General features: G+C 62.3%; 56 protein-coding genes (1 of these 56 only partly in view). 28 read left to right on the forward strand and 28 right to left on the reverse strand.

Annotation, left to right across the window (positions count from 1 at the left end; genetic code table 11):
* Positions 1 to 94: 94 nt before the first annotated feature.
* On the forward strand, positions 95 to 1930 hold the full coding sequence (locus DBV08_RS09145; protein ID WP_124567232.1) for an acyl-CoA dehydrogenase: 1836 nt from the start codon (positions 95 to 97) through the stop codon (positions 1928 to 1930).
* A 20-nt stretch (positions 1931 to 1950) separates the two neighbouring features.
* Positions 1951 to 2436, forward strand: a complete 486-nt coding sequence (locus DBV08_RS09150; RefSeq protein WP_124567233.1) for a hypothetical protein — start codon at positions 1951 to 1953, stop codon at positions 2434 to 2436.
* Positions 2437 to 2454: 18 nt separating this feature from the next.
* Here DBV08_RS09150 and DBV08_RS09155 read toward each other — a convergent pair whose 3' ends face one another.
* The 3 genes from DBV08_RS09155 to DBV08_RS09165 are packed head-to-tail and all read right to left on the reverse strand — an operon-like array spanning position 2455 to position 5432.
* Positions 2455 to 3150, reverse strand: coding sequence for a hypothetical protein (locus tag DBV08_RS09155; protein WP_124567234.1), 696 nt, complete (start codon positions 3148 to 3150; stop codon positions 2455 to 2457).
* On the reverse strand, positions 3147 to 4175 hold the full coding sequence (locus tag DBV08_RS09160; protein ID WP_124567235.1) for a nitronate monooxygenase family protein: 1029 nt from the start codon (positions 4173 to 4175) through the stop codon (positions 3147 to 3149). The genes DBV08_RS09155 and DBV08_RS09160 overlap by 4 nt, the downstream gene beginning before the upstream one ends.
* Before the next feature lie 45 nt (positions 4176 to 4220).
* On the reverse strand, positions 4221 to 5432 hold the full coding sequence (locus DBV08_RS09165; RefSeq protein ID WP_124567236.1) for a YbfB/YjiJ family MFS transporter: 1212 nt from the start codon (positions 5430 to 5432) through the stop codon (positions 4221 to 4223).
* Between the two features lie 110 nt (positions 5433 to 5542).
* On the opposite strand from DBV08_RS09165, the gene DBV08_RS09170 reads away from it, so the two are divergent.
* Positions 5543 to 6460 carry a LysR family transcriptional regulator gene (locus DBV08_RS09170; RefSeq protein ID WP_124567237.1) on the forward strand — a complete coding sequence of 306 codons (918 nt, stop codon included), beginning with the start codon at positions 5543 to 5545 and terminating at the stop codon, positions 6458 to 6460.
* On the forward strand, positions 6460 to 7149 hold the full coding sequence (locus tag DBV08_RS09175; RefSeq protein ID WP_124567238.1) for a hypothetical protein: 690 nt from the start codon (positions 6460 to 6462) through the stop codon (positions 7147 to 7149). The genes DBV08_RS09170 and DBV08_RS09175 overlap by 1 nt, the downstream gene beginning before the upstream one ends.
* 39 nt (positions 7150 to 7188) lie before the next feature.
* On the opposite strand, the gene DBV08_RS09180 is transcribed toward DBV08_RS09175, so the two are convergent.
* Positions 7189 to 7659 (reverse strand): hypothetical protein, encoded by a 471-nt coding sequence (locus DBV08_RS09180; RefSeq protein ID WP_095971782.1) that lies wholly within the window; start codon positions 7657 to 7659, stop codon positions 7189 to 7191.
* 115 nt (positions 7660 to 7774) lie between these two features.
* On the reverse strand, positions 7775 to 8401 hold the full coding sequence (locus tag DBV08_RS09185) for a class I SAM-dependent methyltransferase (protein ID WP_185564557.1): 627 nt from the start codon (positions 8399 to 8401) through the stop codon (positions 7775 to 7777).
* Positions 8402 to 8504: 103 nt separating this feature from the next.
* Here DBV08_RS09185 and DBV08_RS09190 point away from each other — a divergent pair, with 103 nt between their 5' ends.
* Positions 8505 to 8753: a DUF3253 domain-containing protein gene (locus DBV08_RS09190; protein WP_172436627.1), complete on the forward strand. Its 249-nt coding sequence runs from the start codon at positions 8505 to 8507 to the stop codon at positions 8751 to 8753.
* Between the two features lie 43 nt (positions 8754 to 8796).
* On the opposite strand, the gene DBV08_RS09195 is transcribed toward DBV08_RS09190, so the two are convergent.
* The 5 genes from DBV08_RS09195 to DBV08_RS09215 form a co-directional block, all read right to left on the reverse strand.
* Positions 8797 to 9663 carry an NmrA family NAD(P)-binding protein gene (locus tag DBV08_RS09195; protein WP_124567240.1) on the reverse strand — a complete coding sequence of 289 codons (867 nt, stop codon included), beginning with the start codon at positions 9661 to 9663 and terminating at the stop codon, positions 8797 to 8799.
* A 55-nt stretch (positions 9664 to 9718) separates the two neighbouring features.
* A complete protein-coding gene (locus DBV08_RS09200; protein WP_260395422.1) occupies positions 9719 to 10102 on the reverse strand; it encodes a hypothetical protein in 384 nt (127 codons plus the stop codon).
* A 238-nt stretch (positions 10103 to 10340) separates the two neighbouring features.
* The gene (locus tag DBV08_RS09205) at positions 10341 to 10859 is read right to left on the reverse strand and encodes a MarR family winged helix-turn-helix transcriptional regulator (protein WP_124567241.1); all 519 of its coding nucleotides are present in this window, start codon (positions 10857 to 10859) and stop codon (positions 10341 to 10343) included.
* 69 nt (positions 10860 to 10928) lie between these two features.
* Positions 10929 to 12371: an amidase gene (locus DBV08_RS09210; protein WP_124567242.1), complete on the reverse strand. Its 1443-nt coding sequence runs from the start codon at positions 12369 to 12371 to the stop codon at positions 10929 to 10931.
* A gap of 39 nt (positions 12372 to 12410) precedes the next feature.
* Positions 12411 to 13637 (reverse strand): MFS transporter, encoded by a 1227-nt coding sequence (locus DBV08_RS09215; protein ID WP_124567243.1) that lies wholly within the window; start codon positions 13635 to 13637, stop codon positions 12411 to 12413.
* A 120-nt stretch (positions 13638 to 13757) separates the two neighbouring features.
* Between DBV08_RS09215 and DBV08_RS09220 the strand changes: the two genes are divergently transcribed.
* Entirely contained in the window at positions 13758 to 14657 is a 900-nt protein-coding gene (locus DBV08_RS09220; protein ID WP_124567244.1) for a LysR family transcriptional regulator, read from the forward strand.
* A gap of 68 nt (positions 14658 to 14725) precedes the next feature.
* On the forward strand, positions 14726 to 15214 hold the full coding sequence (locus tag DBV08_RS09225) for a hypothetical protein (RefSeq protein ID WP_124567245.1): 489 nt from the start codon (positions 14726 to 14728) through the stop codon (positions 15212 to 15214).
* A gap of 46 nt (positions 15215 to 15260) precedes the next feature.
* Here DBV08_RS09225 and DBV08_RS09230 read toward each other — a convergent pair whose 3' ends face one another.
* Positions 15261 to 16805 carry an AMP-binding protein gene (locus DBV08_RS09230; protein WP_124567246.1) on the reverse strand — a complete coding sequence of 515 codons (1545 nt, stop codon included), beginning with the start codon at positions 16803 to 16805 and terminating at the stop codon, positions 15261 to 15263.
* Between the two features lie 263 nt (positions 16806 to 17068).
* Here DBV08_RS09230 and DBV08_RS09235 point away from each other — a divergent pair, with 263 nt between their 5' ends.
* Positions 17069 to 18790 (forward strand): CocE/NonD family hydrolase, encoded by a 1722-nt coding sequence (locus DBV08_RS09235; protein ID WP_124567247.1) that lies wholly within the window; start codon positions 17069 to 17071, stop codon positions 18788 to 18790.
* Positions 18791 to 18869: 79 nt separating this feature from the next.
* Here the strand turns inward: DBV08_RS09235 and DBV08_RS09240 are convergent, their stop codons facing one another.
* From DBV08_RS09240 to DBV08_RS09255, 4 genes are all read right to left on the reverse strand, one after another.
* Positions 18870 to 19697: a LuxR C-terminal-related transcriptional regulator gene (locus DBV08_RS09240; RefSeq protein WP_124567248.1), complete on the reverse strand. Its 828-nt coding sequence runs from the start codon at positions 19695 to 19697 to the stop codon at positions 18870 to 18872.
* A 130-nt stretch (positions 19698 to 19827) separates the two neighbouring features.
* The gene (locus DBV08_RS09245) at positions 19828 to 20688 is read right to left on the reverse strand and encodes a chlorophyllase/cutinase-like alpha/beta fold protein (protein WP_124567249.1); all 861 of its coding nucleotides are present in this window, start codon (positions 20686 to 20688) and stop codon (positions 19828 to 19830) included.
* 269 nt (positions 20689 to 20957) lie between these two features.
* Positions 20958 to 21884: a LysR family transcriptional regulator gene (locus DBV08_RS09250; protein ID WP_124567250.1), complete on the reverse strand. Its 927-nt coding sequence runs from the start codon at positions 21882 to 21884 to the stop codon at positions 20958 to 20960.
* Positions 21881 to 22771 (reverse strand): LysR family transcriptional regulator, encoded by an 891-nt coding sequence (locus DBV08_RS09255; protein WP_124567251.1) that lies wholly within the window; start codon positions 22769 to 22771, stop codon positions 21881 to 21883. The genes DBV08_RS09250 and DBV08_RS09255 overlap by 4 nt, the downstream gene beginning before the upstream one ends.
* A 273-nt stretch (positions 22772 to 23044) precedes the next feature.
* On the opposite strand from DBV08_RS09255, the gene DBV08_RS09260 reads away from it, so the two are divergent.
* The 7 genes from DBV08_RS09260 (at position 23045) to DBV08_RS09290 (ending at position 30363) form a co-directional block, all read left to right on the forward strand.
* Positions 23045 to 23917 carry an ABC transporter permease gene (locus DBV08_RS09260; protein WP_124567252.1) on the forward strand — a complete coding sequence of 291 codons (873 nt, stop codon included), beginning with the start codon at positions 23045 to 23047 and terminating at the stop codon, positions 23915 to 23917.
* Positions 23918 to 23928: 11 nt separating this feature from the next.
* On the forward strand, positions 23929 to 24702 hold the full coding sequence (locus DBV08_RS09265) for an ABC transporter ATP-binding protein (protein ID WP_234036600.1): 774 nt from the start codon (positions 23929 to 23931) through the stop codon (positions 24700 to 24702).
* Positions 24703 to 24763: 61 nt separating this feature from the next.
* On the forward strand, positions 24764 to 25720 hold the full coding sequence (locus DBV08_RS09270) for an ABC transporter substrate-binding protein (RefSeq protein ID WP_124567254.1): 957 nt from the start codon (positions 24764 to 24766) through the stop codon (positions 25718 to 25720).
* A 50-nt stretch (positions 25721 to 25770) separates the two neighbouring features.
* A complete protein-coding gene (locus DBV08_RS09275; RefSeq protein WP_124567255.1) occupies positions 25771 to 26868 on the forward strand; it encodes a hypothetical protein in 1098 nt (365 codons plus the stop codon).
* Complete coding sequence (locus tag DBV08_RS09280) at positions 26865 to 28001, forward strand: CaiB/BaiF CoA-transferase family protein (RefSeq protein ID WP_124567256.1); 1137 nt, start codon at positions 26865 to 26867, stop codon at positions 27999 to 28001. The genes DBV08_RS09275 and DBV08_RS09280 overlap by 4 nt, the downstream gene beginning before the upstream one ends.
* A 79-nt stretch (positions 28002 to 28080) precedes the next feature.
* Positions 28081 to 29064: a nitronate monooxygenase family protein gene (locus DBV08_RS09285; protein WP_124567257.1), complete on the forward strand. Its 984-nt coding sequence runs from the start codon at positions 28081 to 28083 to the stop codon at positions 29062 to 29064.
* A 660-nt stretch (positions 29065 to 29724) separates the two neighbouring features.
* Positions 29725 to 30363, forward strand: a complete 639-nt coding sequence (locus DBV08_RS09290) for a DinB family protein (protein WP_124567258.1) — start codon at positions 29725 to 29727, stop codon at positions 30361 to 30363.
* Between the two features lie 142 nt (positions 30364 to 30505).
* Here the strand turns inward: DBV08_RS09290 and DBV08_RS09295 are convergent, their stop codons facing one another.
* Positions 30506 to 31366, reverse strand: a complete 861-nt coding sequence (locus tag DBV08_RS09295) for a haloalkane dehalogenase (RefSeq protein WP_124567259.1) — start codon at positions 31364 to 31366, stop codon at positions 30506 to 30508.
* Positions 31367 to 31501: 135 nt separating this feature from the next.
* Here DBV08_RS09295 and DBV08_RS09300 point away from each other — a divergent pair, with 135 nt between their 5' ends.
* The 7 genes from DBV08_RS09300 (at position 31502) to DBV08_RS09330 (ending at position 38892) form a co-directional block, all read left to right on the forward strand.
* Positions 31502 to 32128, forward strand: coding sequence for a TetR/AcrR family transcriptional regulator (locus DBV08_RS09300; protein ID WP_124567260.1), 627 nt, complete (start codon positions 31502 to 31504; stop codon positions 32126 to 32128).
* A gap of 944 nt (positions 32129 to 33072) precedes the next feature.
* Positions 33073 to 33726, forward strand: coding sequence for a TetR/AcrR family transcriptional regulator (locus DBV08_RS09305; protein ID WP_124567261.1), 654 nt, complete (start codon positions 33073 to 33075; stop codon positions 33724 to 33726).
* 83 nt (positions 33727 to 33809) lie between these two features.
* A complete protein-coding gene (locus tag DBV08_RS09310; protein WP_124567262.1) occupies positions 33810 to 34715 on the forward strand; it encodes a metal-dependent hydrolase in 906 nt (301 codons plus the stop codon).
* Complete coding sequence (locus DBV08_RS09315; protein ID WP_124567263.1) at positions 34712 to 35848, forward strand: PDR/VanB family oxidoreductase; 1137 nt, start codon at positions 34712 to 34714, stop codon at positions 35846 to 35848. Before DBV08_RS09310 ends, DBV08_RS09315 begins: the two co-directional genes overlap by 4 nt.
* Entirely contained in the window at positions 35845 to 36279 is a 435-nt protein-coding gene (locus DBV08_RS09320) for a limonene-1,2-epoxide hydrolase family protein (RefSeq protein ID WP_124567264.1), read from the forward strand. Before DBV08_RS09315 ends, DBV08_RS09320 begins: the two co-directional genes overlap by 4 nt.
* 217 nt (positions 36280 to 36496) lie before the next feature.
* Positions 36497 to 37882 (forward strand): hemolysin family protein, encoded by a 1386-nt coding sequence (locus DBV08_RS09325; protein ID WP_124567265.1) that lies wholly within the window; start codon positions 36497 to 36499, stop codon positions 37880 to 37882.
* Positions 37879 to 38892 carry a hemolysin family protein gene (locus DBV08_RS09330; RefSeq protein WP_124567266.1) on the forward strand — a complete coding sequence of 338 codons (1014 nt, stop codon included), beginning with the start codon at positions 37879 to 37881 and terminating at the stop codon, positions 38890 to 38892. Before DBV08_RS09325 ends, DBV08_RS09330 begins: the two co-directional genes overlap by 4 nt.
* 76 nt (positions 38893 to 38968) lie before the next feature.
* Here DBV08_RS09330 and DBV08_RS09335 read toward each other — a convergent pair whose 3' ends face one another.
* The 8 genes from DBV08_RS09335 to rpsF all read right to left on the reverse strand — a co-directional run bounded on the left by DBV08_RS09335 (position 38969) and on the right by rpsF (position 44599).
* Positions 38969 to 39187, reverse strand: a complete 219-nt coding sequence (locus DBV08_RS09335; protein WP_095971685.1) for a hypothetical protein — start codon at positions 39185 to 39187, stop codon at positions 38969 to 38971.
* A gap of 54 nt (positions 39188 to 39241) precedes the next feature.
* On the reverse strand, positions 39242 to 39523 hold the full coding sequence (locus tag DBV08_RS09340; RefSeq protein ID WP_095971778.1) for a WhiB family transcriptional regulator: 282 nt from the start codon (positions 39521 to 39523) through the stop codon (positions 39242 to 39244).
* 296 nt (positions 39524 to 39819) lie between these two features.
* The gene (locus DBV08_RS32270; protein WP_166810005.1) at positions 39820 to 39984 is read right to left on the reverse strand and encodes a hypothetical protein; all 165 of its coding nucleotides are present in this window, start codon (positions 39982 to 39984) and stop codon (positions 39820 to 39822) included.
* 1066 nt (positions 39985 to 41050) lie between these two features.
* Positions 41051 to 42457, reverse strand: coding sequence for a replicative DNA helicase (gene dnaB / locus DBV08_RS09345; RefSeq protein ID WP_019746049.1), 1407 nt, complete (start codon positions 42455 to 42457; stop codon positions 41051 to 41053).
* Positions 42458 to 42966: 509 nt separating this feature from the next.
* The gene (gene rplI / locus DBV08_RS09350) at positions 42967 to 43422 is read right to left on the reverse strand and encodes a 50S ribosomal protein L9 (protein WP_007735531.1); all 456 of its coding nucleotides are present in this window, start codon (positions 43420 to 43422) and stop codon (positions 42967 to 42969) included.
* A gap of 18 nt (positions 43423 to 43440) precedes the next feature.
* On the reverse strand, positions 43441 to 43683 hold the full coding sequence (gene rpsR / locus DBV08_RS09355) for a 30S ribosomal protein S18 (RefSeq protein ID WP_003941245.1): 243 nt from the start codon (positions 43681 to 43683) through the stop codon (positions 43441 to 43443).
* Between the two features lie 39 nt (positions 43684 to 43722).
* The gene (locus DBV08_RS09360) at positions 43723 to 44247 is read right to left on the reverse strand and encodes a single-stranded DNA-binding protein (RefSeq protein WP_003941248.1); all 525 of its coding nucleotides are present in this window, start codon (positions 44245 to 44247) and stop codon (positions 43723 to 43725) included.
* Positions 44248 to 44311: 64 nt separating this feature from the next.
* On the reverse strand, positions 44312 to 44599 hold the full coding sequence (gene rpsF / locus DBV08_RS09365) for a 30S ribosomal protein S6 (RefSeq protein WP_003941237.1): 288 nt from the start codon (positions 44597 to 44599) through the stop codon (positions 44312 to 44314).
* Between the two features lie 210 nt (positions 44600 to 44809).
* On the opposite strand from rpsF, the gene DBV08_RS09375 reads away from it, so the two are divergent.
* From DBV08_RS09375 to DBV08_RS09385, 3 genes are read left to right on the forward strand one after another with little or no spacing between them, the layout of a single operon-like run.
* Positions 44810 to 46165 (forward strand): glycosyltransferase family 87 protein, encoded by a 1356-nt coding sequence (locus DBV08_RS09375; protein WP_124567267.1) that lies wholly within the window; start codon positions 44810 to 44812, stop codon positions 46163 to 46165.
* On the forward strand, positions 46165 to 46749 hold the full coding sequence (locus tag DBV08_RS09380; RefSeq protein WP_124567268.1) for a GNAT family N-acetyltransferase: 585 nt from the start codon (positions 46165 to 46167) through the stop codon (positions 46747 to 46749). The genes DBV08_RS09375 and DBV08_RS09380 overlap by 1 nt, the downstream gene beginning before the upstream one ends.
* 45 nt (positions 46750 to 46794) lie before the next feature.
* Entirely contained in the window at positions 46795 to 47574 is a 780-nt protein-coding gene (locus DBV08_RS09385) for a DUF4190 domain-containing protein (RefSeq protein ID WP_124567269.1), read from the forward strand.
* A gap of 6 nt (positions 47575 to 47580) precedes the next feature.
* On the opposite strand, the gene DBV08_RS09390 is transcribed toward DBV08_RS09385, so the two are convergent.
* The gene (locus DBV08_RS09390; RefSeq protein ID WP_124567270.1) at positions 47581 to 51423 is read right to left on the reverse strand and encodes a helix-turn-helix domain-containing protein; all 3843 of its coding nucleotides are present in this window, start codon (positions 51421 to 51423) and stop codon (positions 47581 to 47583) included.
* A 187-nt stretch (positions 51424 to 51610) separates the two neighbouring features.
* On the opposite strand from DBV08_RS09390, the gene DBV08_RS09395 reads away from it, so the two are divergent.
* Complete coding sequence (locus DBV08_RS09395; RefSeq protein ID WP_047888681.1) at positions 51611 to 51910, forward strand: LuxR C-terminal-related transcriptional regulator; 300 nt, start codon at positions 51611 to 51613, stop codon at positions 51908 to 51910.
* Between the two features lie 2 nt (positions 51911 to 51912).
* On the opposite strand, the gene DBV08_RS09400 is transcribed toward DBV08_RS09395, so the two are convergent.
* From DBV08_RS09400 to DBV08_RS09410, 3 genes are all read right to left on the reverse strand, one after another.
* Entirely contained in the window at positions 51913 to 53490 is a 1578-nt protein-coding gene (locus DBV08_RS09400) for a glycosyltransferase family 87 protein (protein WP_095971670.1), read from the reverse strand.
* Positions 53491 to 53529: 39 nt separating this feature from the next.
* Positions 53530 to 55680 carry a transglycosylase domain-containing protein gene (locus DBV08_RS09405; RefSeq protein WP_124567301.1) on the reverse strand — a complete coding sequence of 717 codons (2151 nt, stop codon included), beginning with the start codon at positions 55678 to 55680 and terminating at the stop codon, positions 53530 to 53532.
* 562 nt (positions 55681 to 56242) lie between these two features.
* On the reverse strand, positions 56243 to 56662 hold the full coding sequence (locus DBV08_RS09410; RefSeq protein ID WP_042448217.1) for a DUF5318 family protein: 420 nt from the start codon (positions 56660 to 56662) through the stop codon (positions 56243 to 56245).
* A 128-nt stretch (positions 56663 to 56790) separates the two neighbouring features.
* Here DBV08_RS09410 and DBV08_RS09415 point away from each other — a divergent pair, with 128 nt between their 5' ends.
* Entirely contained in the window at positions 56791 to 57630 is an 840-nt protein-coding gene (locus tag DBV08_RS09415) for a DUF1707 domain-containing protein (RefSeq protein ID WP_095971669.1), read from the forward strand.
* Positions 57631 to 57639: 9 nt separating this feature from the next.
* Positions 57640 to 57671, forward strand: the 5' end (the start) of a protein-coding gene (locus DBV08_RS09420) for a DUF1707 domain-containing protein (RefSeq protein ID WP_124567271.1). Its footprint extends 790 nt past the window's final position; 32 of the gene's 822 nt are visible here — the first part of the coding sequence; its start codon is at positions 57640 to 57642; its stop codon lies off the right edge, out of view.

Here is a 57671-nt window from a genome sequence, read left to right on the forward strand (position 1 = left end):
GTACTGAATTCCTTGTGGGGCAGGCTTTCTGTGTACCGCTGACGAGCCGTATTGCTGACAAGCCGTATTGCTGACGAACCAAGGTCGGAGAACAATGGGTCACTACAAAAGCAACGTCCGTGATATCGAGTTCAATCTGTTCGAGGTACTCGGGATCGGCGAACTGTTGGATGCCGGTGCTTACGGGGATCTCGACACCGACACTGTGCGCAACATTCTTGCCGAGGTAGCGAGGCTGGCGGAGGGCCCGGTCGCCGCGTCCTTCGCCGACGCAGATCGGAACCCTGTCGAATTCGACGCACCCAATCACGCGGTCGTGGTCCCGGAACCGCTACGCAGGACCGTCGAGGCGGTGAACGAGGCCGGTTGGTCTCGGCTCGGTCTACCCGAAGGCATGGGCGGTGTCCCCGCTCCGGCGCCGCTGGTCTGGGCGATCGGCGAGATGTTGGTCGCGGCAAACGGATCGGCGAGCTTCTTCAACATGGGCCCGCTGATGGCAAGCGTGCTCTACTCCATCGGAAACGAACAGCAGAAACATTGGGCCAAAGAGGGATTCGAGCGCGGCTGGGCCGGAACCATGGTGCTGACGGAACCCGACGCCGGATCCGATGTGGGCGCAGGCCGAACAAAGGCGATCGAGCAGGGCGACGGTACGTGGCACATCGAGGGTGTCAAGCGGTTCATCTCCGGCGGCGACGTCGGAGACACTGCCGAGAACCTCTTCCACTTGGTGCTTGCACGACCCGAAGGAGCAGGCCCCGGAACCAAAGGGCTGAGCCTGTTCTACGTTCCGAAGTTCCACTTCGACTCGGAGACACTCGAACTGGGCGAGCGCAACGGGGTATACGTCACCGGCGTCGAACACAAGATGGGCCTCAAGTCATCCCCGACCTGCGAACTCACGTTCGGGGCCACGGACGTTCCCGCGGTCGGCTGGCTCGTGGGTGATGTGCACAACGGTATCGCCCAGATGTTCCAGGTCATCGAGAATGCACGGATGATGGTGGGCACCAAGGCAACAGGAACATTGTCCACCGGCTATCTCAATGCTCTGGAGTACGCAAAAGAACGAATTCAAGGTGCGGACCTCACCGAACTGACAAACAAGACCGCACCCCGAGTCGCGATCACGCACCACCCCGACGTCCGACGCAGTCTGGCGATGCAGAAGGCCTACGCCGAAGGCCTCAGAGCGGTCTACCTCTACACCGCTGCCCATCAGAATGCCGATGTCGCCGAATTGGTTTCCGGTGCAGACGCCGAATTGGCCGCGCGGGTCAACGACCTACTGCTGCCGATCGTCAAGGGCGTCGGCTCCGAGAAGGCCTACGAACTGCTCACCGAGAGCCTGCAGACCCTGGGCGGCTCGGGCTATCTTCAGGACTACCCCATCGAGCAGTACATCCGCGACGCCAAGATCGACACCCTGTACGAGGGCACCACGGCAATCCAGGCGCAGGACTTCTTCTTTCGAAAGATTGCCCGCGACCGCGGCGTTGCACTCGCTCACGTAGCCGGTCGCATACGAGAGTTCATCGACAGCGAGGCCGGGAACGGTCGTCTCAAGGCCGAACGAGTCCTACTCGAGACCGCGTTGACCGACGTGCAGGAGATGGCCGGGACGCTCACGAGCTACCTGATGGCTTCCCAAGACCAGCCTTCCGAGTTGTACAAGATAGGCCTCGGCTCGGTGCGCTTTCTGTACGCGGTAGGTGACCTGCTCATCGGATGGCGACTGCTCGTGCAAGCCGAAGTCGCGTTGGCAGCCTTGGATCGTGATGCGTCGGCAAAGGACCGGTCGTTCTATCGGGGCAAGGTGGTCGTCGCGTCGTACTTCGCGAAGAACATCCTGCCCGTCCTGGCGTCGACCAAAGAAATCCTGGGTTCCCTGGACAACGAGATCATGGAACTCGAGGAAGAGGCGTTCTGACAACATGCCACAGTGAAGGCATGTATATGCCCGACTTCGACTACGTGAAGGTATGGAGCTTTCCGATCATGGGGCCGGATGCACCAGACGACGCCCCTACCAACGTCGTCGAGGCGTGCCAGGCCGTCGGCAGGGATCTGCAATGCCGATGGCAAGGCCCTGATACGTACATGCAGAACTGCGTGTGGACGGTGTCGATGCTCGATGACGGTCAGTGCCACCTCGCGCTCGACGCTGGACCGCGGCCGAAGCACAAGAGTGCAGGAACCAGCCCGCTGAGGGGCTTCGGGTGCGGCGGGCCGCACGTCGAACAGTCTGCACAGGAACTGAGGGCCTTGATCGCCGGAGAAGTCCAGGATGAGCTGGCCGGCGGATTTCCCTTTGTGCACTGGCCCATTGAGAAGGACCGATTTCTGATGCCGTCATTGCGAGACGGGCGCGCGGTATGGGTGGTTCGTAGCTCGAATCGCATTGTCTCCGAGATCGGCGAACTCTGCCCGAGATGAGGATGCTTGCTGCGTGATTCAACCGTGGTCGGGGACCGGCGACGGAATCTTGTTGGAACGGTATGAGTCTCCGCGACGGGTCGGCCGCCAGAGACGCCAGTGTTTCGCTGACAGCCGGAACGGAAGATGGTCTTGTAGGTGACGAGCGCCGGACGACAACCGTTCGTCTGCAGGCAGATTGAGCCACAGGGACAGTGAGGATGCCGCGTTGCCGAGGGTCGCGCGTATTCCAGATTCGCCCAGAGTCCGGCCGTATCCATCCACGGCAAAACCGCCGAACATGTCCGGGGTGATGTCGGGATACGGCGCGCGGGTGTCCGGGTCGATCAGGCGCACGGGCGCGCTGTACGTCAGTGCCGCCAAAGAATGTCCGTAGGTTGTGACCGCATCGGACCGGACAAGCACACCGAGCGCGTCGTCGACGAAACCAGGTGGGACGTTCCATTCGGTATGGGTTTGCGCTTTGAGTCGTGGCCCGCCGAAGATCCCGGTGGCAAGCTCGAACAACTGCTCGGTCGGCGCGGGCGGCCCACCCTTGTGAATCTCGAACGTCCAGGACGGCAACCGCACTGGTTCGACACAGGCCTCCAGGAATGTATGCAGGCGTTGAGATGCCACGTCGGGACGTTTGGCTCGAAGCGAGTGTGCGCCACCGGGCAACCCGTCGTACGTCACTACCTCCGGCACTGTGATGTCGGGTGTCCGCGCCATCACAGATTGATCAATCGCGTAAGCACTACCTCTGCCGGTTCGGCAGTGGCGTGACGGTACCCGGTGCCGGCCCACAGGTGCATGCGCTCGGGGTCTCCCTGTGCAACAGCGGCTTTGCGCATCGAGTTGGTCAGATGATGGATGGCTGGATATCCGATGGGCGCCTGTGAATCGTAGCGGTCGATGAACTCGTTCCGAAGTGCCCGTGCGGGACGTCCCGTGAAAGCTCTTGTGACGACGGTCTTTCCGCGCGAGGCGTCGGCCAGGACCGACTTGTGTGGAGCCGAGGCACCACTTTCCTCGGTGCGCAGCAATACAGTACCGACTACTGCGGCCTCCGCTCCGGCATGCAAGGCCGCTGCGACGTCGGCGGACGTTGCGAGTCCACCTGCCGCCAACAGTGGAACCGACGTGCGGTGACGGATCCGAGCGATCAGTTCGGTGATCGGTTTTTCTACCGGAACCTGCAGGGGAGTAATGGTTCCGGAGTGACCACCGGCAGCCGAAGATTGCACGACGAGCAGATCAGCACCGGCGTCGACGGCAAGAAGTGCCTCTGCCTCCGAGGTCACGGTGAACACGACAGTCGAACCGGCCGCGCGCAGTGCCTTGACGATGCCGGGGGCGGGAAAGCCGAAAGTGAAACTGACCACCGGAACCGGGTTTGCCAGGAGGAGATCGATCTTGTCCTCGAAATAGTCGTCGTCCTCGACCGGTTCCCCGACGGGAAGTGTGACGCCGTAACGATCTGCCTCTACCTGTATCGCCTCGGCATAGGTTCGGAAGGCGGTGGCGTCGACAGGTACCGGGTTAGGGGCAAAAACATTGACACCGAACGAGACTCCCTCGGTGCGCATAGTGTCCATCTGGTCGGAGAGAGCCTGTGGCGTCTTGTATCCAGCGGCAAGGAAGCCGAGGCCGCCGGCGCGCGCGGCGGCCACGACAAGAGCCGGTGTCGATGCTCCACCGGCCATAGGGGCCGCGATGACAGGGACTTTCAGGTCGAGATCGGTTGTGAGTGCACTCATTCGAACATCTCCAGTCCTACGCCGGACAGTGCTCCGGCGGTTTCGTCATCTGACATCAAAAACTACCTTCTCATTCGAGGTGGCCGTCCGAGGGCCCGCATCGAGATCGGAAGGGAATCGGTATCGCAAGGCTGCGGCAGCCACTGCCGCGGCAAAGACGACGGCACTTCCGAGCAGCAGAGCGTCGCGGTACCCGTCTCGTAGCAGCGGAGTGACAACGAGCGGACCAAGAATCTGACCGACGCTGTACCCAGCAGTCAGCAACGCCACTGCGCGAGGGAACTGCAGGTGCGCGCCGATGGCCAACACGATCGACCCGACACCGAGGAAGGTCACTCCGAACAGGAAAGCGGAGATCAACGCAGGGCCGACGCCGCCGATCACAGCAGGAAGCGCTATGCCCACCGCCTGAATCAACAGTGCAGCCAGCAGCAGAGTCGGCCGCGACCAACGCAGGCTGAGCCAAGCCCACAAGGCGCATGACGGAAATGCAGCCAACCCGACCACTATCCAAGCACCACTGCCCACCCATTCGGGTGCGGCGAGATCGATTGCGGCAACAAGGAACGTGCCCGCGATGATGTAGCCGATGCCTTCCAGGAAATAGCTGATGAACAAGGGCGTGAACCACCGGCGTGTGCGTTGGGAACCGATAGTTGCGGGTGCGTCCGGTGTGATGATCGGACGTGGTTCCGGTGTCAGTCTCCAAGCTACGACCGCGCACACCGCTGCGAGGGTCGCAGATGCCAGCCAGGCTGTACTCCAGGTACCGATGAAGCGGATGACGAACACGAGGACACCGGACAAGGCGATACCCAGCCCGACTCCGCCGAACCCCCACCCGGCCAGGAATTGGGACGTTCCCCGAAGGTGGGCGTGCAAAGCGCTGACGGCGATCATGAAGACGAGTGCGCTGGCGACGCCTGCGACGAGCCTGAGGACAAACCACATCGATCCGTCGTGTGTGGTGGGCATGAGCACCAACGTCGCAATGAGAACCACCGACGACGTACGCATCACCGCTGCCGAACGCACCACCCCGGGAATGAAGATTCCCGCGAGCGCACCGATGAGGTACCCGACGTAGTTGGCCGTGGCCAGGGTGGCGCCGAGCGAGGCGGACATACCAGCCTGAGAGTGCATCAGCGGCAGGATCGGTGTGTAGACGAACCGACCGATGCCCATGCTCGCGGCCAACGCAGCGCCGGCTTGGACTGCGTGCGTTCGCGGAGAAGTCGCGCTCTGGGCTGAGGTCATGGACTTATCCTGTGCCTCGTTCGTGCCGGACCGCCACGACCGCTTTGCTCCTGACTGATAGGCGCAACCTCCCACCGCACGTAGCATCCGGGCACGTAGCATCTGGGATTGTGGAGCTGCGTCAGCTGAGATACTTCGAGGTCGTCGCCGAGGAACTGCACTTCGGCCGAGCCGCGGCACGGCTACTGATAGCCGGGCCCTCGTTGTCGCAGCAGATCATGGCACTCGAACGCGACCTCGGCGTCAAGCTGTTCGTCCGCGACCGCCGCTCCGTCGCCCTGACCCCGGCCGGCGCCGCGCTGCTCCCCGACGTCCGCGCGCTGCTCGAGCGAGCCGAGAATCTACGCCGTCGCGCAGAACGTCTGTCCGGAGCTGAGCCCGTCCGGATCGGCTACGTCAACTGGCTTCCCACGGATCTCGTCGCGCGCACCTCAGGGGTTGCGCAACTGCACGTCGACCCGTGGGTGGTGCCCTCGCACGCGCAGGCCACGCGGGTGGCAGACGGTAGCCTCGACCTTGCTATCGCCTGGGTGCGGAAAACCGATGTAGCCCAACATGGTTTGAAGGCCCGCCTGCTCGGCGCGGATCGGATTCACGCGGTCTCCTCCGGTGCGGACACCACGCCGGTGCAGGCGCGAGACGTCGTCCTACTGGTCGACGACGACACGACCTCCTGGTGGTCGTGGAACGTATTTGCCGAAGAATTCGCCCGCGATACCGGCGCGCAGATCCTGCGCATCAACGATGGCGGGATCACCGGCCCCGCATTCTTCGATCATGTCCGAGCTATCGGCCGCCCCGTGGTCAACTCACCCAAGGGTCAGACCACAACGCTGCCAACCGATCTCACCGCACGTTCAATGGTCGACCCGGCAGCAGTCTGGACGTGGTCGCTCCTGTGCCGCGAGAACGAAACGCGCTCTGCTGTTCTCGCCGTCGTCGACGCTCTCACTCGGGACGTCACTGATCTCGGTATCCAAGAAGACGGAATATGGCTACCCAAGGACGATCCCTACCGGAGGAATTGATGGCACGACGTGCAATTCGTGTGTTCTGGGGACGGCGGCCCGAAACGGTTCAGGCCGTGTCGATCCGGTGGCGCCGAACCTTGGAACAAGTCGAGTTCCTGTTGCCGGAGGCAGTCGGTGGTTCGTGGCAACAGGTCCACTCATCCGGACCTGCCACCACCCTGACCGTCGAACAACTGACCCTGGTGCTCGACAATGCACGGACTGCCGCGAATTGGTCGGATCGTCTGGGAATCGGATTGAGACTCACATCCGGCGGTGGCCCAGAATGGGAACTCGAACTCTCCGGGCTGGCGGGCGGCGAACCGGAAATCGTCCTTCAGTCGATGGTTCTCGCTGTCAGCGCGCCAGCTGCCGCCGAAGTTCCTGAGACAGAGCTACTTCGGATGCTCGCCGCTGTCTGGGAACCGGACTTCGGAGACGTCACCGACGACAACATCCTCGACGCTCTCGAAGACGAGTCCGACTATCGCGTCGGTGATCCCGTAGTGGGCCGAGTCGGTTTTCTCTCGGCAGCCAGGGCAGATGCGCTCCCTGCCGAGTTGGGAGTCACAACCTCCGCAGTGCCGGGCCGGGGCGTACTGCTTCAGATCGGATCCGTCGATACAGTCCTTCTGGCATACGAACGCCTCCGTGACGCCGGGGCGCTGGAACCGCTGCCCCGTCCATTGGATCGGGCAGTCTTCTGAAACCTTGCTATCGACGATGACCGCGAATCGGTAAAGAACTCAGCCCTCTCCCGGCTGCCTCTTCGCGCCGCCGTTGCGAGCTTCGATGGCCTCGATGGACTTCGTGAACGACTTTCCCAACACCTGAGTGCCGAAGAGCCCGAGTACCGATGCCAGGAGCTTTCCCTTGATGTTCTTGCCGTCACGGACCACGACGGCGTCGACATCGGTCAGGCCGGTGGGCTGCTGGGTCAGGGTGTAGGTGTGGCTCGAGGCGCCACCCCACAGATTGGAATCGGTGGTTGTCATCACGACGCGATGCGGGTCGGTCCAGTCGTAGTGCAGGCGTTCCCAGATGCCGCTCGAGCCCTCGGTTACATCAGCCTCGTGAGGGCCCTGTTGGTGCACTTTCAGGTAACTGTCCGCGCTGCGGCCGAAGATTTCCTCGCGGCCCGGCCCGAAGTCGGTCAGGCCGGCGAGGACCTGTTCGGGCGTCGCGGTGGTCGTCTGGTGAAGATGGATCGTGGTCATGGCGCCTTCCTTCAACTGTGGATGATCCGGTGCTGAAATACGGAGGAGTGACTCATCCAGCACACCACTCGGACGAAATGAATGAAAGAGGACAGTTCCGCTCTGCCTCGAACCGTTATTCGCCGCTGCGCCGACTGGCAGTGATTGCGCCGTGCGGCCGGTAGCCGCTCCCCGTCCGGGTATGGGTCTCGATCACGTCGAAACCAGCTGTGACCAGCACTTGGGAAAGTTCAGCCACCGGCCATCGATAACCGGTTGTCGCCGCGTGATCAAAAGCCTCGACGCTTGCGCCTTCGAAGAAGCCCACCAGCAACCCACCGCCTGGGCGGATCACACGCGCGAATTCAGCGAGCGGTGTCTCGATATCTTGCGGGTGGTGGTGAATGAGTGAGTACCAGGACAGCACGCCGCCCAGAGAATCCGCTTCGACGTCCAATGCCTCGAAGCCACCGACCTCGAAGGAAAGGTCTGGGTATTGATCGCGAGCGCGTTCGACGAACTCCGGCACCAGATCGATCCCACTCACGGCCAGCCCGCGCTGGGCCAGGAAGTCCGTCCACTGCCCCGGCCCACACCCGGCGTCGAGCACACGGCCGGTCAATGTGGCGGCCCAACTGGTCACCAGGGCCCGATCAGATGCGTGCGTCGAATCCATGTGGCCGAAGAGATCCGTGTACTCCTGGGATCGGGCTGAGTACGAATCTCGGACGGTGTCTCTTCGTAGTGCGCTCGCGTTCTCCATTCCGTCAATGATCGTCGATGCGAGCCGACCTGATTCGCAACTCGCCGTAGCAAAGCCTGCAGCGGTGTTGACTGCGAGCGGTCACGATCGGAAGCTGGCTCACATGGTGGAAGAAAAGGATCTGTCCGCGAAGATCCGCGAATTGCTCGGTGCGCGATCGCCCACGTCGAGCATCTGCCCCTCTGACGTGGCTCGCGCAGCGGCACCCGACAATTGGCGTCCGCTGATGGAACCCGTCCGAGAGGCTGCCCGCCACATGGTCGCCGACGGCGAAGTACAGATCACCCAGGGCGGCGAAGTCGTCGACCCGGAATCCGTACGAGGTCCGATCAGAATTCGGTGGGCTCGTTGATCAACCGCGTGACTTCTGGCGACACCGCTCTCGCAGCGTGAAATCAGCGGAAACGGTCCAGATGCTCACGCAAGAACGCATCCAGGCTTCGTGGCTCACGCCCCAGCACACGTGTCACCGTGTCGGTGGGTGACTCCGGGCGCGAGATGGCAAGCTCCTGGATCTCCAGAATGTGCTCAGCCAGCCACGGAGGCATGTGGGCATGATCGACGAGGTTTTGCCGCAGTTCGTGCGGTGGCAGGTCGATGTATCGGACGGGGCGACCGAGCATGCGGGTCAGAGAATCGGCGATGCCGCCGTAGCCGACTGCCTCGCTACCCGTCAGGACATAGGTACCGCCGGCGAGGTCGGCGCGTGTGAGCACGGCCGCCGCGACGTCACCGATATCTCGGCAGTCGATCCAGTTGCACGGCGCGTCCCGCATCGCGCCCAGAATCACCCCTTGCGCAGCCACCGCCGGAGCCAGGAGCAACAGATTCTGCATGAACGCATAAGGGCGGAGCAGAGTTTGGCGGATCCCGGATGCACGCAGGTGTTCGCCGACGGCGTGGTGGCCGCGGGAGAGAGCGATGGGGGAGTCGGCCGCGGCGGCGGGGTCGGAGATCTTGACGATGTGTTCGACGGCGCTCTCGGCGGCTATGTCGATCACACGCGTTTCGAGCTCGACCTGGTCGAGGCCGTTGGCCATGGCGAGGAAAAGCTGTTCGGCCCCTTGGAAAGCCGTACGTAGCGAAGTTGGGTCTGCGGCGTCGGCCGGCACTACTTCGACCACACCGTCGGCCAAGTCGCCCAGGTGAGCGCGCAGCCTGTCCGGGTCGCGGGACAGGGCTCTACTCGGCACACCCGAGGATGCGAGACTGCGTAGCAACGCGCCGCCTGTGGTTCCGGACGCTCCCATGATGACGATCATCGTGTTCCTTTCGGTCGTCCCCAGGAAACCGGGGATCGTTGACAGGTGTTGTCGGTCAGGGATTCTGACGGCGCCATCGCCAACTCACGATGACGGCAGCGACAGCGGCAGATATCGGCAGGTCGATATGCAGGCGAGCAAGCCAAGCGGTGTCGACCACGCTCGTGTGATCTGGTAGCCAACGGGAGGCGAACCACCCGACGAGGCCTGCGATTACAGCGGCTCCGACGGCAAGAATTGCCGCCACCATGATGCGAGGCAGGGCCGTCGTCCACGGTCGTGACCTCCCGCGACGCTGCAGCCAGGAGCCGATCAGCAACGCCACCACAGCCGACGTGCCCGCGATGGACGTAAAGGCCGCCATCGTGAGGCCCGATTGGCCGGATGCGACTCCGCCAGCACCCGCCATCAATGCAGGGGCAAGGTAGGCGACCAGCACCTCTCTCCACAGGGTGAAAGGTCGTGCGGTGCGACGATCGGCAACCGGGACGCGTCGATTGGAATCTGTTATCTCCCTATTGTTTTCGTGACGGATCGGTGGGGTGAGTCCGGACATGAAGGAGACCAACTTTCCGATTTTAATTAGGTGGCTAACTATTTGGGCATGAAAGGAGAAGCCTCTGTCGAGATTCAACGACGATTCGAATCGCTACGCGAATGCCTGGAATCCCAGCCGACTACTCCGCAGTCAGCGCACCGATACCGCGAACGACCCGCGAGAGCAGATCCAGAAAGACCGCACGCTCGTCGACGGTGAGCTCGCCGACCATCTCCTCGAGACGGGCAAAGTGCTCTGGCGCCATGTCACGCAAACGCTGAGCGCCACGAGCAGTCAGGACGACCACGGCACCACGCCCATCCTCGGCGGACGGACGCCGAGCGACCAAACCCTCCTGCTCGAGCCCATCGACCAGCCCGGTGACCGTGGCTCGCGAGACGCCGAGATCAGCGGCCAGCCGCGAGGGAGACTTCTCCCCGTCGTGATCTTCCAGATCCGCAAGCAGTCGATAACGGCCGGTCGACAGTCCATACCTCGCGAAGTGAACCTCGGTCGCTCGACCGAGTCGCGCCCCCGCCGAGATCAGCCGCACCGCAACCAGCACCGCCTGCGGATCGGACCCGAGGCCGTAATGCTCCAACTGCCTCCGCGCCTGATCCAACGTGGGTGAGTCGTGATCGGTTCCGTCCACTGCCATGCAACTAATATGGCACCTAACTACATTCTGGTCAACCCTCCACCATTAACTTGAAACGCCGAACAATTCCTACGGAGTCGCGCAGCAGTCTGGATGCTCATTCGGATACAGCAAAACCCCTTCCAGGGCGAGACCAATCGAGAAGGCCGTATGGTCGTCGTACGGCCGCGTGACGATCTGTGTGCCCGTGGGGATTCCGTTCCGAGCGAAACCGGTGGGGATTGTCAGCACCGGGCAACTGCTCAGGATATTGAAAGTGATTGCCGGTACAGCCTCGAGATAGAACTCCAATTCTGTTCCAGCCACCTTGATTCCGTGCCCGACGTAGTCGTCACCGGCAAGAAACCCGTCCGTCGCCACTGCCGGAGTGATCAATGCGTCATAGGTGTCGAACAGAGACCCGATCGACGAATACAGTTCGGCTTCGATCGCGAGTCCGTCGAGGAAAGTCGCGTCACCACGGGTGCGGCGTGCCCATCGGGCGAATTCCTTCGCGTACTCCGTGACCTTGTCGGGGTGCGCGGACGCTTCGGCAGAAATCGAAGCACCGAACACATGGTCGTAGTGAATGGCAGCAGCGCGCATGATTGCAGCGCGTGACAGGTCGACTTCGATGATCTCGGCGCGTGCGCCCAGCGCAGTGAGAGTATCCACCAACTTCGCCGTGTTCTCGGCGACGTCCGAAGCAACCGGCCAGTCACCCAACGCGGGAATCACGGCGATACGCATGCCTGTGCACGAACGCGTCGCGAAGGTAGATAACTGCGATACCGGTACATGCGAGGCAATGTCGGTGGAGGTCGGTCCCGCGATGACTGATTGCATTGTGAGACAATCGCTTACGGTGCGAGCCATCGGACCGCAGTGGCAGTAGCGATCGAGGTTGAAGGGAGGATCGACCGGGACACGTCCGTGTGGTGGCTTGAACCCGACAATTCCGTTGAACGACGACGGAGTTCGGATCGATCCCGCAACATCGGAGCCGGTAGCCAAGTGCGTCATACCGGTGGCAAGTGCGACTGCCGATCCGCCGGAAGACCCACCGGAGGAGTATTTCGTGTTCCACGGATTGCGAGTGACGCCCCACAACTCGGACTGCGTGAACGCGGCCGAGGAGAATTCCGGGGCGGTCGATCGCGCGTGGACGATGGCACCGGCGTCGATGATTCGCTGCACGAAAGTCGAAGTGTGAGTGGCGATCACATCCTCATAGACCTTGGACCCTTGAGTCCACGGTTGACCTTGCACTGGTTCGTCCTCTTTCACCACAACGGGAACACCGGCGAGCGGAAGCCCGTCATCCCAGCCGCGGGCGTAGTGACGTTCGGCTGATTTCGCTTGTGCCCGTGCAGCATCGAAGAACGTATGTCCCACTGCATTCACGGTTGGGTTGAGCGCCTCGATACGTTCGATGGTGGACTCGAGCACTTCCAACGGAGACAGCGATTTGTCTCGGTAGCGGCCGAGCATCTCGGTCACGTTCATGAAGGTTACATCGGACATCGCGCGCATATCTGTTGTCCTGCCTGTGTGAAAAATTTGTGTGGTCGGCTACGTTGTCTGTTCCTGTTTTGCCGCGACAGGATTGCGGATTACCGCGAGCAGCATTGCAAGAGTGGCGATTCCCGCTGCGATCCAGAAGACCGATCGGGGACCGGAGTGGTCGTGAACGCGTCCGCCCACGAACGCGCCGAGGGCGATGCTTGCATTGAAGACTGCGACCCAGAGGGCGGATGCAGCCTCTCGGTGTGCGGGAGCTGCGTGTGCGATCCATGTCTGCGTACTCACGGATACACCGCCGTAGAAGAAACCCCATGCCGCCATGAGCAGAGCGCCGGCGATCAAGGTGGCGGCCCAGATCGGAAACAGGGCGAGTGTCAACGCTATTCCCACGCTGAGGACGACGACCACCGTCTTCGAAGACTTGGCGGCGGATGGCCCGGCAATGAAGTTGCCGACGACGCCGAGGACACCGTAGATCAGCAGCATCGTGCCGACCTGCGAAGCGTTCGCCCCTGCAAAGAACTCCAGTCCCGGACGCACATAGGTGTAGGCCGCGAAATGAGCGGTGACGAGGAGAGCGGTAATTGCGATTCCGACCCGGACTCCCGGGTTCCGAAAAGCCTCCAGGAGACTGCCGAGCGACAAGGCTTGATCGGCCGGCATCGTCGGCAGGACAGCGAACATGGCGAGCGCGATCACCGCCGCGGCGCAGCTGAGAGCCCAGAAAGCGACGCTCCACCCGGCCGCCGCCCCGATGTACGTCCCAGCAGGAACACCGAGAACTGAGGCGACGGCGATTCCGCTGAAGATGATCGTGGTCGCCAACCCGACGGATCTGGTCTCCACCAACCTGGGAGCCAGGCTCGCGGCGAGTGCCCAGACTCCGCCCATGCTCACCCCTAGAAGGACGCGAGCCACAGCGAGGACAGCGAAGCTCGGCGCAAGGGCCGTCAGGGCGTTCGCCGCTGCGACGAACAGCATCAAGACGATGAGCGTCGACCGACGATCGAAGCGCCGGGTCACAACGGGCACGAACGGCGCAGTGGCCGCTGCCACCAACCCGGTGATGACCAGCGAGAGCCCGATGGTCCCTTCGCTTTCCACCAGAGCAGCACCGATCGGGGTGAGTAGCCCGACCGGCATCATCTCTGCCGCGACAACGACGAAGGTGGACGCTGCGATCAGGGCGACAGCAGCCCAGTGGTTCTCGGTGGTGTGTGCGTGGGTTGGGGATGTGGGCGCAGGGCTGTGCTGCCCGGGCGCGGAATGTGGCATGTAACCAGGGAAGCTCTCACAGGCCACCGGATCAACGGCGAATCGCTCATCCAACCATTAGCCCAATTCATCGATGAGCAAGGATGGAGTGCGCGAACGAGTCGTGGATCGGAGTGAAATATGTCGGAACTTCCGATGCGTGAGATCGAGTGCTTCCTCGTACTCGCTGAAGAACTGCACTTCGGTCGCACCGGAGAACGGTTGTTCATCTCCCAGAGTCGGGTCAGTCAGCTGATCAGCGCGTTGGAGCGTCGTATCGGCACAAGCCTCGTAGCGCGGACCAGTCGCCAGGTGCACCTCACTGAATTCGGCGCCGAATTTCTTGCGTCGCTGGCTCCCGCCCACCGAGCACTCGCAGCAGTGATCGACGACGCTCGAACGAAGGCGCGCAACATACCGACACCACTTCGGGTGGGTTTCCAAGGAGCAATTTACGATTCGATCGCGACGGCCGTCTCTCGCTTCGAGATACAACATCCGCAAATATGCGTGACCATCAAGGAATTACCCCTTGGTGATCCGTTCAGTGAGGTACTCGCCGGGCGAATCGATGCGGCGGTAGCCCTTCTCCCCGTGGATGAGCCCGAACTGACAACCGGGCTCGTCTTTTCTCGACAGCCCCAGACACTGGCCGTCTCAGTCCATCACCCGTTCAGTGAACTGGACGTGATCGACGCCGAGCATTTAGCGCAGATATGCCTGGTACCGATCACTGGACCCGCCCCTGACTATTGGCAGCGTGTGAATTCCCCGAGCACAACGCCGGGCGGAGCCACGATTCCCACGCAGGGTGGGGCGAGCACCGTTCAAGAAGGCCTGTCGCAGGTCGCATTCAGCCAAGTCGGCCTCATCCTGTGTGCCGCTACCGCTGCATACAGCCAGCGCTCGGACATCACATTCGTGCCGATCAACGGATTACCTGAATCTGCATTGGGACTGGTGTGGCGAACCGATCTCGAAAGCCCACGACTTCGCGCTTTCGCGAAGGCGATCGAGGAAGCACACACCTGTCCAACCTGACGGCGATCAGTCAAGTCGCGGAAGGACTCCGGGGCGTTGGTGCGCATCGTGTGTGGGATGATCACGCCATGTCTGCGATCACCGATTACTTCACGGCACCCTCGGATGAGCACGCCGAATCTGCACTCGAAGGACTCGTCGACCTGGAACCAGCGGCGATCGAGGCGAACGATGCCTCTCGCCCGCGGATCCAGCTGGCTGCGAGCGGAACCCCAGTTCTACAGGCGAAGGGTGTCGATCCAGTTGTCGCACTCGGCCGGCTGGAAGCATCCCTCACCGCTCGACCCTACGACGAGGTCGCAAAAGGTCCACGCTGCGGGAAACTCGTCGCAATGAGCGACGACGGCGACACCCTCGTGCTCACGGTTGCCGACGAATTACGTGATGCACTAGCGGAATTGAACGCTGAAGGTGTCGCCGCTGCTGCGGCAGCCTGGGCGATCGACGAGACGGATGAGCCGTCGGAGAACACGCTGCCCTTCCTGACCGCCTTCGCCGAACTAGCTGCCAGAGCTGTGGCCGAAGGCGAACGAATGTACGGCTACGTCGTCATCTGACGCTCCGATTCTCGCCAGATATCAACCGCCGCAACATTCGCCGAAGTCAGTTGACCTGCCGATCCCGACCTTGCCAGAACTCTTGACGAAGCTTGAACTTCTGGATCTTCCCGGTAGCAGTGCGTGCCAACTCCGGACGGAATTCGACCCGCTTCGGGCACTTGTAGCCGGCAAGTCGCGTGCGGCAGTGGGCGATGAGTGCTGCTTCGTCGATCGATTCCGCGCTCTCGTCGAGCACGACGAGCGCAGTTACCAATTCACCCCACTTCTCGTCCGGGATACCGATGACTGCAACCTCCCTGACCGCTGGATGCGACATGAGCGCGTCCTCGACCTCGATCGAAGTCACGTTCTCGCCACCGGTGATGATGACGTCCTTCTTCCTGTCGGCGATCGTGACGTAACCGTCCTCGAAAGTGCCGCCGTCGCCGGTGTGGAACCAATCGTCCTCCAGCGCACTCGCTGTCGCCTCGGGATTCTCCCAGTACGACGCGAGGATGTGGTTGGACCGTGCGAGGACTTCGCCGGTGTCGTCGACCTTGATCTGCACACCGATGGCCGGTGCGCCCGCTCGCCCGAGCAGTCGAGCTTGCTCGGGCACCGGTAGGTCGTCCCACTCGGCACGCATGCGCGACATCGTGAGCAGTGGCGACGTCTCGGTGAGACCGTAGATCTGAATGAACTCCCAACCAAGGTCGACCCTGATCCGCTCGATCGTTCGGGTCGGGGGTGGGGCGCCCGCGACGATTATGCGCACCCGGTCGCGGCCGGGAATTTCGCCTTCCCACGTCTTGGCGGCGTCCAGGATCGCCGAGACGACAGCCGGCGCGGCACACAGATACGTGACACCGTGCTCCTCGATGCGGCGCAGGATCTCCGCACCGTCGACCTTGCGCAGGACGACGCTCTTCGCGCCGATTGCCGTCGTGACGAAGGGGTGTCCCCAGCCATTGGCGTGGAAGGTCGGGAGCGTGTGCAGGTAGACGTCTCGATCGGTAACGGTTGCCTGCCAACCGAACACAACCGCGTTGATCCAGTTGCTGCGGTGCGTCAGCTGCACACCTTTGGGACGGGCAGTGGTTCCGGAGGTGTAGTTGATCGTGGCGGTCGCGTTCTCCTTCGTCGCCGCGTCCGCGACCCACGGCCTCGGATCGGCATTCGGCCCCCAGATCCGATCGTCGTCTCGGCCGAGGACGAACGTGCGCTTGCACGGCACCTCGGCAACAAGGTGCTCGAGTTCGGGGTCGACCAACAGGACCTCGGCCCCCGAGTGCTCGACGATGTACTGGATCTCCGGAACACTGAGCCTGTAGTTGATCGGCACCAGCACCCTGCCCCATCCGGCGACGCCGTAGAACGAGGCAAGGAATCGGGCCGCGTTGTGCGAGACGATGGCAACGCGACCACCGACCGGGACGCCCAACTCGTCGAGCGTCGCCGCTTGCCGACGAGCGAGGTCGCCGAGGTCGGCGAACGTGATCTCGCCCCACGACTGCGCCGGCTGATCCGGCTCGTCGACGATGGCGACTCGATCGGGGTAGACAGTGACCGCCCGGTCGAGGAAATCACTGATGGTCAGCGGGATGATCATGTGCACTCCAGGTCTTGGGCCGAGTTTGTGGCCCGGGAGATCCGACAAAGACGGATAGCTTTGCCCGCGTTCGGCACTGTCACCGCCCTCCGAAGAGGGTATCGATTCCAGGTTCCCTCAGCCCCCTCTTCGGAGGGTACGAAGTGTGACTGTCACCGATCACCCTGTGCTTCATGCCTCACCCTCGTGTCGCCCGAGATCGGTCCAGCCCGGTCGAACGTCGAGGGTCGGACACATTCGATTCGCCCATCCAAGGAGACTTCATGGCACACGTGTACAACTCCGGCGTCGAAATTCCCATGCGGGACGGCGTCACACTCGCAGCTCTCGTATTCCAACCCCTTGAAGGCAACGCCCCCACCCTGTTGCTGCGCACTCCCTACGGGCTCGCATCCCACGGCGCCGGACCCACCGAAGTCCTACCTTTCGTCGACGCGGGCTACGCCGTCGTATGGGTCGAAAGCCGTGGAACGTTCAAGTCGGAGGGGGAATTTCGGCCCAAAACGAACGAACCGGAGGACGGCTACGACACCGTGGAATGGATCATCTCGCAACCGTGGTCGGACGGACAGGTCGGCACCTATGGGCCGTCGTATTGCGGAATGACACAGTGGGCGACCGCGTCCACGGGACATCCCGCGCTGAAAGCCAGTGTGGTGAAAGAGACGGCGATGAATTGGTACCGAGGTTTGTGGTATCACCCCGGCGGTGCGCTTTCTCAAAGCTTTTCGACGTTTTGGCCTACAGCTATGAACGCAAGCAACGAGCGCAGGAAGCTTGCTGCAGGGCGGGGCAGCCTCGATCGCGTGCTCGACTTGGGCGGCGGTCTGCTCAACGGTCGTGGACTTTCTCTCAACGACCACACACCGATCTCGACCCACCCATTGCTTCCCCTCGAGCAGTGGATGAGCGAGATTCTTGATCACCCCGACTACGACGAATTCTGGAAGGAACAGGACTTCACCACTTCGGTTCCCGAGATGACCCAGCCCGTCCTCTCCATCGCCGGCTGGTACGACATATTCATCGTCGAGCAATTACGCGACTTCGAAAGGTTCCGGAGAGAGGCTGGTTCGGAGGAAGCTCGAACAGGTTCACGTCTTGTCGTCGGCCCCTGGATTCACGAACTGGACTACTCCTCCGAATTTCCCGACCGCGACTTCGGCGCCATCGGAGCCGCCGCAGCGTGCGACCTGACCGGTGCGCACCTGCAGCATTTCAATCGGTGGCTACGCCCGGGAGCTGATGCACCCGCGCCGTCACCCGCGCCGGTGAGGCTGTTCGTCATGGGAATCGACCAGTGGCGGGACGAACAGGACTGGCCGCTACCGGACACGACATATGTCGACTACTTCCTCTCCGGTGATGCCCCGAACGGCCGAGGAGAACTGCTGCTGGGCGGACCGGGGGCAGCGTCGGAGTCTCGATACCGGTACGACCCACGAGACCCGGTACCCACTGCAGGTGGACCGAGCATGCCCGCGCGGTTCGGATTCAACGGTCCCGTTGACCAGAAGAAGGTTGCATCGCGACCGGATGTCTTGTGCTTCACCGGCCCAGCACTCGATGAGGACACCGAGGTCACCGGATACGTCAAGGCAACGCTGTTCGTCACCTCCGACGCAGTCGACACCGATTTCACCGCCAAACTCGTCGATGTATTTCCTGACGGGAAAGCCATCAACCTCTGCGACGGCATCCTGCGTGCCCGCTACCGCAACGGCCTCGATCGCCCAGAACACCTGGTCCCGGGAGCGGTCTACGAAGTCGAGATCGATATGGCCGCGACGTCCAACGTGTTTCGTGCTGGGCATCGGATCCGCGTCGACATCTCCAGCAGTAACTTCCCTCACTACGACCGCAACACCAACACCGGCGGTTTCATCAGTCGCGAATCCATCGACGACGCCGTGGTCGCGCACAACACCATCCTCACCGGACCCGACCACCCCAGCCGTCTGGTACTTCCCCGGATCAACCGCTGACCAGTACCTGCACTGACCGGCGGTTGCCGGAACCACACTCATGGTCCCGGCAACCGTCCCAACGGTGTGAGCCTGACGGTCACGCGATCATGCCGTCCCGACGAGCAAGGACAACAGCCTCCAACCGGGTACTCGCGCCGAGCTTGTGCATAGCGGACTTCATGTAACTCTTGACCGTGAACAGAGCCAGACCCAACACTCCGGCTATCTGAACATTCGTCATGCCCGCGCCGGCCACCGTCAGGACGTCGATTTCACGTTTCGTGAGCGAAGCGCTGCCGACGCTTTCGGAGCGTTCCCCCTCGTCGACCAGCCGAGCGGCGGCCTTGACGAGCGCCGCACGCACATCAGCATCACCGACACTGCCGGCAAGGAGCCGTAATTCCGCATAGACCGATCGCACCTGCTCGCGCAAACGCGCATTCACGGTCGCTTCTTCGGACAACACACCGTTCGTCGAAGTCACGGCACTGACAGCCAGTTCTTGCTCCAGCGCCCGCGCTTCCTGCACGACGGTGTCCTCGATGCGACCTCCCACGACCTCGGAAGTGCGAAACGCGCCGTAAATGACTCCCACCGTCTGACGCCCGACAATGATCGGCGTGGCGACCAGCGCCTTGAGCCGCTCAGCTCGGATGACCTTGTCGTATCGGTGTGTGATCACCTGGGTCTCGAAATAATCGTTCACGGCGATCGGCCGGCGCATGACCGCCACCTTGCCGCCGAGTCCCTCACTCGGATCCAGCGTCAGCCCGGGGAGCGCTCCGAGGGTCGGACCGTCGAAGCGCTCGATAAGGAGGTTTCCGGCTCTGTTGACGGGCCCACCGAATGCAAGGGAGGCCCCTGTCGAGACCCGGACCCGCTTGAGGGCGCGCTCCATACGCGTGCCCAGATCTTGCGCAGTCAAATCGTTCGATCCCCTATCAGGAGGGTGTAACCCAGCGCTCAGTTCCGCCCCCCTGTGACGGCTATCATAGCGACGCGAGCAGGCTACACCGTCCCGACCCGGACTTTGTCTTCCACCGGCAGTGACCAGGTCAGCCCGGGATCTGCAGGGCCAGATCGTTGCGGTCGAAGTCCGAGAACTGCTGGGTGTCAGTGCAGTATCCGCAGTTCGCCCCGAAGAACTCGGTGCGAGCGTTCGGATCGTCGAGTAACCAGTACCGCAGCCAGGCGGTGCTCGGCCCGCGCATGTCGCCACCGGTGATCGCCGTACCGAAGTGCGTCGCGCCGCGCAGTTCCAGATACTCGGCGGGCACGTGGTCGGCATCCTCGTACATCGCCCGCACGATCGCCGGCCAGACGATCGCGTCGGCCTGACCGGCAAGATAGAGAACCGGCTCGTCGATGAGGTCGACATCGTTGAGCGGGCCCGGCTGGATCGCGACGGCAGTGTCGACGCGGTCGTCGATCGCGGCATTGATCGCCGCAGATCCGCCCTGCGAGTGCCCCACCGCACCAATATGTTCCAGGTCAACTTTGCCGAAGAAGACACTGGATGGGTTGGCTGCCTTACTTTCGATGAGATCAATTCCCGACCGCATGGTGATGGCGAAGTTACTTGCCGGGGTATTGGCGGCGACCACGATGAATCCATGGCTGGCGTAGTGGCGCAACAAGGAGGTGTAAGCGCCGGGGAGCACGCCGGTCCCGTTCCCCCAGATCACAACCGGATGCTTCTCGCCTCGTGCGCCGAGCTGACGCGGGTAGTAAAGAGTGTGTACCAGCCCGATCGACACAGTCGGCGTGTACGGCCCTGCGCTCGCCCAGTCGTGACCGACGCTCGGGATGCCGGGAGTCTCGGCGGCGGCCGTTCCGGCCGGGCCCGCGAGTCCGAATGTCGCGCACAGCGCAACCGCCGCTACAGCATTCGCGAACAATTGCAGAGATTTTCGCATGAAGGTCGACCTTTCGAAGTTGCGGCAATTTCGGTGCAGACGGTTCGATCACGGGACGCTCGGGGTCCTGTATTCGGTAGCTGAACCACATTCGGTGAATTGTCGACCCAGAGTGACGTGTATTACATAGTTTCCGGAAGGCTGCCCGTCGGCTTTGTTCGAGAAAACGGACTATGCCAGAAGTGTTGTGTCTGAACACAAAATCATCGTTCCCGACAGATAACCGGCCGCCGCGAATACCCAGAGTTCAAAGAGAGAATCACCTCTGCCTAAGGCTCCCGCACGGATTGCTCGGCGCACAGCCGTAGGAAATGTTCGACGATCTGGGTGTTCTGGCCATCCCTTGCCACGGCTGCGATCTTGCGCGGTGGAAGCTCGAGTATCTCGCCGACCGTGCAACCGCGCTGGGATGCGCGCTCAGCACTCGAGAGTTCGAGAATCACAGCACCGATTCCTTCATACGCGAAATCCGCGAAGGCGTCGCGGTGCTGTGACCTCATCACGAAGGCGTGGTCGATCCGAGGTTCGATCGAACGCAGGTGGCGATACACGTCAGATGTCTCGAACCGTGGTGCGACGACCAGGCCGATGCGCATCAGGTCTTCGCCAACGAACACTCCGTCAACCGGGGCTGGAGTGCCGGGCGGGCAGACGAGTCGCAAGTTGTGGTCCGGAAGGCGAACGATTCGTGCCCCGGGGACACCGGTAGGCGGCGACTCCATGATTGCCACGTCCGCTGTGCCGGCCATGACCGGGTGAATTGCGTCGGCGACTGACGACCCGGGCGGATCCGAGATGGTGATCCTCAGGTTCGGCACCTTGGTACGCAGCGCTCCGAGCAATACCGCGGTGGGATCGTCCGCAAGGCTCGCCGTCGTGGCGACGCTGAGGTGAGGGAAAGCTGACAGCACCGACTCGCTGTCGATCACCAATCGGTCGAGCGCGGCCAACGCATCGCGGGCTGGATCGATGAAATTTCGTCCGCGTGCAGTCAATGTCGCGCCGGCCCGCCCCCGATTGAAAAGCTTTCCTCCGACGCGTCTTTCAAGTCGCGCAATCGATTGAGAGACGCTCGATGTTCCCGTGAACCGGTACGCCGCTGCCGCCGTGATACTGCCGTGTTCGACGACTGCGAGGAAGTCTTGTAGCTGCTGCGGATCGATTCGTGGACTCGCAGCCTCGCCGAAGTTGCTCATCCGGCATTCCCCAGTCCACCCTCGTCACGCAATCGAGTCGTCGTTTCGATAAACGCTTGTGCCGCAGGCGATGGCGTCGAGCCGTGAAACATCCACAGATCGCGACTGAGCGGGGGGCGAGTACGACGCAGTACCACGCCTTCTCCGACTGTGTCGGCAACGGATTCGGGAAGGAATGCAACCCCGACGCCTGCGCGCACAAGGGGAATCATCGAGGCCGCAGAAATGGTCTCCGCAACCACGGCCTCGTCCACCGTGCGTTCGCCAAGGCGTTCGGCCAATAGCCGCCGTGTCACATCACCACGCGGACTGGCGATCAACCCGATTCGCAGAAGATCGGTCAACTCATCTGCCCCCTCCCCGCTGCTTCGTGCACTCGGCACCAGCGCCACAATTCGTTGCCGACCGAGGAGGATTCGTTCAACACCTTCGTCGAACACCTCGTCCACCCCGATGCCTACGTCAGCCTGACCCGAGGCGACCACCATTCCGATTCCGTCGGTATCGTTGCTGAGCATCGTCACCGCAACATTCGGAAACCTGGTTGTGAACGCACCCAGAGCTGTGGCCGCCGGATCACGCGCCAGCGTCCGCGGACACACGACCGTCAGCCTCCCACGCTGCACGACGTTCAACGGATGCAAAGCGTGATCCAGATCCCGGTACGCCCGAAGTACTTGGGCTGCCGGACCGGTGAGATCGCGTCCAGCGTCCGTCAGGGTGACTCCCCGCGAACCGCGCCGGACGAGCGTCAGCCCGCACTCTTTCTCCATTCTGGCCAGAGCCTCCGAGATGGTCGGCTGGCTCACTCCCAGTCCGCGTGCAGCCGCCGAAATGCTGCCGCGATCCGCAAGGGCGAGAAAGTATTCCAGATGACGTCGGTCCACCAGGGCGCTCCCTTCTCCGTAGAAATCTGCGTGTGCGCACGGTTCCGGCCTCGTTGGCTCGCTGAGTTCGGCAGGGTTTGCCCCCGGGCCAAGGCCATAGGGAAACCCTATGGCATCCCTCTCGAATGTGGCGTAGACGGGAAGAAGAATCCCGTGATCTGCTTCACATATGAACGCAGTGAGCAACAACCCGGGGAGCTTCGATCAGACGTACCCGTCTGCTTTTTCGGAGCGACCATCACGGCCTGTGAGCACTCCGGGGGAGGCACAGAGATGACCGAAACCATAACCACGAGTGCGTCATCGGGCTCGGCGTCACCCCGATCTGCGGAGCGAGCACACTCTGAGCCGAAGCCCGCTCGACGGCGTCGAGTCGGCACTCGCCTCACCATCGGGGTACGACTGGCCCAGGTCGCGCTGCTTCTGGTCCTACTCGGCGCGTGGCAACTCGTCGCATCGCAAGGCTGGATCGAGCCGGTTCTAGCCAAAACGCCGGGGGAGGCCTGGAATTACTTCACCGCAGCGGTGCATTCGGGTGAGATTTCGTCCAACTTGCGCGCCACGATGACTGCTGTCGTGATCGCCTGGATCCTCGCGAGTGCCGTCGGAGTGGCGGTCGGACTCTCACTCGGCCTGCTCCCAACCCTCGAACGCATCATGAGTCCGTTCTTGGATGCGGCGAATGCCATGCCGCGCCTAGCGCTGGCGCCCCTGCTCATCGTCATTTTCGGTATCACGATGACGGCGAAGGTCGCTCTCGCGTTCACACTTGTCTTCTTCATAGTCTGCTCGAGCGCACGGGCCGGCGTGAAGTCGGTGGACGACGAATGGCTCCGGCTATCCACTGTCCTCAATGCCAGTAAGACGCAGGTGTTTTGGCATATTCTGCTCCCCGTCGCAACCCCCGGCATCTTTGCCGGTCTTCGGTTGGGGCTGATCTATTCGCTACTTGGCGTGGTGGGTTCGGAACTGATCTCGTCACGAGACGGGCTGGGCCAGCTTGTGTCGATCTACTCTGCCCAGTTCCGCATGGAAGCGGTCTACGCGATCCTCATACTTCTCGCAATCGTCGCAGTCGTCCTCAACCAGGCCATGAATTTCGCCGAGCGTTACCTCCTTCGGTGGCAGCCCCCGGCTCGACGATGACAGGAATCATCATGGATACCAACGTGATTACGCCCGCAGTCCAACTCGACGGACTGACGATATCCTTCCCCTCACCAGACGGATCGGTGAAGACAGTGGTCGATGATCTCGACCTCACAATCCCTCGCGGACAGTTCGTGAGCTTGGTCGGTAGGAGTGGTTGCGGCAAGACCACTCTGCTCAACGCGCTCGCTGGATTGGTGGAAGCGACGGAAGGCAAGACCGAGGTCCTCGGCACAACGCCATTCGACGCTCGTTCCCGGATGGGCTTCATGATGGCCCGAGATGCGCTGTTCCCGTGGCGAACAGCGCAGAAGAACGTGGAGTACGGTCTCGAATTGAGAGGAGTACCCAAGGCGGAGAGACGAACTCAATCCGCGCGCTGGCTTGCCGCCGTTCAAATGTCCGAGGCATCACAGCTGTGGACTTGGCAACTCTCCCAAGGGATGCGTCAGCGTGTCGCATTGGCCCGAACGTGGGCTCTGGATCCGGACATCTTGTTGATGGACGAACCCTTTGCCGCCCTCGATGCGCAAACCCGAGTCGAAGTACAGCGAGAATTCCTCGAGCTTTGGCAATCCCAGGTAGGCCGGACGGTCATCTTCGTAACCCACGACCTCGGCGAAGCCATCTGTCTCTCCGACCGCGTTCTGCTGCTCGGGGCCGGCCGGGTGATCGACGACGTCAGCATCGACATCGAACGCCCCCGCGAACTCGAAACCCTTACCTCCGAACCTCGATACATCGAAATCTTCAACCGGCTGCGTGGTCAACTCGACCACTGATGTGCCCAGCCAACTCAGCTCGACTACTGATGCGCCCAGCCCATCAAGGAGCAGGAAACCCATGAAACTTCGACCTTTCGTCGGCACAGCCGTAGCAACGGCCCTACTGCTTTCCGCGTGTGGAGGGGGAGGGCGTCCGAACGACGGTAGCGTCGCCATCGGGGTCTACCCCGCGAGCGCTTTGTCTCTCCCTGTCTACGTCGCCGTCCAACAAGGAATGTTCGACAAGGAGGGCCTCGACGTCGAGCTCATCGACGGAAAGAACGGGCCCGAGCTTATCAGCGGTCTCATCGGCGGTACAACCGATCTCGCGGTCGGAGCACCCGGAACCGTCGTGCCGGCCATCGAGCAAGGGCAGAAACTGCGGCCCCTTTCCCCGTACGGATCGATCGATCTTGCCATCGCCGTGACGAAAGACAGCGGCATCACCACCGTCGAGGATTTGCCCGGCAAGCGGATCGCCATACCGTCACGTGGCGGTGCGGCCGAGCAATTCGTCAATCAGCTTCTTGCAGAACGAAACATCGATGCATCCACCGTGCAATTCATCGCAGCGGCACCCACCGCGAGTCAGATACCACTCGCACGAAAGGGCGACATCGATGCCGCCGTTCTCACCGCTGCCAGTCAAGCCGTATTCGACGCTCAAGGAATACCGATGACACCGATTACCTCAGTCAACCCTGTGGGCTCTGACGGCGTGAGCTCATACGGCCTGGGCACTGTGCTCGTCACGACAGCCACATTCGCCGAATCCGATGCTGCTGCCCCCGTTTGTGCGGCGCTCGCGGCCGCAGCAGGGTGGATAGCCGATCCCGCCAACGAGCAAGCAGGGGCTCAACTTCTCACCGAGCGGATGAATGTCCCCGCCGACAAAGCCACCGAGGTGTGGGCTTCTCAGAAGAACCTCTGGCCGGTCGAGATTTCGGCCCACCGATGGACGCAGAACGTGACATGGGTGAACAACCAGACCTCGGGCAAGTCCGACGCAGATGTCCCTTTCGACCCCCTCTGCTGACCAACGCCCATACCCAAATCCAGTTCGACTACCACGAAAGAGAAGAAACGATGACACAACTCGCTGACCAGTCAACCCGATCCGAGTCCACACACGATCGCCGGCAGCTCACCGAGGCTTGGTCCGCAGTCACCGACAGCCTTGCGACGTTCGGGTCCACAGCTGCCGCCACCGGATCACCGCTGGACAGCGCCGAAGGTGTACGGCACGCACTTCGCCTGTTCGGATACCTCGCCGAGATGAACATCGAGCGCCAAGACGTGCTCCGACCTGAACTCTTCACCCTGATGTCACCGATGCGAAAGTTCTGGGGAGACGGCATCGACGTCGACTACTGGACTGCGATGATCGACCCCAAGGAGACGTACCGAATTCACGGTAACCGCGGCACAGTGCCGTACGTCGCGGTCCTCGCCAATCGCGTCGGTGCATCTGGGACCGACAGGGTCGCCGACAACATCGTCATCGACGACAAGGTGTGCGACGCGGACGGTAACTTCGAGATCTTCATCGCACAAGAGTTGGAGGGGCGCAGCGGAATTCGACTGGACGAGCGTTGCTTCGACGTAGTAGTGCGTGTCTATCACAAGACGCGAAGCGCGGAGATCGATCCCGTGCTCCACATCGAGCGTCTCGGCCCGCCGCCTGGCGCACGCCCCGATCTCGACACGGCGTGGCTGGTCCAGCGCCTCACGAAACTTGCCCGGGGTATGGATGTGAGCCTTCGACGCAGTCTTCAGCTCATCGAAACGCTCAGTCAGTCTCCCAACGAGATTCGCGTGACCTTGGAGCAGCGAGGGTGGGGAGACTTCTACGGCACCAGCTCCAACCAGTACGTTGCCGGCTGGTGGTCACTGAAAGATGCTACTGCCGTGGATATTACATTTACTGTCCCGGACTGCACCTACTTCGGCGTAATGCTGTACAACCACTGGTTCGAGTCCTTCGAGTACCGCGACCACACCGTCAACCTCAACGACGCCCACTTCGAGCGCAACGACGATGGAACCGTGACGATCCGAATCGGGGGAGTAGAAGGCGACAGAAACCGGTTGAACCCCTGCAACCACACCGAAGGCATTCTGTTGGCGCGCTGCCTGGAGCCTGCCGAGGACGTCGCTTCGCCTCATGTGGAGATCATTCGATGACCGACGAAGTTGACCTGCCGTTGGCAGGTGTCCGCGTAGTGGAGATCGGTCAACTGATCGCGATACCCAGTGCCGCACAGCAGTTGTCCGACCTCGGCGCCGAGGTCATCAAGCTGGAGCCTCCGGGCGGTGAACCGGCCCGTCAAATCGACGCCGACTACGCGCGTGGCATCTTCTACGGGTACAACCGCGGGAAGCGTTCAATCTGCCTCGACCTCAAAGACTCCGCCGATCTGCGACGGGCTCAGGATCTGATCGCGTCGAGCGACATCTTGCTGCACAATCTTCGCCCGGGAACCCTCGATCGACTGGGATTCTCCTCTGCCGAACTACAACGCCTGCGACCGGAAATCATCGCCGTCTCGGTGAGCGGGTACGGGGCGGAAGGCCCGTCCTCTACCCGCGCCGGGCTCGACATCGCCGCGCAAGCGGAGAGTGGACTGATGTCGGTGACGGGCGAGGCTGATGGCCCACCACAACGTGTGGGCGCACCGGTCATAGACCATGCAACGAGCTATGTCGTCGCGCAGGCGGCTCTGGCAGCGCTACTGCGACGTGAGCGCACCGGCAAAGGATCGTCCGTCCGAGTCTCCCTGCTGGACGTCGCAATCCACTTGCAGACGGCCAACTGGATCGAGTGGCAGGTATCGGGCAAACCTATGAGTCGCAAAGGGAACGGGCAACCAAGCGTCGCACCCGCTGCAGATGTCTTTCGTGCCCTCGACGGCGAGCTGGTGATCAGCGGATACCAACCGCGAGCCTGGATCGAACTGTGCAAGGCGATCGACCTGCCAGAGTTGGCCGACGACCCGCGGTTTACCACCAACGAGCTGCGCGTCGAAAACCGTGCAGACCTCGTCACCACGATCGAGAAGCAGCTGTGCCACCGTAGTGCCGCGGAAGCGGTAGAGCATCTCACTGCGGCCGGAGTGGTTGCCGCGCTTGTGCGCAACTACGACGAGGTAATCTGCGCCGACGATGTGATTGCGAACCGTACCTTCATTCCCGGCGCCAACGAACATGGCGAACAATACTTGACGCCTGCCATGCCCTATCGGTCCGAACCTCCGATGGTACGAACTGAGTCCTCGCAGGTTCCGGCCTTGAACGAGTGGGCTTCGTCAACGCATTGAAGCCGGTGTGAAGTCGAAATTCAGTCGGCATCAACGTAACTGACAAACCGATATCCATGCATCATCGAGGAGATGTCCAGTGCTGACAACTGCATTTACCGAGACGTTCGGAGTGCGCCACCCCATCGTGCAGGGCGGCATGCAGTGGGTGGGGAGAGCAGAACTCGTAGCGGCAGTTGCGAACGCGGGCGCGCTCGGCATGCTCACTGCTCTGACACAGCCGACACCTGACGACCTTGCCCGAGAAATATCCCGAACCCGCGAGCTCACCGATCAACCTTTCGGGGTCAACCTCACAATTCTCCCAACGATCACACCCCCGCCCTACGATGAGTATCGCAATGTGATCATCGACTGCGGAGTAAAAGTCGTCGAGACAGCCGGCTCCTCTCCCGCACCGCATCTGCCGCACTTTCACGCCGCCGGCATCAAGGTTCTCCACAAGTGCACCAGCGTCCGCCACGCGGTCAAAGCCCAGGCCCTCGGCGTCGACGGCATCAGTATCGACGGGTTCGAATGTGCCGGGCATCCAGGGGAAGACGACGTACCGGGTCTCGTCCTAATCGCTGCAGCAGCAGAGCGGATCAGCATTCCCATGATCGCGTCCGGTGGATTTGCCGACGCGCGAGGATTGGTGGCTGCCCTGGCGCTTGGCGCCGACGGTATCAACATGGGCACCCGGTTCATGTGCACCGATGAGTCTCCCATTCACCGCAACATCAAGGACGCGATAGTTGCTGCCTCCGAGGTGGACACCGAGCTGATTTTCAGGTCACTACGTAATACGGCTCGCGTAGCACGCAACAGCATCAGCCAAGAGGTTGTCGAAATTCTTTCCAGCGGCGGCAAATTCGAAGACGTTCGAGATCTCGTAGCCGGTGTGCGGGGCAGAGCGGTGTTCGACAGCGGCGACCCCGAGGCGGGCATCTGGACGGCAGGGACGGTGCAAGGATTGATTCACGACATCCCCACAGTGGGCGAATTGGTGGAACGAATTGTCGCAGAGTCCGAAGCACTGATTGCCAGACGGCTTACCGGCCTCCTGGATCCTGTCAGCGCCTGACGCTGTCCGAACCCGCTGAGCGCTACAGTCGGCCAGTCCTTCGCGCATGATCGCTGCCGTTGCGCTCGCCGACCCGCATGCCGCCGATACTTCGTCCTCGATGCGTCGTGCGGTGACGGTGAGCTCTTCCGGCTAGCCTCGCGGCTCGTCATCGCCGCTCGCTCGTTTCGGGCGCATCCGGACGATCATTGACGTCAGGATGAGGAAAGCACGGGGGAGGAGCCGACGAGACTGACAACCGCGCCACCGTCCTCGAGGACCATGCGGTATCCAGTCGGTTCTCGAAATAGCGGCAGAGAGCGTCGAACAGCATCACCGTGATCTGCTCCTCGGTGACACCTTGCGCATGCACATAACGTAGTACCTCCATTCCCGGACCCACGGTCGATGGACGATGGACGATGGAGAGCTCAGAACTCATGTCGCGTGGTGCATGGCCAAATACCTTGATAGGTAGGAATCCACACGACTGTGGCAGCTATTCGTCGTCATCGAAGGCCCGAGTTGGGTATCAGATGAAGGCGGACAACGGTTCTCGGCTACTTCAGGGAGGCAGAGCCGTGGAACCCACGCGAATCGCACCAGTCGGGCCCGGATGACGGAATGCTCGTCGACGCGCTACGCTGCCCCTAACCCGACACGACCACAGATCCGGACACCATGACCGCATCGGCCGAACCGACACCCGACGACGTGGTGTCGGCCGCAAAAGCGCTGCACGCGCTCACCGCGATACCGGACCACTCACCGCGGTGGTCGAACACGGCAGAACCGACTCAATGGACTGCGGCGCACACGATCGAGCACATCAGCGACGCGCTGCTCTTCTACAGCGGCCAGGTAGCGAGACGGGCCGACGCCAAACTACCGGCCCTGCGCGACGGTCGTGATGCCCCTGTATCCGAGCATCTCGACAACGTCCTTTCGTCCGCTCATGTACTCGCCGCTCTGCTCCGCGACCTCGCGGAGGAGCGTGCGTTCCACCCCAGCGGGTCAGCTGACGCGCCAGGGTGGGCTGGCATGGCTGTCACCGAAATACTGGTTCACGGCACCGACGCAGCACGTGCCCTGGGTGTCAGGCTGATTCTCCCCGAAAATGTTTGTGCGAGAACAGTATTGCGGGTATTTCCCTGGATCGATCTGACTTTGGCCAGGCCGCCCGAGTTACTGCTGGCCATCACCGGCCGATTCTCCATCGACGGCGTTCACTCCGATCCCGATTGGTGGTGGCAATCCGCTCCGCTCGTCGAATGGGACGGCCTCCCCAGGCGTCGCGATGTCAAACCGGGGTGGGCCTGACACTTACCTGACCCCGCTCATGCCGTCGACCGAAGCGGTCCCCTCACTCGCGTGCAGCCCGATCGTGGCCGACGTAGAGTCATTGCTTCGCTGACCACGAGCTGGACTCTGAGTTCAACAGCAGCCGTGGATAACCCGACAATCACGGAAATCGATTCGCAATGGCCGCGATGATTTCATCGGGCGCGTGCTCCTGGATGAAATGCCGCGCATGAGGTAGTTCGACGACGTCAAGGTCGGTGAACGTCTCGCGTATCCGCGGGATACACGCTTTCGGACGGAACACCATGTCCCGCATCCCCCACACTGCGAGGGCCGGTTTGTCCCCCAACAGCGCGGGCACGTCCTGGGCGAGTTGGGCCAACTGTGTTCGTGCAGCACGGATTTCCTTGGGCATGACCGCGAGTCCACGCCGCGATTCCTCTGTAGGCTGCACATTGCGATAATGGTCAGCCTCCTCCTCGGTTAACGTGCGGCCAAGTTCCCCGAGCAAGAAACGCTCCACAAGGAGATTCTGCTCGAGTATGCGGCGTTGCATGGGTCTGCTACTCATGATCACGCTGAATGCTTGATTGGCCAGTGGCTCGATCGGCCAGAACACCGTGTTGCCCAGCACGATCCCTCTGACTCGATCTGCCCGCTCGGTTGCCGTGCCCAGCCCGATAGGTCCACCCCAGTCCTGCCCCATCAAGACAAAGCCGTCCAACTGAAGATGGTCGATCAGTTCACCTAAAATCGTCGTGTGCTGTGAAATTCTGTATCCGAAATTCTGCGGCCGCTCGGACAACCCGAAACCCAGGTAGTCCACCGCAATGCACCGGTACCGGTCGCGCAGTCCAGCCACGATTTTCCGATAGAGGAAACTCCATGTGGGGGAGCCGTGGCAGAACACAATCGGCGGTCCCGTCCCCTCGTCGATGTAGTGAACTCGACCGGCAGACGAGTCGAACCAGCGCGACTCGAACGGGTACACAGTCTTATCTGGAACGAAATCGATCATCATGTGGCGCCTCCTTGTCCGACCTATCTCCCCACGTCGCGAATAGACCCAGCGCGTATTCGAAATATCACCCACACCATCGTCGCTACACCTGTAGCAACGGCGTTGTTTGCTAGGCTACACCTGTAGCATCGAATCATGTCTACTCAAGCGACTGGCAGCTATGAACGTCGAGAGCTGATCGCCAACAGCGCCATTCGCGTCATTGCCCGTGACGGAGTTCGCGCGCTCACGCACCGAGTGGTAGATATAGAAGCCGGAATCCCAAAGGGCGCGACCTCGCACCATGCAAGAACTCGACTCGCGCTACTCGAACTCATCGTCAACACCCTTGCCGAACGCGCGATAACTGACGCCAAAAAAGCTGCATCCATTCTCAATGCAACGGCGCAAGGTGAGCACAAACTGAGCATTGCTGATCTGGCACGCGTGATCACCGAACTTGTCGAGACACTTTCGGACCGCCGCGACGACATGAAAGCGCGCTACGCCCTTGTTCTCGAACTCGGCAACGAACCATTGCTTCGAAGAAAGCTGACGACACAGTCCGAGGTTCACGCCATAGCCCGAGAAGTGACAGCGATGCTTCTCGACAGAGCAGATCTGCCATGTTCCAACGAGCGAGTCGAGGAGTTGATCGCCCTCACAGATGCGTTGGTGTTCCAGCGAACGATCATCCAGGAGAACACATCCCCTGAATCTATCCTCGCCGCCTATCTGCGAGGCGTAGCTTCCCTCGCAGGTGACCTCACTCGAGAGTCTTGAGATCTGACCGATTTGATCGCACCGCTTGAAAGCTGATCCGTCTTCGATTTTCGCCCACAGACTCTTACCTGACCGCCGGTGCTGAGCGACCGAATTCGCATGAGACCGCACTGGGAGCTGCGCCAACGGAGTTGCGTTGCCACACATGCATTCCGACAACAAACGAGAAAGAAGCAGCTGTCGCCATCGTCAGATCTTCACCTGCGCAAATGCATTGGCCAAGACGGATCAACCCAGAACAATGAGACGAGCGCGATTAACAAGGCTTACCTCCCCTCCTCGCGTAGCGTTGGCGACAGTCAAGGGACCAAGAACGCGTCGCGACCTAGCCCTCGAACAGCGGGCGGCTGCGAATGCGTCACTGCAGCATCATTGCCGGCAATCTCCGACGTCCCAACAGATTTCGAGAGCCACTGCTTCACCCGCACGATCACACGTTCATGCGTGACGCCGCCGGTGCCATCACCAATACCTGGCCCACCACCGATCGACTGCCTGAGGCGACACCACCTTTTCCAGCGCCATCCGACATCGAACGCAACCACACGAGACTGCTCCGAAAAGCAGTCAACGCCTACCTCAAACCTTCAGAAAGAAATCCAGCGATACATCTGGCACGGCTCCGACCGAGGCTGCTGCTCGTTCAGCGCTGAACGATCTCGCCGAGCACCAGGGGCAGAAATATCCCTGACGAACGCCTTATCCGATCCGCATGACCATGGTTCGGTTGGGCGGAACTGGATCGATCGATCTTCGCGAAGGACGAAAACCTGACAGGCGCAGACCAGGGCACGTCGAGAGTCGGCGACCATTTTTCGAATCCGCAGGAGAGCCTCGGAGCACTAAGGGGGCAATTTCACTCGACGATGGCCACTCGCATGGCGGTTTGTCCATGGCTTTGGTGAGCGAAAGAACCGATGGCACCAGGCAGGATACGATGCGGTATGCGCAGGCTGGCTGGATCGTTCGATCGTGACCTCCCCGGGTTGCCGCGTGGCCGTGGCCGCCTCGCGGTGGACGAGGTCCAAGACGCACAACGCAATCGCATTCTGCGCGCCGTGATCTCGTCGACTGCGGAGAAGGGGATCGCCTCGACCACGATCGCCGATGTCGTCGGCCGCGCCAGGGTATCTCGCCAAGCTTTCTACAAGCAGTTCGAGAGCAAAGAAGCCTGCTTGATCGCAGCGATCGACGCTGGCATCGAGACGATCGTCTCCAACATCACCGCCACACAAAGCTCGACCACCAATTTATCTCCACACGAACAGCTTTCGGCTGTCATCGAGAAGTACCTCGAGACGTGTTCGTCCGAACCCGAGTTCGTCCGCGCTTGGGTGGTGGACCTACCTGTGGCCGGTCCAGCAGGGGTTGCGAAGCGCAACGAGTACCTGGAACTGCTCGCCGACGAATTGCTCGTCGGCTACGCGCCCAGATCTTCAGAAGCCCCGGGACGTGAAGTGTTTCTCGCGGCGATCGGCGGATGCAACGAGTTGTTCTACCGCCAGGTGGTCGACGGGTCCAATTCGTACATGAATCTTCATGCGCCGATCATGTCCTTCCTCGAACGGGTACTGGATCTCTCGTCCGACGGTTCGTAGTCCGGTGTTTGACAAGCCTCGGGTAGATCGCCATGCTCATTTATAAGTACTGTCGCGTACTTATAAATGAGCGAGGAGTGGCCATGGGGATCTTGAGGGGACTGACACAGCGTCCGATCGCGCCGCCCGGCCGGGTTGCGATCCGTCCACGGCGAGTCGACTTCGACTGGGAGAAAGCGCCTTTGGTGTGGTTGCCGAATGAGCCGATCGCCTCATACCTCCTCGGTTCGATGAACCTCGTCATCCCCGAGGGCGAGCGGATGATGATCCAGGCCTTCGAGCAGGCTCTCCCGGACGTGCACGACGAGAAGCTCCGCGAGGACATGCTCGGTTTCATGGGTCAAGAATTGCTGCACGCAGAGGCGCATGACGAGGTCATGAATCAGGTGTTCACACGGCACGGAATCGACCCGGCCCCGTTCAACCACCAGATGCAGTACTTCTTCCGTAAAACTTTGGGCGTCGGCGACGACACCGATCCGCGGTCCACCCGGCAGCGTCTGATCGAGCGTCTCGGGATTTGCGCGTCCTCGGAGCATATGTTCGCGTTCGTAGGCGACTGGGCACTGAACGCGGACTTGGAGAAATTCGGCGCAGATCCGCAGATGCTTGACCTCTACCGGTGGCATGGGGCCGAAGAGGTCGAGCATCGTGCCGTGGCGCACGAGGTCGCCACGTACTTCGGAGTCGGCTACTTTCGCCGCTGTATCTCCATGCTCATCACGTGGCCGATCTTTTTAGGGTGGTTGCTCCGTGCCGCGATGTATCTGAGCCGCAACGACCCCAACACGCCGAACATCGGTTATCCGCGATTGCTACTGGAATTCGTCCGCGCCGGACGCCGCGGACTGGTGCCTGGTGTATCGAAATGGTTCTGGAGCGGTGCGTCGACGTTCGTGCCCGGATTTCACCCCGACGGTGTGGGGTCCACAGCCCAGGCCCTCGCCTACGTCGCGCAATCGCCAGCGGCCAAGCGGGTCAACACATGACACCCAACGCGCCCGAACTCACACAGCGGTGGCCGGCCCCCCGCGAGATCCCGGTCGACCTACGACGCGGCACGCACCGCGACTCGATTCTGCGCATTCTGGATGTCCTGGTCTCCACGCAGGTGAAGTGGGCGGTCTTGATTCATCGCGACAAGCCACCGAAAAACCGGACCGACGAGTACAAGACAACGCTCACGGTGTCGGAACGCACGACGGTGGCCAGCGACAACGCCGTGGTCAGCATCGAACTGCGGGCACCTGACGGCAGCGACCTCGAACGGTGGCACCCCGGGGCTCACCTCGACCTGTACCTGCCCTCAGGACGCATACGTCAGTACTCACTGTGCGGCGATCCTGCCGATCGCCGCTGTTACCGGATTGCGGTACGCCGCATCCCTGATGGTGGCGGCGGATCGAACGAGGTGCACGACGAGTTGCCAGTCGGTGCCGTCGTCGGCGTTCGTGGCCCACGCAACGCGTTCGGGTTCGTCGAACCCGGGCGAACCAAGCGCGCGAAGCGCGTTCACTTCGTGGCGGGCGGTATCGGCATCACCCCGATACTCCCGATGATCCGCGAGGCAGAGCGCATGGGCCTGGATTGGTCGCTGGAGTACGTCGGTCGCGAGCGACGCACGCTACCGTTCCTCGCGGAATTGTCACCGTTCGGTGATCGGGTCACCATCCGCACCGACGACGAATACGGCCTACCCACCGCGACCGATCTTCTCCCGCCGAACGTCCGCAGCGGTGATGCAATCTACTGTTGCGGTCCGGTCCCGATGATGGACCTGATCACCGCAGGTGCACGCAACCAACCCGGTGTGGAAGTGCACGCCGAACGCTTCTCCGCCACACCGGTCGTCGATGGACGTCCCTTCCGCATCCAACTGGCTCGCACCGGTCAGGTCATCGATGTCGCCGCCGACCAGACCGCACTGGACGCGGTCCTGCGTGTGAACCCGAAAGCCCCCTATTCATGTCGTCAGGGCTTCTGCGGCACCTGCATGGTCCACGTCATCGACGGCGATGTCGATCACCGTGACAACTCATTGAGCCCAGCCGAGCGCGCCGGGGGCAAGATGCTGCTGTGTGTTTCACGGAGCAACAGTCCCTGCCTGACGGTCACCACATGAATCCACCGATTCCCCAACGACCGGAGTACCTGTTGAACGACGATCAACTGACATCGCGGGTGGTGGACCTCCTGATCGCACTGGAGGAAATGGACGCCGATGCCGTGCGTGCACTCGTCGATCCCGACATCGAATGGCGCAACACCGGCCTGCCCAGCGTGAAGGGAAGGAAGAGCGTCGAACGAGCTCTCACGATCGTCTCTCACCTGATCACCAGGTACGAGGTCGTGGAAGTGCTCACGATGAGCACCGACCACAACACCGTGTCCTCCCGGCGAAGAGAGATCATCCGCATCGGATGGTTTGCCATGCACCTCGACGTAGACGGCCACTACACATTCGCAAACGGCCTGCTTCGCATTTGGGACGACCGCTTCTCCTACCGCCGACTGCTCCGCGGATTGCGATTCGGCCCACCCACCCGCACCTGAGGATCGCGAGGGTCGCTATCCGCCTGCCTGGGTCAGGTACTTCATTCGTTCGACTTTTCGGGGAAACCGCATGGCGATGGGAACTTTTCCGGCAAGGTAAACGTAGATTAAAGAACAAGGCTTCTTCCGCATCGACAGAGAGACCAATGGACAGTCACAGACCCAGGCCGGACACACCCCACTGCGTCACCGCACGTGATGGCGAGGTGTCCGGCTCATGATGATCGCCCTGACACTCCTGCTGGGCGTCCTGGTCGTTCTGCTGATCACCGCAGTCACCGGCTACTTCGTTGCCCAGGAGTTCGCCTACATGGCCGTGGACCGATCCCGGCTCAATTCTCTCGCCCAGACGGGCGATTCGGGTGCAACGCGGGCTCTTGCGGTGACCCGCCGCACCTCGTTCATGCTCTCCGGAGCTCAACTGGGCATCACCGTCACCGGTCTGCTGGTCGGTTACGTTGCCGAACCTCTCATCGGTCAGTCGCTGGGAACGATCTTCGGCGGCATCGGCATCCCCACCGCCGTGGGGATGGGCATCGGTGCCGTGCTGGCGCTGCTGTTCTCGACCCTGGTCCAGATGCTCTTCGGTGAGCTGTTCCCGAAGAACCTCGCCATCGCACGTCCCGAACCTGTGGCCCGGTGGCTGGCCCGCTCGACCACCCTCTACCTGAAACTCTTCGGCTGGCTGATCTGGATCTTCGACCAAGCATCGAACCTGCTGCTCCGCGCACTCAAGATCGAGCCGGTGCACGACGTCGAGCACTCCGCCTCTGCCCGCGACCTCGAGCACATCGTCGCCGAGTCCCGCGAAACCGGGACTCTGCCGCCCGAATTGTCGACGATGCTCGATCGCATACTCGATTTCCCCACGCGCCCAGTGGAGCATGCGATGATCCCTCGCACCCATGTCGACACCGTCCACGCCGACGACTCCCTCGACCACATCCTCACCCTCATGGGGCGAGGGCACTCCAGATATCCCGTCGTGGGGGAAGATTCCGAGGACATAGTCGGTGTCATCCACCTCCAAGATGTTCTCGACCTGACGCCGACCACTGATCTGACCGCGCGCACACTCACCCGCCCCGCCCTGATCCTCCCGACCACACTTCCCTTGCCGAAGGCCCTGGCCGAACTCACCGACAGCAGAAACCAACTTGCCTGCGTCATAGACGAATACGGCGGCTTCGCCGGTGTCATCACCCTCGAAGACATCGCCGAAGAACTCGTCGGCGAAATCACCGACGAACACGACCCTGACCTCCCACTCGAACTCCCCGGCGAAGACGGATCCTGGACCGTCAACGGTGGCGTGCACCTCGACGAGGTCGAACGCACCATCGGACACGACCTCCCGGGTGGTGACTACGAGACGATCGCCGGCTTCACCATCGCCCATCACGGCGAGCTCCCACCCGAGGGAGCCCGGATCCGCGTCGAACTGCCACCTGATCCTGCCGACCTGATTTCCGACGACGAACAACCTCGATATTCACTGGTCATCGATGTCCTGTCCGTCGAGCGGCACGTCCCCGCCTCACTACGACTACGCCTCGACCCAACCGCAGTGGCCGGGACTGAAACCGCGGAGGAGAACCGATGAGCAACCCCTGGATCGTCATCGCCGTCACCGTCGCTCTCATAGCCCTGAGTGCCTTCTTCGTCGCCGTCGAATTCGCCCTCATCTCCGCCAAACGGCACCGCCTCGAAGATGCCGCCCCCAACAGCCGCTCCGCCCGAGCCGCTCTACGCAGCGCCTCCGAACTGACCGTGCTCCTCGCCGGCTCCCAACTCGGCATCACCGTATGTACCCTCGCGCTCGGTGCAATCACCAAACCCGCTGTCCATCACTGGCTCACCCCTGCCTTCTCGAGTTGGGGCATGCCGCTCTGGATCGCGGACGTCGCCGGTTTCGTTCTCGCATTGATCATCGTGACTTTCCTGCATCTGGTCGTCGGCGAAATGGCACCGAAATCCTGGGCGATCGCCCACCCCGAGAAATCAGCCACACTGCTCGCCATCCCGATGCGCGGATTCATGTGGCTCACCCGACCTCTGCTGCAATCGCTGAACTCGATGGCCAACTGGTTCCTCGTCAAAGTCGGTGTGCAACCGGTCGATCACGTCGGCAGCGGCCAGGACCCCGACGCCTTGCGGCACCTGGTCGAACACTCCACCAACGTCGGAGCCCTCGACGCCGGATACTCCGCGCAACTTTCCGGCGCCCTCGACATGCAGACCTTGACCGTCCGCGATCTGCTTCGGAGCAGCAAAGCTCCGACCTCCGTAACCAGCTCCGCGACCATGGACCAGGTGCGGGCGATCTCGAAACAATCGGGACACCTACGAATCCTCGTTCGCGACAACGGTGTTCCCCTTGGGATCGTGCACGTCCGCGACACCCTGCTCCAACCCGACCACACCCACGCCGAATCCATCATGCGACCGGCATTCACCCTTGCGTCCGATACCCCCGTCCACCTCGCACTCGCGGCGATGCGGGAAAGTCGCAATCACCTGGCCGTGGTCACCGACGAACGAACGACGGTCGGCATCATCACCCTCTCCGATGTTCTCTCACGACTGTTCCCCCGCCCTGAACCGGCGATCTGACACCGCATGAGGACAGCCTTTCTTACGGATAGCGCTATCCGTACAGCAATTATTCGGGAAAGATCGCGATCAGATCTCAGATCTCCCCGTCCCAGGCATCGATACCCTCGTGCGTATCCGGAGTTGGAATGCCATGCCCGAGCCCCCGTGCCCTCATTTCCTCGTTCACGAAATAGAACCGTGCTTTCTCACGCGGAGTCAGGCGATCACACCGGCGATACAACGAGCGGTACTCCTTGACGAGATCGCCGCTCGCCATACGGTAAACCGACAGCGGCACCGGCTCACCCGACATCTGATCGCATCCTCGGACTGCATGATCTGCCGCCCCGCGCTCGTCGCGACTTCGTCACTGGGCGTGCCGCCTTCGGTCAGCTTCGCTCATGCCACCCCACGTTCCATACAGCTCACCCGCACCGAGGGCGTACTCGCGGCACTGACCGAGCACAGGACAGGTCTGACATATCCGCCGCGCCAGCAGTTCCCGGCGGGATCGGGCATTGCCACGCTCGCCTTCCGGCGAAAAGAACACCGCCGCTTCGACCCCACCGCACGCGGCGTACTTCTGCCAACAACTCGGTTCGGCGGCAACCTCTTTCCCGGACTGCGCCGAGCGCACTGCGGATATCATCGGGAACTCCTCTCTCACTCGAGAACCTCGGATCACTGAAACCAGATCCGAAGCCAGGAGACGTATCTCAAAGCTTCTCTCTTGCAACGCCACTGACGATTAATCAGGCGACTTCCTACGGGTTCATGCCAGTATTAGAATCTGGCGTGGCCGCCAAGTGCGGCCGTGAAGGCCGTCGGCCGCGGAACGGTTGGCATCACCATTTGATCGCCCTGCCGAAGGTGCGCTCGAACCCACACGCCTGGTAGCCAATCGGGCGCTGAATGCGCGACAGATCGCCATCACATGCCATGCCGTCACCGCAGCACCCGCGGTCGAGCACCTAACCGGCCGCCTCCCGGGACCGGACGGACGTTCGGAGCGCCGAGGCGGGCAGACTGTCCGGCATTGGCGTACCGCAGAAGCAAAGCGAGCACGAGGAAGGAGAGGACGAGGACAAGGGTGAGAACAATCGAACCCACGGCGGAGCTTCCTTTCCGAGACCACGAAAGAATCAGGTTCACTCAGAATCGATCACCGAACCGGCCGAGGGAAGAATCCGACCCAGATCTTCGCGATATCCATACAGCCGAGGTGCCGATCGCGGCTCGGTGGCCTAGTCGTTCACATCCTCTGGATATGCACGGGGACGCGGGTTGCGGCTTGCGGGGTCTGTCAACCGGCTGGATGCTCCTCACGCGTTCCGTTTCCCGGCGCTTTTTACCTAAGGGCCGAAACTCGCGAACGTGGGCGATGCGATTTCCGCACTCGATTCTTCAGCAGCGAGAACTCCAGTGAGGGACTCGATTACAGCCCTCAGATCTTCTGCCGTGAGCGAGTTCGGTTCACACGCCGAACCTCTGACACCAATCGTTCGCGTGGCCAGGCGGCGAGCAGAACTTGTCGATCGCCGATCGCTCCTTCGGCTCATCTCAGAACCTTTCGTCATCTTTCCTTCGATCGCCGGGTCGGGCGGGCCCTGAGCACTCTGGACGCACACAGCCCAGAGCCCGGCAAGGAGACCAGCGAGGGTGACATGGCCTTGCCTTGACGAACACCCGCCCGATTGTTTGCCCCCTCAAACGGAACGGGTGCCCCCGACCCGACGAAGGTTATTGCGCACTGTTTGTGTCCGAAAGGGTCGAAAGTCCCAGTTCCTTTGTGATGAGCAAGCTTTGACAGTGTCCGAAGTGTTCTGCCTTACAGCCGGTTCGGTGTGGGCACCAACACCGACATCGGTCCCAGCGATCACCGACAGCGCCCACTGCAAGCTCGATGGCGACGCTGCCGCGATGTTCGGGGTCCGACCCACCCAAATACACCGGGAATGCACCTATCTCACTAGGGCACTCGGAACAGACGTCTTCACACGAGATACCAGTCGCAGGCCACGCGAACTCACCCGACCGAACGAGACCCCCAACGACGCAGGAAAAAGCGAGAGCGGGCGGCCTGCATTTGTCTCAAATTTACGTTACTGCAGGTGCTGTTCTCAAAATCTCATGATGCCCGATATTGGTCTCATCACCAGGCGATGGCGGCAAGCAGCTATCCCCGCGCCATATCGACGAACTTCGAGAGGTGAAGCTGGTGCGCCACAGTGATTGTCGCGGTCGGGCCGTTACGGTGCTTACCCAGAATCAGGTCGGCTTCACCGCCACGCGGATCGTCTCGCTCGGTCGCGTCAGGGCGATACAGCAGGATCACCATGTCGGCGTCCTGCTCGAGCGATCCGGACTCACGAAGGTCGGCGACCTGGGGACGCTTGTCGGTTCGCTGCTCAGGACCACGGTTGAGCTGACAGATCGCGACAACCGGAACTTCGAGCTCCTTCGCCAAAAGCTTTAGGCTACGGGAGAATTCGGAGACTTCCTGCTGACGGGACTCGACCTTTTTACCTGAGCTCATCAGCTGGAGGTAGTCGATCACGATCAGGCGAATGTCATGTTTCTGCTTGAGCCGCCGCGCTTTTGCGCGAATTTCCATCATCGTGAGGTTGGGGGAGTCGTCGATGAAGAGCGGCGCCTCACTGATCTCACTCATACGACGCGCGAGTTTGGTCCAGTCGTCGTCGGTCATCTTGCCGGAACGCATGTCACCGAGCTTGATCTTTGCCTCTGCGGACAGCAGACGCATGACGATCTCGGTTTTACTCATTTCCAACGAGAACATGACGCTGGCCATGCCGTGCGTGATGGAGCAGGAACGCAAAAAATCCATTCCAAGGGTCGATTTGCCCACACCAGGTCTAGCCGCGACGATGATCATCTGACCTGCGTGAAGGCCGTTGGTGATCTCGTCGAGATCCTTGAATCCGGTGGGCACACCGAGGGAGATTCCGCCGCGGCTGGCGATGGAGTCGATCTCGTCCATCGTGGGCTGGAGGAGCTCGGTGAGGGGTACGAAGTCCTCGGTGGTCCGACGCTCGGTGACCTCGAAGATCTCGGCCTGCGCGCGGTCGACAACCTCGGCCACGTCCTGGCCCTCGGTGCCGGCGTAGCCGTACTGGACGATGCGCGTACCGGCGTCCACGAGACGACGCAGCACGGACTTCTCCGCCACGATCTCGGCATAGAAGGCGGCGTTGGCCGCAGTGGGCACTGTCTGGGTCAGCGTCACCAGATAGGCCGCACCGCCGATACGGCGGAGCTCACCTCGACGGTCGAGCTCGGCGGAGACCGTCACCGGGTCGGCGGGCTCGCCGCGGCTGTAGAGGTCCAGGATCACGTCGTAGACGGACTGGTGGGCGGGCCGGTAGAAGTCACCCGGACGCAGTACCTCGAGGACGTCGGCGATGGCGTCCTTGCTCAGCAGCATGCCGCCGAGCACCGACTGCTCGGCAGTCATGTCCTGTGGTGGCTGGCGTCCGAACTCCTGGTCGGGCTCGGCCTCGGGAGGGCCTGGGTAATCCGGCCCCGAGAAGTCGGAAGGTCCTCGATCATCTACAACAGCCACAAGCGAGACCTTCCCGTAAAACACTCGACGACACTGCCAGAAACCGCAGCGCCCTCATCATTTGTACCTGCACCCACCGACATCCCCTAGCCGCTGACGGCCGGTCTGTAGATAGACGCCGAGATGACGTTAGGGACTAGTAGGTCCGCATACAAACCGGACTGTGGATAAACCTGTGGATGCTTTGTGGAAACTCCCGCCCCACGGTGTGCACCGCCTGTGGAGCATTTGGGGACTACTTTGCATAGTTACTATAAAAGGCCAGGTAGATGGCTATCCACAATTTCACAGGCCTGTTGATGAAAATAGTTTTTCCACAGTCGGCGCGTCGGCGTGTCGGGCGTGTTGCCTCGCCCGATTCATCACTGATCACCGAAGGCGAACATCACAGTGTGAGAGTTATCCCCAGGTCCGATTCGGGACGCTGACAGTCGGCACACCGCACCCCGAAACAAAACGTCGGGCCCCGCACACCGAAGTGTGCGGGGCCCGACGAGACGAACAGTCGACTATGCGCCGACGACGTTCAGGTTGAACTTGGCAACCACATCGGGGTGCAGGTTCACGACCACGGCGTGCTTGCCCGTGTTCTTGATGTGAGCCTTCGGCAACACGATGGAGCGCTTGTCGACAACCGGTCCACCGGCAGCCTTGATCGCAGCAGCGACGTCAGCGACGGTAACCGAACCGAAGAGCTTGCCCGAGCCACCGGCGGTCTTGACCGTCAGTGTTACGGACTCGAGGCCCTCGATAGCTGCCTTGAGCTCCTTGGCGTGATCCAGGCCGCGCACAGCGCGCGCTTCCTGTGCACGACGGATGCCCTCGACCTGCTTCTCGGCGCCACGGGTGGCGACGATTGCCAGTCCGCGGGGGAGCAGGTAGTTACGGCCGTAGCCGTCCTTGACCTCCACGGTGTCGCCAGGCGCACCGAGGTTGTCCACGTCAGCGGTGAGGATGAGCTTCATGTTCTTTCCTCCCTTTCCTTAGCGAGCCACGGTGGCGTAAGGCAGCAGTGCTACCTCACGTGAGTTCTTGACGGCAATGGCAACGTCGCGCTGGTGCTGGACGCAATTGCCGGTGACACGGCGAGCACGGATCTTTCCGCGATCGCTGACGTACTTACGAAGCAACGTCGTGTCCTTGTAGTTGATCTGCGTGTTCTTCTCTTTGCAGAAGGTGCAGACCTTCTTCTTCATAACCTTGTCGCGCAAGGGCGGCTTCGGCATGTCTTTGCTCTTTTCTGGATGTTCCTGATCAGGTACGGATCAGAAGGGCGGTTCGTCGCTGCCCGCACCACCGAAGGAGCCCGAAGCCTGAGGCGCACTGCCCCAAGGATCGTCTCCACCCGAAGGTGCAGCACTCGGACGTCCGCCACCCGATCCGCCGGAGGAACCGCCGAAGTTGCCGCCTCCACCGCCGCCACCACGGTTGGCCTTGTTGACCTTTGCCGTGGCGTACTTCAGTGAAGGACCGATTTCATCGACTTCGAGCTCGACGACAGTTCGCTTTTCGCCCTCGCGAGTTTCGTACGAACGCTGCTTGAGCCGGCCGCTCACGATTACTCGTGAGCCACGGGTCAAGCTCTCCGCGACGTTCTCGGCTGCTTCGCGCCAGATGTTGCAACGCATGAACAGTGCATCGCCGTCTTTCCATTCATTGGAATTACGGTCGAAGGTGCGGGGCGTGGAAGCAACCGTGAAGTTTGCAACCGCGGCACCCGCCGGGGTGAAACGAAGTTCAGGATCAGCCGTCAGGTTTCCGATGACGGTGATGATGGTGTCGCCAGCCATGTGGTTCCTCCTGCATTGATGTAAGACCGTTGGGCGCGAGAGTAGAGCTCGCTACCGACAGTAATTACTTGTTGTGGCGCAGAACCTTCGTGCGCAGAACCGACTCGTTCAGACCGAGCTGACGATCGAGCTCAGCGACGGTGGCGGGAGTGGCGTTGATGTCGATCACCGCGTAGATACCTTCAGCATGCTTCAGGATCTCGTAGGCGAGACGACGCTTACCCCAGACATCGACCTTGTCGATCGTGCCGCCGTGCTGGCGCACAACATTGAGGAACGTATCCAGTGAAGGAGCGACAGTGCGCTCGTCCAGGCTGGGGTCAAGGATGACCATCAATTCGTAATGACGCATAAGACCTCATCACCTCCTGTGGACTAAGTGAAAACGGCCACGGACTATCCGTGGCAGGAGGGTCGTTGCGTCAGCAACCCTCGTAGGTTACACGAGGGGCCTTGACCAGGGAAATCGTCCCGCCCATCCGCGAAGACCGCCAGGTCGATACGCGACGCGTGGCGCAGACGTGTCACCCCGCGAGGCACTGCGCCCCCTAGGGTGAGAATCATGCGAACAGACCGCAAGACCCCGGCGTCGATCCTGGCGTTGGTCGTCGGATTGTGCGGGCTGACGATGGCGCTGGGCTATTTCAACAAGGCCAGATGCGGCGGTGCACCGTTCGCGCCCGACGGCCGAAGCCTGAACTTCGACGTCAACAAGAACATCGACGTCTGCTACTCCGACATTCAACTGCTCTGGCTCGGACGAGGCATCGATCAGCATCTGTTCCCCTTCGTCACCGGCGGCATAACGCCCGAAGGATTCCTGACCGGCGGAACCGTCGAATACCCGGTGCTCAGCGGAATTCTGATGTGGCTGGGCGGTATCGGCTCACACACCGACACTGATTTCCTTCTGCACTCGGCACTGATCCTGGCTCCTTTCGGACTGCTCACGGCGTGGATGCTCGGCAAGATGAGCGGCGCGTACGCGCTCGTGTGGTCGGCGACTCCGCCCCTGGTTCTGTACGCATTCCACAACTGGGAGCTCCCGGTGGTGGCCACCAGCGTCGGCGCGATCTTCCTGATGACGTTCGAGCGGATCCCACTGCGAACTCGCGCGGTTCTGGCGGCCGTCATCCTGGCGATCGGTTTCTGTTTGAAGCTGTACCCGGGAATGTTCGTCCTGCCGCTCATGGCCTACGTGCTCCTACGCGGCACCGAAGGCAAGCGTTTCGACGTTCGTGGAGCGCTGATGACGGCGGGAGCGGCGATCGTCACCGTCGTCCTCGTCAACCTTCCGTTCGCCCTCATCTCGTACGAAGGCTGGCGCGCGTCGTTCAGCTTCCAGGAGAAGCGAAGCGCAGACATCACCACCAACTCACTGTGGTTCTGGGGGCTGCGCCCGTTCTACGGTTTCGGGGTTCGCGAACTCAACGCCGACTACGACGCACTGGTGAGCATTCTGTCTCCGGTGATGATCCTGGCGTCGTTCGCGCTCGCGATGTATCTGGGTTGGCGACGCTACGTCCGCGACGGCTACTTTCCGTGGATTGCGGTCAGTGCCTCGATGCTGTGCGGATTCGTGTTGCTGCACAAGGTCAATTCACCGCAGTACACGCTGTGGATCCTGCCGTTCCTCGTCCTGTTCAAGATCCGGTGGTTCTGGATCGTCGCCTATCTGATCGTCGACGCGGCGTTGGGCATCGGCATCTTCCGGTACTTCTACCAACTGGACATGAATCTCGATCCGAGCAAGTACGAAGCCGTCGTCCAGGCGAGCGTGTGGGGCCACGTCATCCTGCTCGCCGTGTTCTTCGTCCTGTTCCTACGAGTCCCGCTGCGGTATCCGCTTGCCGGCGGGACCGATCAGATTGCCAACTCCGACAACAACCTTCCGACACACTCACGGGAGCACGCCTGATGACTGCCTCATGGTTCGAATCACCGACGCTGACCGGTGATCGTGTCCGACTCGAACCCCTGGGCGTCGCGCACACCGACGCTCTGCTCGCGGCTGCCGACGACCCGGCCATCTTTCGTTGGACCGCGTCGCCCATCACCGATCGGGACCAGGCACGGAAGTACATCGCTGCAGCCACCGACGACCCCAATCGGATCGCCTTCGCGCAGGTGAACATCGCGACGAACGCCGTGGTCGGTACCACGTCGATGTACCAGATCGACCCGGTAAACCGCAGTCTTGCAATCGGATACACGTGGTTGTCGCGATCGGTTCAGGGAACCGGGATCAATCCCGAATCGAAACTGCTCCTGCTTCGTCACGCCTTCGACCAGCTCGAAGCCGTACGCGTCGAGTGGCACACGGACGAGTTCAACAAACAGTCCAGGGCAGCGATCGCAAAGCTCGGCGCTCAGTTCGAGGGCCTGCTGCGCAAGCACCGACGCCGCGCCGACGGCAGTTGGCGGACAACAGCGCTGTTCGCGATGACCGACGACGATTGGCCGGCCATCGCGCCTCAGCTGGAGACACGTACCCGAAACTAGCCATCACCTGCACTCTTCGGCGAAGTCCATGCCAAGATTCACCTCATGAGCGATCAGGGTGGGTACGGGTACCAGGGCAATCAGAATTGGCAACCGGCTCCGTACGGGCAGCCCGATCCGTACGGCAGGCGGCCGACCAACACACTCGCGGTACTCGCTCTCGTCTTCGCGTTCCTCATCGCGCCGTTGGGGATCGTCTTCGGGCACATCGCACGCGGACAGATCAAACGGACGGGAGAGGAAGGCGACGGACTCGCCCTTGCCGGTCTGATCATCGGCTACATCTTCACCGCACTGGGCATCCTGGCCGTGATCGTGTGGATCGCGTTCTTCGGGCTGCTCGCGGCCGCTTTCGGCAACGCCGCCGATGAAGCGAGTTCGCGGAGTTTCACCTACACGACGCCGTACTCGTACTCCACGACCACGACTCGGGCGCCGAGCGCACCCACCACAGCGCCGAGAACGACGACACCCCCACGCGTCACAACCTCGATCGGTCCGGCGCCGACCGTCTCGGGCACCGACCGTCAGGGCTTCGTCTCCGGCGGACCCAGTTGCAACTCGACCAATCCTGCCGTCGCCATCGCCGTCACGACCGGATCACGAATCGTGATCTGCGAAACCGGAGTCGGCCGTTACTACTACAAGGGTCAGCGGCTGAGCGACGGCGCCACCATCGAACTCGACGATCCAACCCCCACCGGCAACGGATTCACCGTCACCAACAAGGACGTGACATACAAGCTCACCTCCGCCGGACTGGTCATCACCGGCAGCGGAGGCGAACTGGGTCGGGAAGCGGCGCTCGAGTTCTGGATGAACTGACCTGCGTCAGCCGGCGCACGGATCCTGGTAGGGAACACCGGGCAGGTAACGCTCCCACTCGGCTTCCGTGATGGGAGATCCTGCGGTGCGGCACAATCGATCAACGACGCTGTCGGGGTCGATTCCCCACAAGCGAACCGTCTTGTCCGACCCACTGCCCGCGATCATGTCACTCTCGCCGGCGAACTGCGCATCGTTGACGCGGCCCGGGTAGGCGGACAGCGTCGCAAATCGTGTTGACCGCGAGGGAGTCTCGATGTCCCAGAGCCACACGGTTCCGTCGCCGACACCCGCAGCGAGCCGATCACCGGCGCGGTTGAACGAGATCGAATAGATTGCGCCCTCGGGGCCGACAAGACGAGCGAGCTCCTCGGGTGCCGACGGTGTGCGTACGTCCCACATGGCGACACTGTGATCCGCACTTCCGGCGGCCAACAGGGTTCCGTCGGCACTGAAAGACACTGCTAGTGCGTAACTTTCGAATCCACCGACCGTCGCTGCCACGCGGGGCGACGCTGCGCTCGACACGTCCCACAGATCCACTTCGTTCTTGGCGTTCGCGATCGCGAGGATATCGGCACCCGGCTGAAATGCCATCATCTGCGGGTAAGAGCCGACATCGGTCGACGACAGCAGCTTCGGAGCCGACGGGTCGGAAACGTCGACCAACGCAATGCTGTTGTCGTCCTGCGAAGACACCGCCAGCAGATCTCCGGCGGGATTCAGTGCGACAACCGCCACGATGCCCTTCACGTACACCGCAGGTTCGCTGTAGATCCGTGGCGACGCCGGATCACTCAGGTCCCAAAGATATGCACCGCCGCCGCCGGTGCCGCTCACAGCCAGGTTCCCGTCTGCCGAGACCGCCGATGCTCCGGTGAAGGAGTCGGCCCCTTGCGGTTTCAGCTCCGGCATCATCGCGGGGCGATCGAGATCCTCGGTGTTCCACGCCAACATCGCGCCGCCCCTGGCGCCGACGCCGGCCACCAGACGCGAGCCGTCCGCGGCGAAGGGACCGGTGAAGATCGTGTCCCGAGGTCCCGCCCAGACCGGACCGGGCAGAGCCCACACGCGAGTGACGCCGTTCAGACCTCCGGTGATCAGGTTGCGGCCGTCGTCGCTGTAGTCGACGGTGGTCACCGCCCCACTGTCCGGAAGTGTTTCGATCAACGCCCCGGTTCGTGGGTCCCATACGCGCACGGAGTTGTCGGAACTTCCGGCAGCAAGGCGTGTTCCGTCTTTGCCGTAGTTGAGTTCGTTGACGTAACTGGAGAATCCCGTCAGTGCAGGAAGGGGAGTCGGGCGCGCCGGGTCGCTCATGTCCCACCGAACCACCTCCCTGCCAGTCGTTCCCGCAGCAAGCTCACGCCCGTCCGGGCTGAAGGCGACGCCGAGATAATGGACCGTGGTGCCGTTGGGCTCGGTCGCGAAGATCGGCGCCGATTCCTCACCCCACTTCGCGACGTCCCACACGCGCATTGTCGCTTGACGCCCGCCCGCCACGAGGAAGCGTCCGTCGGGGCTGAACGTCGCGGTGACGATGCCGTCAGCTGGATGCGGAAGAGCAGGCAAGGCAACGGCATTCGTGGAGCTGTCGATGTTCCATCGCAGGACGTCGGGCGTCGAGGTACCGGCAACCAGCTTGGTTCCGTCGGGGCTGAACTCCATGTCCTGCACGACTCGTTCACCGTCGACCGGAAGAGTTCCACGCACCGGGTTCCTCGGATCCGACACGTCCCACAGTGCAGCACCGCCCGCACCACCGGTGGCAAGCAACCGTCCGTCCGGGCTGTAGGCGACGGCAAAGAGGGCCGTGCCCTCCGAGACTCCGAGGAACTCCGCCTGCGGAACAGCTGAGGCCACACCGTCCACCATCGGATACAGTCTGACCTTCCCGTCCGAACCACCCACCGCCACAACAGTTCCGGCTGGGTTTATCCGCGCCTTCATCGCGCCGGGCGGTCCGATGATGCGGGTAGCCGAATGAACGCCGGATGCATCCAGCAATGCCGAGCGGGCTTCGGTCGTTTCGTTGACCGCAAATGCCGCCAGAGCGAGCTGCGACGCCAGCGACGGATCCCGTTCACGCATCCTTATCGACTCGGTGGCAACCTGCCGCGACATCGCCTCGTCGCGCGCGGTATCCGCCTGGACACGTTGACGGTTCGCTCCGATACCGGCGACGGTGGCAACCACCGCCAACACAAGAGCGATCACCGACGCTGCCGCCAACGCAGTCACGAGCCGTCGTAGCACGCGTGTACGTCGTCGATCGGCGAATTCCTGCTGATCACGATGCTCGATGCTCGCGGCGAGGTACTCCCGTTCGGTGGCGTTGAGGTCGGCGGAGCGGGTCTGGCTCGGCTCCAACGGGAGACCGAGTTCGCCCGAGTTCAGCCATTCTTCCGTCAGGTGAAGACGCGCGGGTCCGAGCAGCGCGCCAGGGTCGCGTCCACTGTCTTCCCACACCTGCGCCGCGTAGGTGAACCTGCGATGCACCGCCAGGCCGGCCCGGTCCGAGTCGATCCAATCGCGAAGCCGACTCCACGCGGACAGCAAGACCTCGTGCGAAACCTCGACGGTCTCCTCGTCGACGGTGAGAAGGCGTCGTAAGGCGAACCGGTCGATGACGGTGTTCACGTCGTCGACGTCGTCACCGAGGAAGAGTTCGGTGCGCGGTGCGCGCCGTCGCGTCTGCGTCACTTCGTCGACGTTGACCAATCGCAGGAAGATCCTGCGCGCCAACTGCTGCTGCCTCTCTGTGAGCTCGCCGTACACTTCCTCCGCGCTTTGCTGGACTGCTCCGGCAATCCCGTCGGTGGCGTAGTAATCCGAGACGGTCAGCGTCTTACGCGTCGACCGTTGCCAGGTCCCCAACAACGCGTGTGAGAGCAAGGGCAAAGCGCCGGGGTCGCTCGCCGCGCGCGAACCGCGTGGTGTCAGCTCGGAGATCAGAACCTGAACCAATTCGCTCTGCACGGTCATCCCGGCCTTGACCGCCGGCTCGACGATCACCTCGCGCAACTGCTCCTCGGTCAGCGGCCCGACCACCATCGGCGAGTCGTCGAGCAGCGGCACCAAAAGCGGTTCCTCCGCTGCGAGCCCGTAGAAGTCGGCACGCATGCCGATGACGGCAATGGTGTTCTCACCGAGTTCCGCGAGAGTCTGCAACATTTCCTCGCGTCGATCGCTGTCACACTGCGTCCACAGTTCCTCGAACTGGTCGAGGATCAGGACGGTTGATTCGGCGCCGATCGACGACGGAATTCCTCCCGTACCCGGCTGCAGGATTTGCACCTGCCAGCCGTCGAACCGTGGATCGTCGCCGGCGATCTTCGGGGCGAGCCCGGCCCGCAGCAACGACGACTTACCCGATCCGGAAGCGCCGATCACCATGAACTGACGGCGACCTTCACCTCGTATCGCCGACGCCACCCGTTCGGCCAAGTTGGCAGTGAGTTCGTCTCGACCGAAGAACCACTCGGCGTCCTCCTGCCGGAACGATTCGAGACCTCGATACGGAACGGTGGCGTCGCCGCGTCGTCTGGCCGTCAACTGCCTCACTCGTTGCACCGCACTGATCCAGCGCTGCCGCTCATCCTCGGAATCGACGCCGCACGCCTCGAGGAGCGCGAAAAACATCGGGGTACTCGCCGGCGTCGGCAGGTGTTGGCCGGCAAACCATCCGCTGACGGTTCCGTGCAAACCACCCGAACGCTCGACCGCTTCGCGAATCGTCAGTCCGGCTGCCTTCCGCAACGCCGTGAGCGCCTCAGCAAACTGTCCACGCGACTCGATCTTGGCGGGATCGACCTGACTGTGCCTACCGGCTTCCGCCTTCGAGTTCATAGCGACGCACTCTATCGGAGCAGGTAGGGGATTTGTCCGTTGTATGGACTCTGTATCGAGAGAGTTGCGCCCGTTCCACTGAGACGCCTCGATCGAAATACTCGTTCTCAGTCGCGCCCGAAGTCAGCAGCCCTTCTGCAAATACGGCAGTCGACGCCCATCCCCTCCGTCGAAAGGCGCTACTCGCATGTCTTCAATCGGCATTTCTTCGAAGATCGAGGCAAACGTGTCCCGAGTCGGCAACCCCAAGCACGGCAAGCACAAGCCGAAGCTGAGCGTCCGCGAGATCGAAGTACTTCTTGCCTGGCTTCGTTCGGACTCCAAGTCCGAGGTCGCCGAGACACTCGACCTCCGCGTCTGCACCGTCAACACACACATCACTCGGATCCGCACGAAGTACAGCGACGTCGGGCGGCCGGCCCCCACGAAGGCAGCGTTGTTCGCCCGCGCGGTCCAGGACGGGTACACCACCCTCGACGAATGGTGACCTCAGACCGTGACGGGTTCCGGTTCCTTCGCCTTGGACGGCTTCAGCCAACCCGGTAGCCAGGAGGGTTGTTTGTCCGGCGCCTGATCGAGAACACCGCCCGCGGGATCGTCGATGAACCCGTACCGCACGAGATCCTCCGACGGCCGGTAGATCTGCCGGAGCACCAGCGCGCACAGAACAAGTACCGCGATGTCGCGAATCACGACGGTGCCGGTGAACCACTGCTCGGGCAGCCCCTTGTTGGACACCCCGAGGTAGTACATCATTCGAGGAACCCAGACCAGGGCGTCGATGGTCATCCACGCGAGCAGAAGTCGGCGGTGCGGCAAGGCCAACACGGCCAGCGGCACGAGCCACAACGAATACTGTGGGCTCCACACCTTGTTGGTGATCAGGAAGCCCGCCACCAACAGGAAGCACAGCTGCGCAACCCGCGGACGACGCTGCGCCGTCAGGGCGACGTAACCGACACCAATGCAGACTGCCACGAACAGCAGCAGAGAAACGGCGTTGAGATTCGACGGCGACTCACCCTGTGCGAGAGGACCGTCGAGGCCCTTCCACGACGTGAACGACGCGATCACGTTGTAGAGGGAATCGGGATCGGCCCCGCGTTCGGAGTTGAGCCGGAAGAACTCGTACCAACCGTGGGGGTACAGCGCGGCGATCGGAAGGTTCACCGCAAGCCATGCCGCGACGGCGCTGAGAGCGGTCACCAGCCAGTCCCTCGTCTTGCCCGCGCGCAGACACAGGACGAAAAGCGGTCCGAGTAGGAGCAGCGGGTAGAGCTTCGCGGCTCCGCCCAGGCCGAGCAGGATTCCCGCGAGCACGGGCCGCTTGCGTGCCCACGCCAACAATCCGCCGGCCGCGAACGCCGTCGCCAGAGGATCGAAGTTCGTGAACACGTGCACGATCACCAGGGGCGAACAGGCGATCAGCGCGCCGTCCCACACCCGTCGTCCGGCCAGCAGGGTGCTCGCCCACACGGTGACCAGCCACGCCAATGCCAACCCGAACGCGACGACGTTGAAATAGAGCGCCACCTGAATCGCGCCCGGCAGCCAGGTGATCGAATCCCACGCCTTGGCGACCTTCATCGCCCCGTACTGATAGAGCCCCGAGATGACCGGATACTCCATGTACCGCATCTGGATCGAACCGTCGCCGCGTACTTCTTCCCACGACGTCTTGTACGGAAAAGCGCCCTGATCGAGGCGTTCGGCTCCGTAGAGCGGAACGGTGTCGGAGTAACACATCGCCACGTACTGACGGCTGCCACTCCAGTCGAGGCCGACCTGCCCGCTCTCGCCGACCGGAGCCTGCTGAATACAACCGGCCTTCGCGAACCAGCCGAAAGCCAAGAACACCACGGCGAGCAGAAGAATCACTCGCATCGGGGTGAAGAAGCGAGTGCGTCCGATCAGTGCGTGACGACCTACCGGACCGCCGACGGTTCCCGACAGCGCAGACACCATCGCGTCGTTGCGACTGGGAACGTCCCGCCAATCCGCCGAACGAAGATCTTCGGCCAGCGGAGCGGGGGAGGTCGGTTCGGCATCATCAGCATTCGCGGCCACTCCGCGAGGTTACCGTCTTTCGAACCGACCACCCTCCAACTACTGGCCGGGGCTCACACCTGCCGGTTCTTCCTCGGTGGTCTCGCCTGCCCCCGGTACCTGCGGCGCGGTTGTCGTCGGCCGGGAGATGCCAGGAATCGGGATCGTGATGCCCGGAAGAACCTCGACCTGCGTCGTCGTCACCACGGGCGGCGGAGTGGTTTCCGTCGTCGTCGGTGTGGTGGTCGGCGGCGCCGACGTCTTGGGCGGTGCAGGTGCCGTGTACTCCGGAACACCACCGGCTTGACCGTTGATCTTGCCGGGCGTCGGGAACTTCTCGTTGTCGGTGCCCTCGAGGGCGCCGTCCATCGTGTCCTTCCAGATGTCCGAAGGCAGACCCGAGCCGTAGATCATCGCGCCGCCCGAGTTGGTGATCGCCTCACCGTCGGGAGTTCCGACCCAGACCGCAGTCGAGAGTGACGGCGTGTAGCCGACCATCCACGCGTCCTTGTTGGCTCCGGTGTCACCGAGCTGCGCGGTACCCGTCTTCGACGCCGACAGACGTCCGCCGGCCAGGTTGTGACCGCGCGAATACGCCGCGATCGGCTGCATCGCGGCCGTCACGTTGTCCGCCACGGCGGCGTCGATGCGATCCTCACCCGCGGGTGCGCCACGGTCCAGCAGCACGGTGCCGTCGGCGGCAACGACCTTCTGCACGAAATGCGGTGCGTGATACGTGCCGGATGCGGCGAGCGTCGCGTACGACGACGCCATGTCGAGCACGCGGGCCTGGTACTGGCCGAGCACGATGCCGTTGTTGGGGCCGGAACCGTCAGCCTCGGTGAGCGACGGGCCGACGCCCGGGATGTCCTTCGGGATGCCTGCCTTGTGAGCGATGTCCGCGATTTCCTGCGGGCCGTTGCCGTCGAGGCTGAGCATCTGACGGTAGAAGCTGGTGTTCAGCGAACGCTTGAGCGCTTCGGCGATGGTGCAGGTGCCGCAGCTTTCACCTTCGACGTTGCCGATGGAGATGCCGTTGACGGTCAGCGGCGAGCTGTCGTACATCTGCGAGAGCGGGATTCCCTGATCCAGAGCAGCCGCGAGGCCGAACACCTTGAACGAGGAACCGGTCTGAAGTCCGGCATTCGCGAAGTCGTATCCCGCACCGTCTTCACCGCCGTAGTACGCCTTGACGGCTCCGGTCTTCGGGTCGACCGAGACAACTGCGGTGCGCAGGTTCTCCGGCTCACCTTCCATGTTGGAACGCGCGGCCTCGACTGCTGCGGCCTGAGCCTGCGGGTCGATGGTCGTGGTGATCTGCAAGCCCTCGGTGTTGAGCAACTGCTCGCTGATTCCGGCGTCGCCGATCTCCTTGAGCACCTGACGCTTGATCAGTCCTTCGGGTCCGGTCGAACCTTGACTGCTGTTGTCGACCTGAGCGAGCGGGACGTAGGCGGGGTACTGCATCGGCGTGCGCGCGGCCTGATCCAGCGTGCCGGCGGACACCATGCCGTCGAGCACGTAATCCCAACGGGACTTGGCACCGGTCGGGTTGGTCTCGGGATCGAGGAGCGACGGAAGCTGAATCGACGACGCCAGGACGGCGCCTTCTTCGATGGACAGCTGGTCGACGGGCTTACCGAAGTACGCCTTGGAAGCGGCTTCGATACCGTACGCACCACGACCGAAGTAAATGGTGTTCAGGTATGCGGCAAGAATGTCGTCCTTGGACCACTCGTTGGCCATCTTCGAAGAGAGAACGAGTTCCTTCATCTTTCGCGTCAGCGAACGCTCCGAGCCGACGAGCGCCGTCTTCACGTATTGCTGCGTGATGGTCGAGCCACCACCGGCGCTGTCGCGACCGAGGACGTTGTCTCGGGCTGCGCGCGCGAAACCGGAGATCGAGAAGCCCGGGTTCGAGTAGAAATCGCGGTCCTCCGCGGCCAGAACGGCGTTACGAACGTGCATCGGCACCTGATCGAGTGAGACCTCGACGCGGTTACCTTCGTCCGGCGGGACGACGGTAGCGATCACGGTGCTTCCGTCGGCGGCGAAGACCGTCGCCACCTGATTGGTCTTTTGGTCACCGGGCTTGGGGACGTCCTGCACGATGTACGCGGCCATGAAGGCAAGGACGGGCAGAACAAGACCGAGCGCCACCAAGACGTAGGCCGAGCGGCGAACTGTGCGCCACTTGGACTTCTTCTTCACGGTGCTCTTCTTTCCCTTCGGAGGTTGTCCGTCATCGCCACCGCCACCGGAGCCACCTGTCGGCGGCTTCGTCGGCGGAGGACCGACCGGCGGGCGGGTGCCCGCATTGGTTCGGGTGGTCGCTGCTGCTGCCGCGACGCGCTGGGTCGGTTCGTTGGCCTGAGCGCCTGCGGCTCGATCTCGAGGCGGCGGGCCGGCAGGTCGGGCTTGCGGGGGACGACCCTGAGGCGGGGGACCGGCGGGGCGGCCCTGAGGAGGCGGCCCCGAAGGTCGGGCTTGCGGGGGACGACCCTGAGGCGGGGGGCCCATCGGACGTCCTTGCGGCGGACGACCCTGAGGGGGCGGACCCATCGGAGGACGTCCCTGCGGTGGTGGACCCATGGGACGTCCCTGCGGCGGACGACCCTGAGGAGGTCCGGCGGGACGGTTGGGACCGACGGGACGGCCACCCGGGTTGTTGCCGCCCGGGTTGTTGTTGCTGGGGGAACTCACGAATCAAATCTCCAGTGGTCACGGACCGATCACGTGCAGACTTCGATCGGGCCCTTCTTCGGGTGTGGCGTTACTCGCTGGCGGTGCGCCGGCTTGGTGGGCGTGCTCGCCGCGGTCGCGGCGGCGCAGGTACTGCGCCGAGCACATAGGACTGCACCAAGTGGTTCCAACTGCAGGTACGGCACACCTCTACAACGTGCACCGTGAACTCCTCTGCTGTTTCCGCAAGCCGAGCGAGCTCGTCCGAGGTTCGGGCCGATCCCGAAACCTGACCGAGCTTGTCGCCGAACACCCAGGACACGAGCGTCAACTGTTCCTTGCGGCAAATAGGGCAGACGACGTCGCTGCCCCGGCCGTGGAACTTCGCGGCTCTGAGTAGGTACGGATCCGCGTCACACACTTGCTTGACGTCGGTCCTACCCGCAGACACTTCGGCCAGCACAGACCGACGCGCGAGCGCGTAGTCCACAACTTGCCGCTGTATCCGCACCTGACCAGCGTACGTGCGTCCGCTCCGCGACGGACGGTTCGGGAGGGTCACGATGAACACATTTCGGGGGCTGGAGGCATGGCGACCAGCCATTACGATCACTTCCTGTGAAGTCTTCCCGTTCTCCGATGACGCGCGCTCGTGATCTTGATCGCGTCGAAACGTGCAATGTGTTGGACGCCGCGTACGCCGAAGGGCAGTTGAGCGCGGACGACTACTTCGAACGGACCGAGAAGGCGAGGTCCGCGAAGACCCTGCTCGCACTCGCACGCCTGGTCAACGATCTGCAGGTGCCGAAGATCGCGACCAAAACGGTGCCTCGGACGTCGACGGCACGAAAGGCCGTGTTCATCGGCGGCGCTGCTCTGATCGTCGTCGGCGCGGTCGCCGCTGTGGCGTGGAGTCGCTCACCGTTGACGCCCTCGGAAGACATCACCGCCAGTTATGCCAGCAGCACCTCCCTCGCCCCACCGTTGGCGACCACCACCCCGGTGCCGGAACCGACCGTCGAACCGATCCTGATCGCACACATCGACACTTTGACTCCCGAGGGTATCGGCGCATTTATCGAGAGGTATCGCGACGAGTTCGGCGACATGTTCATCGATGACGCCAGCTTCCACGGCGACTACTCCCTGGTGAGCCGGGCGGCCTCCGACACTCCTGCTCTCACCGAGTCCATCAGTTTTCGCGACGGTTTCGAGCGGAAAGTAACGTCCATTCCGCGGCGAACGGGCCAGCCGACCTTCGATCTCGGTTCCATCCAGATCGACAAACTCGCGCCGTTCATGGAAAACATCGCCGAATACGTCAAGGTGCCGGACGCCACGATCACGCACTTGATCGTGGACGCGAACTACGGCGTCCCGGAGATCGCGATCTATGCCGAGAACGACCGCAGCGAGGGTGGCCGTATCGAGGTCACGCCGTGGGGCGAGATCTCTCGTTCCTACCCGTACGGGAGCTAGGGTGAGCCGGTGAGTGGGTCCCCGACTACTACCTCTACGCG

Origin of the sequence: Rhodococcus sp. KBW08 (assembly GCF_003852455.1) — a bacterium.
In the GTDB taxonomy this organism is placed as follows: domain Bacteria; phylum Actinomycetota; class Actinomycetes; order Mycobacteriales; family Mycobacteriaceae; genus Rhodococcus_F; species Rhodococcus_F baikonurensis.

Coding starts and splice junctions, on each gene's coding strand:
- DBV08_RS09145 (WP_124567232.1), top strand. CDS start 95: ATGGGTCACTACAAAAGCAACGTCCGTGATATCGAGTTCAATCTGTTC.
- DBV08_RS09150 (WP_124567233.1), top strand. CDS start 1,951: ATGTATATGCCCGACTTCGACTACGTGAAGGTATGGAGCTTTCCGATC.
- DBV08_RS09160 (WP_124567235.1), bottom strand. CDS start 4,175: ATGAGTGCACTCACAACCGATCTCGACCTGAAAGTCCCTGTCATCGCG.
- DBV08_RS09165 (WP_124567236.1), bottom strand. CDS start 5,432: ATGACCTCAGCCCAGAGCGCGACTTCTCCGCGAACGCACGCAGTCCAA.
- DBV08_RS09175 (WP_124567238.1), top strand. CDS start 6,460: ATGGCACGACGTGCAATTCGTGTGTTCTGGGGACGGCGGCCCGAAACG.
- DBV08_RS09180 (WP_095971782.1), bottom strand. CDS start 7,659: ATGACCACGATCCATCTTCACCAGACGACCACCGCGACGCCCGAACAG.
- DBV08_RS09185 (WP_185564557.1), bottom strand. CDS start 8,401: ATGGAGAACGCGAGCGCACTACGAAGAGACACCGTCCGAGATTCGTAC.
- DBV08_RS09190 (WP_172436627.1), top strand. CDS start 8,505: ATGGTGGAAGAAAAGGATCTGTCCGCGAAGATCCGCGAATTGCTCGGT.
- DBV08_RS09195 (WP_124567240.1), bottom strand. CDS start 9,663: ATGATCGTCATCATGGGAGCGTCCGGAACCACAGGCGGCGCGTTGCTA.
- DBV08_RS09205 (WP_124567241.1), bottom strand. CDS start 10,859: ATGGCAGTGGACGGAACCGATCACGACTCACCCACGTTGGATCAGGCG.
- DBV08_RS09210 (WP_124567242.1), bottom strand. CDS start 12,371: ATGCGCGCGATGTCCGATGTAACCTTCATGAACGTGACCGAGATGCTC.
- DBV08_RS09215 (WP_124567243.1), bottom strand. CDS start 13,637: ATGCCACATTCCGCGCCCGGGCAGCACAGCCCTGCGCCCACATCCCCA.
- DBV08_RS09220 (WP_124567244.1), top strand. CDS start 13,758: ATGTCGGAACTTCCGATGCGTGAGATCGAGTGCTTCCTCGTACTCGCT.
- DBV08_RS09225 (WP_124567245.1), top strand. CDS start 14,726: ATGTCTGCGATCACCGATTACTTCACGGCACCCTCGGATGAGCACGCC.
- DBV08_RS09230 (WP_124567246.1), bottom strand. CDS start 16,805: ATGATCATCCCGCTGACCATCAGTGATTTCCTCGACCGGGCGGTCACT.
- DBV08_RS09235 (WP_124567247.1), top strand. CDS start 17,069: ATGGCACACGTGTACAACTCCGGCGTCGAAATTCCCATGCGGGACGGC.
- DBV08_RS09245 (WP_124567249.1), bottom strand. CDS start 20,688: ATGCGAAAATCTCTGCAATTGTTCGCGAATGCTGTAGCGGCGGTTGCG.
- DBV08_RS09250 (WP_124567250.1), bottom strand. CDS start 21,884: ATGAGCAACTTCGGCGAGGCTGCGAGTCCACGAATCGATCCGCAGCAG.
- DBV08_RS09260 (WP_124567252.1), top strand. CDS start 23,045: ATGACCGAAACCATAACCACGAGTGCGTCATCGGGCTCGGCGTCACCC.
- DBV08_RS09265 (WP_234036600.1), top strand. CDS start 23,929: ATGGATACCAACGTGATTACGCCCGCAGTCCAACTCGACGGACTGACG.
- DBV08_RS09270 (WP_124567254.1), top strand. CDS start 24,764: ATGAAACTTCGACCTTTCGTCGGCACAGCCGTAGCAACGGCCCTACTG.
- DBV08_RS09275 (WP_124567255.1), top strand. CDS start 25,771: ATGACACAACTCGCTGACCAGTCAACCCGATCCGAGTCCACACACGAT.
- DBV08_RS09280 (WP_124567256.1), top strand. CDS start 26,865: ATGACCGACGAAGTTGACCTGCCGTTGGCAGGTGTCCGCGTAGTGGAG.
- DBV08_RS09290 (WP_124567258.1), top strand. CDS start 29,725: ATGACCGCATCGGCCGAACCGACACCCGACGACGTGGTGTCGGCCGCA.
- DBV08_RS09295 (WP_124567259.1), bottom strand. CDS start 31,366: ATGATGATCGATTTCGTTCCAGATAAGACTGTGTACCCGTTCGAGTCG.
- DBV08_RS09300 (WP_124567260.1), top strand. CDS start 31,502: ATGTCTACTCAAGCGACTGGCAGCTATGAACGTCGAGAGCTGATCGCC.
- DBV08_RS09305 (WP_124567261.1), top strand. CDS start 33,073: ATGCGCAGGCTGGCTGGATCGTTCGATCGTGACCTCCCCGGGTTGCCG.
- DBV08_RS09310 (WP_124567262.1), top strand. CDS start 33,810: ATGGGGATCTTGAGGGGACTGACACAGCGTCCGATCGCGCCGCCCGGC.
- DBV08_RS09315 (WP_124567263.1), top strand. CDS start 34,712: ATGACACCCAACGCGCCCGAACTCACACAGCGGTGGCCGGCCCCCCGC.
- DBV08_RS09320 (WP_124567264.1), top strand. CDS start 35,845: ATGAATCCACCGATTCCCCAACGACCGGAGTACCTGTTGAACGACGAT.
- DBV08_RS09325 (WP_124567265.1), top strand. CDS start 36,497: ATGATGATCGCCCTGACACTCCTGCTGGGCGTCCTGGTCGTTCTGCTG.
- DBV08_RS09330 (WP_124567266.1), top strand. CDS start 37,879: ATGAGCAACCCCTGGATCGTCATCGCCGTCACCGTCGCTCTCATAGCC.
- DBV08_RS09335 (WP_095971685.1), bottom strand. CDS start 39,187: ATGTCGGGTGAGCCGGTGCCGCTGTCGGTTTACCGTATGGCGAGCGGC.
- DBV08_RS09340 (WP_095971778.1), bottom strand. CDS start 39,523: ATGATATCCGCAGTGCGCTCGGCGCAGTCCGGGAAAGAGGTTGCCGCC.
- rplI (WP_007735531.1), bottom strand. CDS start 43,422: ATGAAGCTCATCCTCACCGCTGACGTGGACAACCTCGGTGCGCCTGGC.
- rpsR (WP_003941245.1), bottom strand. CDS start 43,683: ATGCCGAAGCCGCCCTTGCGCGACAAGGTTATGAAGAAGAAGGTCTGC.
- DBV08_RS09360 (WP_003941248.1), bottom strand. CDS start 44,247: ATGGCTGGCGACACCATCATCACCGTCATCGGAAACCTGACGGCTGAT.
- rpsF (WP_003941237.1), bottom strand. CDS start 44,599: ATGCGTCATTACGAATTGATGGTCATCCTTGACCCCAGCCTGGACGAG.
- DBV08_RS09375 (WP_124567267.1), top strand. CDS start 44,810: ATGCGAACAGACCGCAAGACCCCGGCGTCGATCCTGGCGTTGGTCGTC.
- DBV08_RS09380 (WP_124567268.1), top strand. CDS start 46,165: ATGACTGCCTCATGGTTCGAATCACCGACGCTGACCGGTGATCGTGTC.
- DBV08_RS09385 (WP_124567269.1), top strand. CDS start 46,795: ATGAGCGATCAGGGTGGGTACGGGTACCAGGGCAATCAGAATTGGCAA.
- DBV08_RS09390 (WP_124567270.1), bottom strand. CDS start 51,423: ATGAACTCGAAGGCGGAAGCCGGTAGGCACAGTCAGGTCGATCCCGCC.
- DBV08_RS09395 (WP_047888681.1), top strand. CDS start 51,611: ATGTCTTCAATCGGCATTTCTTCGAAGATCGAGGCAAACGTGTCCCGA.
- DBV08_RS09415 (WP_095971669.1), top strand. CDS start 56,791: ATGACGCGCGCTCGTGATCTTGATCGCGTCGAAACGTGCAATGTGTTG.